Raw genomic sequence first — 45,795 nt, forward strand, 5'->3', positions numbered from 1 at the left:
TACCGATGCATGGCGTAACAGCCTAGACCACTATCAAGAATTCGTTATCATCGTTGCACTTGACTTGAAAATTGAGGAGATCGATACTCTTGTACCGATTATTTTAGCGGTTCAGGAGGACAACGACGACGCGGTTTCGCTTATGCTCGAATTATTTGATAGGGATATTGACTACGAGGCCAAGTACGGGCAACGGCGAATTGACCCAGACCTGAAGCAAGAACTTCAAATCAAACTGATCTACATTACTAAGCATTTTGATGTTCAGAAGCACCTGGCACAGCGCTCACAAAATCTTGGTCAGAAAAAAATATAAACTTTTTTCGCCAACCTCTTTCATTTCTACCAGTTTTCGTTGTCTGTATATAACGAAGCGGGTTTTTAGTTACCGCTGATGTCCTTTGACAATTGAATAGCGTTGTTCAGTAACAACGGCCGTCGCCATGACCTCGCAGAGTGAGCGAACACCAAGGCCAGATACTTGCACGTCACTCCCACGTAACGGGAGAACTGACCCACTGTGGATCAGTTAGCCGGTCGGGACCGGGCTGAACAACGCCGCTATAAATCGTTAATTGGAGGTGAATTAGCGCTCCACTTACAGGCCATAACGTAAGTAGAGCTAGAAGTGATAATTTCCTGTCATGAATTTTAACACTAGTCGTACAAGTATACGTGTCAGTATATTCGTATGTATCTGCTGGAGGTATAATTGTAGTTGGAAGTACCCAGCTACTATTAGGGAAGGAGGCACAATGACCCGCATCGTAACCCCGACTTTGACCAAGCATGAGCTGATGGCGCTCGGCTATGGGCCTTCGTTCTCGAAGGATATTATCCGTCAAGCCAAACTACTTTTGGTGAAAAGCGGACACCCTTACTATAAGTCAAAACGGCTGGGTAGAGTTCCAATTACTACTGTTGAGGAGATACTAGGGATTGAGTTAGATTCAGGCTCATTTGTTGGTCATCTGCAATGAGGAGTAACGAATATGCCTAAACTTGCAGATCCAATTAAACAAAGTTCTACCGATAAAACTTGGTATTTTCGAGCCAATGTCGGCTTTAACGAAAAGACTGGCAAACGTGTCCAAATTCGTCGTAGTGGCTTCCGAACCAAGAAAGAGGCTCGTGAAGAATACAACACAGTTATGGCGGCTGGCGCAACACCAGACGAGACGAACCTCAAAGAAATTCAATTCAGCGAATTTGTGGATACGTTGTTCTTGCCGTGGTACAAAGGACGTGTAAAGGATTACACTTTCCGGACACGAGAGTATTGTCGCAAACTCAACCTGAGCTACTTTGACGACATGCTCGTTAGTAAGATTACTTCGGTTGATGTGATGAAATGGCAGAACGAGTTGAATGCCCGCGCCAGCAATGCTTACACTCGAATAAATCACTGCTTACTATCGCAGATTTTTAAACAAGCCGTAATTATGGGCTATGCTAAAGAGAATCCGGCTAAGGTCGTCGGCAATGTACGAAAAATTAAGAAGCAGATTTCATTCTGGACGTTGCAGGAATTTGAAACGTTTATTAGCTCGTTTGACATCACGGACTATCAACAACACTTCTTATTTATCAGCTATTGGTTGATGTTCTTCACTGGCTTACGGCTAGGTGAAGCGACTGGGCTGTTCTGGGACGACATCGACTTTGAGCAAGGAACGCTTCAAGTTGAGCGAACGTTGCATTTTCGATCAGTGTTCGACTACGATTTATCTGATCCTAAGACGGTAGCTAGTCGGCGTGTGATTACGTTGGACACAACTACACTTCAATACCTCAAAGAATGGCACGCGCGCCAGAAGGATCATGTCAGTTCCGACTTCGTGATTTCACAAGATGGTGTGCCGATTGGACGAGGTAAGTTGGATAAGCCGATGAAAGACCACACCGACGAATTGAAACTCAAAGCTATTACCCTTCATGGGTTCCGTCACTCTCATGCAGCTTTGCTCATCAGCTTAAAAGAAAATCCGTTGATGATTAAAGATCGTTTGGGTCATACAGATGTTCAGACCACGCTTGGTGTGTATGGACATCTCTACCCGAACAGCAATACTGAAATGGCGCAACGACTCAACGGTCTAGTGACCTACAAGCCGAAAGTGAAGGAAGAAGCAGTCGCTTAGGTGACAGCTAAAGAACGTTAAAAACCGGGTTGTGCCATTTATGTGCCACCTCGGTAGTGCACCATCTTAAAACGTTGATATGGAGGGCTTGAATGCCATCTCAAATTCACCCCTCCAAAGTAAAAATCAGGCAGGACGGTGCCCCAACCGTCCTGCCATCCCTACCCCAACCAAGCCGCCGGCCCCCAACCGGCGGCTTTTTGCGCTCTCTCTTAGCGCTTTAGCGCTTAGAGAGAGCCACTCGACGACACGTCTGCTTGCAGACGTGGCTAGAGCACTGCATAATAGTAACTTTTCTAGTTGGGGCCGGCCACTCGACGGCTGGCTGCAAAGCAGCCAGACTAGAGAAGCGCCACGATTACGCTTTAGCGCTTAGAAAGAGCCACTCGACGCCACGTCTGCTTGCAGACGTGGCTAGAGCACTGCACAATGACAACTTCTGTAGTTGAGGGCCGGCCAACTCGACGGCTGGCTGCAAAGCAGCCAGACTAGAGAAGCGCCACGATTACGCTTTAGCGCTTAGAGAGAGCCACTCGACGCCACGTCTGCAGGACACCTAGGACTGCCCGCAAAACCCTATTCCGCCGTCCTCCCTCCACCGCCAAACCGGCCAGTCCGTCACGTTTTCCCCTTCGAAACGTTACAAACCCTGCCCGATTCTGTCACGATTTCTTCACAGTCCGCCGGTAGTATTAACAGCATAGAAACAAGCCAACTTCTTGTTTCTACCCCAAACTCCAAATCTTCATTACATATTCCTCCTCGCGACTCGTCCCCCAAGCGAGTCGCAACCCCAACCCCGTGCCGCCAGCTCTCCCAGCTGACGGCATTTTTACGGTGCGAGAGGCTCGCGCACTTAGGCAGACGCATAGCCTAGCCTGGCCCTTTGCTCGCAAAGCGAGTGAAGGGTCAGGCGTAGCTATGCGCTCTGCCGTTGCGAGCCGGCAGCCCAAGTTTTACGGTGCGCAGACTTGGCGGTTTTAGGGGGACAGCTAGCATAGCCACTCGCTTTGCCTGCGCAGCAGGTGAAGCGGGTGGCGTAGCTAGATGCTCCCCCGTTGCCAAGTCGGAGCCCGTTTTTATGGTGCGAGAGGCTCGCGCACTTAGGCAGACGCATGGCCTAGCCTGCTCGCAAGCCGCAAAAAAGGCCGCAGCGGCTGCTGCGACCTTTTCTGGCTTGAGTATCAGAGAGCAATCAGTCCCGCTTGGCCTCATCCATGAGCTGCTGCTGAAGATCCGCCAGCTGCTGGGTGACGTACACGGTGTACGTGTCCGGGTTGACCAGGCGCTGCGTTTCGCTCGGCAGTTCTGCCAGCTTGGTTTTGGCAAACCGCTGGATGGCAAAGACCTTGCTTGGGGCCGGCTGATCAAGCGGCACCGGGGCACTCAGTGGCTGCGCGTCAAACGCCGTCAGCACGATGCGCTTGTGCGTGGTCAGCGGATTGCTGTTGACCACGGCCAAAGGCGCGGTCAGCTGCTCGTCGGCCAACGCGATGACGTCCGCAAACGCCTCGCAGCTGCCCGGCCGGTACAGGCGGTAGGTCTGCTTGATGCCGGGCAGGGTCGTTTTTTCAATGGACGCCGACACCTTGATCTTCGGCTTGAGCACGCCGTTCGTGCGCGTGGCGGCCAGCTTGTAGACGCCCGACAGCACCGGCGATGAGGAGCTGGTGATCAGCTTCTCGCCGATCCCAAAGTTGTCCAGCGGCGCCCCTTCGGCCAGCAGCGCCGGGATCACGTATTCATCCAGCGCGTTGCTGGCCGTGATTTTGACGTCGGGCAGCCCGGCCGCATCAAGCTGGCGGCGCGCCAGCTTGGCCAGCTTGGTGATGTCCCCGGAGTCAATCCGGATGCCAACCGGCTTGTGGCCGGCCGCCAGCAGCTCCTTGAACACGATGATGGCGTTGGGGACGCCGGACGCAAGGACGTCGTAAGTGTCAACCAAAAGTGCGGCGTTGTCCGGGTACTGCTTGGCCCAGGAACGAAAGGCGGCCAGCTCGGACGGAAACGCTTCGACCCAGCTGTGCGCCATAGTCCCCGCTGCGGGGATGCCAAACGCCTTGGCCGCCAGCACGTTAGACGTGGAAGCCGCCCCGCCAATGATGGCCGCGCGGGTGCCGTAAATGGCCGCATCCGGCCCCTGCGCCCGGCGCGCCCCGAACTCCATAACGGGCCGCCCCGCCGCGGCAAACGTGATGCGCCGCGCTTTGGTGGCAATCAGCGACTGGTGGTTAACGATGTTAAGCAGCACCGTTTCCAGCAGCTGCACCTGATCCAGCGGCCCCTCCACCGTGAGCAGCGGCTCGCGGGGGAACACCGGCGTCCCCTCGGCCACGGCGGTCACGGTGCAATCCAGCTTGAAGTCAGCGAGGTAGGCCAGAAAGTCGTCATCGTACAGTTTCAGGCCGCGCAGGTAGGCAATGTCGCTCGCGTCAAAATGAAAATCGCGCAGCACGTCTACCACTTGGGCAAGGCCGGCCGCCACCACAAAGCTGCCGTGATCCGGCACGTTCCGGTAGAAAATATCGAACACGCCGCGCGTCTTGGGCAGCTCCCGGTGGAACCCCCCGGCCATTGAAAACTCGTACAAGTCCGTCAACATCGCTAAATTACGCATAATTGCCTCCGTGTCTTGTCAATGATTTTGCCTCCCATGATAGCACATTCAGTACCCTTTTCCCCGTCAAAAGGCTAAACTGCCCTTAGGAGGCAGATTATGCAAGCAACCACTGCTCAAATTCTTGCGGCGTTCAAAGCCGCAGACACGATTATCATTCACCGGCATCAAAACCCCGACCCAGACGCGTTCGGCGCCCAAGGCGGGCTGGCGACTGCCCTGCAGGCGGCCTACCCAGATAAAACCGTGCTCAAGGCCGGCGAACCCGATGCCGGCCTGGCCTGGATCACGACCCCAGACCGCGTCCCCGCTGAGGCATACGCAGGCGCCCTCGTGGTCGTGATCGACACGGCGAACACGCTGCGCATCGCTGGCGACCACTGGCAGGATGGCAAGCAGCTGATCAGGATCGACCACCACCCAGACCGCGAACCGTTCGGCGACCTGAGCTTCGTGAAGCCGAACGCGTCCAGCTGTTCGGAAATCGTGGCGGACCTGATTGCCGCCAGTCCGGACCTGCAACTGACCCAGCCAGTGGCGGCGATGCTGTACGCCGGCATCATCGGCGACACCGGCCGCTTCTTGTACGACCTAACGACGCCGCACACCCATGAGGTCGCCGCCGCGCTCATGCGCACCGGCATTGACGCGCCAGCGATTGGCCGTGCTGAATCCGATTACTCGCCGGCCATCGCCCACCTCGAAGCTTACGCCCTAGGCAATATGCAGGTCTCCCCGCACGGTGCTGGCAGCCTATACGTCACGCAAAAGGTGATCGAAGAGCTGGGGCTGCAGCCGGGGCAGGCGCAAGCCGCCGTGTCAACGGTCGGCAAACTCACCACGGTGTTATCGTGGGCCATGTTCACCGAACGCGCCGACGGGCAGTGGCGCGTCGAGCTGCGTGCCAAGAACTGGCCGATCAACCAGCTGGCCGTGGCGCACGGTGGCGGCGGTCATCCCCTGGCGTCCGGCGCCGTGGCCAAGAACCTCGACGAATGCCAGCAGATCATCCAGGAGCTGGACGCGCTGAACGCTGAGCAGCAAGCGTAAGCGAAAACTGACCAGAACGAAAGGAACACCAATGAAAACTCTCTATCTTATGCGGCACGGCGAGACCTTATTTAACGTTTACCACCGCATCCAAGGCGCCTCGGATTCGCCGCTGACGGCGCGCGGCATCGCGCAGGCCAAGGCGGCCAAGGCGTTTTTCGAAAAACGCGGCATTCACTTCACCGATGCGGTGTCTTCCACCCAGGAGCGGGCCTCTGACACGCTGGAATTGATCTCCGACCAGCCCTACCAGCGGCTGAAGGGCATCAAGGAGTGGGACTTCGGCGTCTTCGAAGGCGAAAGCGAAACCCTGAACCCCAAGCACCCCGGCGAGGCCAGCTACGGCACCTTTTTTGCCGACCACGGCTACGGCGGCGAGGCGATGTTGGCCGTACAGAAACGCATGCTCGCGACCCTGACGGCGGTCATGCAGCAGTCCAAGGGCGACACGGTCCTGGCGGTCAGCCACGGCGGCGCGATGCACGCCTTCCTGCTGCACTACCTGGCCTGGCCGATGACCGAGTACCAGATTCACACCGGCAATTGCGCGATCCTGGAAATGCGCTTCGACGGCAGCGAATTCCATTTTGTCGCCAGTTTCGATCCGCTGCAGGAAAACTGATCTGACCGCAAAAATAGCGCCACGCTCCGCAGCAAATTGCGGGTCGTGGCGTTTTTTCACCTAATCAACATCAATTGTGGTTCATGTCGGCCCCAACGGTCAGCGTATCGCCGCTGAGATTGGCGGCTTCTGCCCCGGCCAGACCACCGGCATAGTTGACGGTGATATAGTCATTGCTCGTTGCCATGCCGACTGAATAAGTATTGTTGCCCTTGGGCAGTATGTAAGCCGCAACGTTGGTGGCCTGTTGCGCGTCCAACTTGTCAAAAACGGTGAAGACCTGCTCGGGAAACTGCGAACTGGTCGTCTGCGTGGATTGCTTAGTATACACGATGACGCTGCCATTGGTGACCTGAACCATCTTGGTTGGCGACAGGAACACGTACAAGTTGCCCCACAAGTCCCCGGAAGCCAGGGAGTTACGACCAATCTTCACCGCCAGCTTGGCCGCTTGGGACTGGCGAAGCACGAAGCTCGTGTTTTGATACAGTGCAGGGACCTTTTGCTTGCTGAGATCCTCAAGTTGCCCACGGACAAACGCCCCGTCTTGGATTGTGACCACTTGCTGATCACGCACCATCGCCAGCTGGCCAGTGGTGCTTTGCCACAAGCCGCTGACCGCGTCAGGCTTCAGGCGCTTGCTGGCCGCGTATTGATAATGGTTTGAATACACGGTGCCCCGGACGACCGGCGCGGCGGCCGTGCCGTTTGTGTAGTCGATGTTGACGACGTAAAGATGGCTGCCTTCGATCAAGAAGCCCGCCTTGATCTGCGTCGTCGTGGTGCCACCGCTGGGCGCTAGATAAACCAGATCACGATAATGCTTGATAGTCGTCTTCGCCCCCATGGCCGCCAGCGTCGCATTGATCTGCTTGATTGAAGCGACATGATAGTCTTTCGGCACCACCACCTCTTTTTTGGCGTGCTGCTTGATGGCGGCATAACTGGCGGTTGGCTTATACGTCCCGACTTGGTACAAAACGCCGCGATCACTGATCCAAGGGGTCAAGGTCGTGTCCTTCTTTGCCTTTTCAGCAGACAATTGGCCGCTTGGCGAAACCATCGCCGAAACCGTGGCGACTTCCGCCCATAGATTATCTTTTTGCTTCAACACCGTTTTGGTGCGGGCGGCCTGCTGGCTCACCGGCGGCGTCTGGGAATGGCAGGCGGCAAGGAATAAGACCCCGAAAGCAACAAGTGCAAGCGACCATTTGCGCATCATGTTCTCCTTAGATGGTTGAGATAGGCTCAGTATAATGGAAGGCGTCTCTGTTGGCTATCTTAGCCGAAGCTTAGGCGCGTCGTGACGCAGCGAAAGAGCTGCAACAATCGCCGCAGCCCCCTGACTTAATTAACATTATTCGTAACGCAGCGCGGAGATCGGCACCAGCCGCGCCGCGCGGATCGCCGGCAAGGTGCCGGCCAGCACCGCGATCACCGTGATCAGGGCCAGAATGCTCAGCGTGTTGCCCGCGCTGAACTGGATCAGCGTGAAGCCCGTCATGCCTTTTAAGAACGAGCTGGTCGCCGCTTGGTTCACAAACCCGCTGGCCAGCAGCGCCAGTCCGCACCCGGCACCGGCACCGAGCAGGCCAATCAGGGCCGCCTCGAGGCTGAACGAGGCGAATATCTTGCCGCGGCTGAGGCCCAGTGCCTTCATCAGGCCGATCTCGCGCGTGCGGTCGCGCACCGACATGTACAAGGTGTTGATGATGCCAAATGCGGCCGCCAGCAGCGCGATTGCCCCGAACAGCGTCAGGCCGCCGGTCACGGCGTTGATGGTTTGGTGAATCGACCCCACCTCGTCGGCAAAGGTCGAGCTAGCCATTCCCTTCGCCGTCAGCGCATCTTGAATGCGCGAAATGTTCCGCTTGGTCGGGTGGCTCACCGTGGCCAGCACGTTGTAGTACTGGTTTTTGACGTTGCTCGGCAGACCGGCGTTGTTGATCCGGTTGATCGCGTCGATCAGCCCCGGGCTGAGGATCACCTGGCCGCCGTCGACGATGCTGGCGTTGCGGACGCCGACAATCTTGGCCTTCAGCAGCTGGCGTCGGTTGGTCGCCTGATTGGCAGCGGCGATCGCCACGGTGTGGCCCAGTGCCGCCTTGGCGCTCTTGTAGCCCAGCGCCTTAACGTAGGCCTTGTTCAAATCAACGGTGTAGGCGCGGCCGCTGGCCTGCACGCCCTGCGCCATGTCGACGTGCCTGCCCTGACCATCGCCGCCAGTGATCGCGTACTTCCGCTTACTGGCACCTTGAATGTACTCGGCGGTGAAGTTCTTCCTCGGTGTGACCTTGGCGACGCCTTTCACCTTGGCGATCGTCTGCACCTGCTTGGTCGTCAGCATCTGCGTGCTGGCGGTGCTGCTGACGGCAGGGTCGTACTTCTCCGGCTTATCGCTGGCACTGCCGGACGGCGTGTCGGCGTACACCATCAGCTGGTCCTTTTCGCCGACGTTGTCCACCTGCTTGCTGATGTACGAGTTGACGCCAACCCGGATGCCGAGGGTCAGGGCGATGGTGAACGCGCCGATCAGCGTGGCCAGCACCGTCAGAAGCGTCCGGCCCTTGTTGCGCCACAGGCTTGAAGCCGCGGTGCCGATCAAATCAGGCAATTTTATCGCGCTCACCTCCCACCAGTTGGCCGTCGCGGATCTGCAGCTGCCGGTCGCACTTGGCCGCCAGGTCCGGATCGTGCGTGACGATGATCAGGGTGATCCCGTGCTCGCGATTCAACTTGAACAGCAGGTCCTCGATCATTTGCCCGGTCACCGAGTCCAGGTTGCCGGTCGGTTCGTCGGCAAAAATGATCTTCGGCCGGTTGACCAGCGCCCGCGCAATGCAGACGCGCTGCTTTTGACCGCCGGACAAGTCGGTCGCCTTGTTCTTGGCTTTATCGAGCAGCCCCACTTCGCGCAGTGCCGCCAGTCCGCGCTCACGCCGCGCCTTGCCAACCGCGCCGGCGATTTTCAGCGGCAGCACCACGTTGTCGTACACGGTGTCCTTGCTGTTCAGGAAAAACTGCTGAAACACGAAGCCGAATGTCGCCGACCGCAGTGTGTTGAGCTGGCGGGTCTTGAGCTGATGGGTGTCCTGCCCGTTCAAGACCACCGTGCCCGCAGTCGGCTGGTCCAGCAGGGCCAGCAGGTGCAACAGCGTCGACTTGCCCGAGCCGCTTTTGCCCACGATTGCCAGCGCCTCGCCGGCTTCGATCTGCAAGTCCACGTCGTGCAGCGCCGTGAACCGCGCCGCGCCCTTCCCATAAGTGCGCATCAAATGCTGGGTTGCAATAATTGCCATCTTGGTTCCTCCAATCCCCTGCGGCCCCATACCGCAATGTTTCCCTAATACCGGCCCCAAGCCGGCTGATTACTTCAGACTGCTAGGCCTATCGAGCGTGGCCGCGTCGGCTTGGCTGATGCGCCACGGGCCGACCCCAAGCACGGGGATGTTCTTGACCTTAACCGCGTTTTCACCGCGGTACACGCTGAGGGTGATCTGGTGACCACTCTTCACCTCGTGCAGCACGTAGCGGTACGCGATCTTCGCGTGGGCCGAAAGCGTTGCCTTTTTGGCCGAACCAAGACGGCCGGCGATGGCGGACAGCTTCTTAATTCCTGCCGCCTTCTTGACCGTCGCCACGCGCTGGCCCGCCGCGTTGTACACCTCGGCGTAGTCGGCCTGGCGTTTCTGACAGCCGGCCAGGATCAAGACAAACACCGCCGACGCAATCATTAACCATTTTTTCATCAGTAAATCCTCCTAGACCGCCGCTGGGGTCTGCTTGGTTTCCACCCAGTGGCTCAGCAGATAGCAGTTCAGCACGCTGAGAATCAGCACTGCGCCGGCAAACATGATGATGGTGAGCCAGAGATCCGCGAGCACGGTACCGTGCATCACCATCCCGCTGCCATTGATCGTTACGGACGAATTAAACGAGGCACCAGTAATGCCGGCCCGATTGACCAGCCAGGTGATGCCATCAACGAACCAGTCGATCAGCTTAAGCGAAACCACAATGCTGACCAAAATGATGACGCGCCGGAGCCATTTCTCCTGCATGCCCGGCAGAAAATCGGTGATCATCGTGGTCAGCATGTGTTCCAAACTGATCAGGGTCCACAGCAGCATCAGCATGACCAGAATCAGGACCAGTACGGACGCCAGCACCACCAGGTTAGTGTTCGACCAGTAGCCTTTGACGCCGGACACCAGCACTTCCACGGTCGTGACCGCTGCGATGACGGCCCACAGGTACACGCTGGTTGCGAGGTTCGCCAGTGTACTGGCGCAGTAAAGCTTCCAGTCCGCGAGCGGCACGAGCCGCCAGCGGTTCTGCACCCAGACCTGCTCTTGGCTTTGCGCCTGGGCGACGAACCCGACCATCACCGTGATCAGCCCAAACAGCGTCGAAAAGCCCAGCACATCCTCTGAGGACAGCCGGCCGATCAGCCGCATGACCACGAGCACCGCGATCACGCCCAGGTCGATCTCAATCAGCTGCGTGACCTGCCGCACCCGTTCCTTTGTCATCTGCCAGAATACTTTACTCGTGCTAGTCATGCTGCTCACCTCCGTAAAAGCTTTCAAAGTAGGCCTCGATGCTTTGCCCCTGGGTCCGGATCGTATCCGCCGCCTCCTGGGCGACCACGGTCTGGTCCTTGATCACGACCACCTGGTCCAGCAGCTGGTCAATGTCGGACACGTGGTGGTCGGAGATCACCAGCGTCGCCTGCTCCGGCGTCCAGCGCAGGATGCTGCTGAGCATTGCCTTGCGCGTCATCACGTCGATGCCGTCGAAGGGCTCGTCCAGCAGGTACAGTGAGGCGCGCCGCGACAGGGTCACCGCCAGCTGCAACTTGCGCTGGTTGCCTTTAGACAGCCGCTTGATCCGCTGCTTTTGGTCGAGGGCAAGCAGCTGCGCCAGCTGCAGGAAGTCCGCCGTGCGAAAATCCGGGAACAGCGCGGTCATCACATCGGCCACCTGGCCAACGCGCCAGCTCGGGTTAAACCCGTCCATCTGCGCGGAAAAACTGACTTGCGCCTTGCGCTGCGGCGCTGTGGTGACGCCGGCGACGCTGATCGCACCGCGAAAGTTGATCGCACTGCCGGCAATCAGCCGCATCAGCGTTGTTTTGCCCGCCCCGTTGGCGCCCAGCAGCCCGACGATTTGGCCGGTCGGCAGCGTCAAGTTGATATCTTTTAAAATCTGCTTCTGGTTCCGCCGGTACCCCAATCCTTGAATCGCTAACGCCTCAGTCATGCGATCCACCTTCCTTTCGCTCCTTGATGTATCCTTCCAGCGCCGCGACCATTTCCGCCGGCGCCATGCCCAATCCTGCCAGGTGGTCGTACGTTTCGGCCAGCTCGTCTTCGATCACGCGCTGCTTCATCTGGGCCAGCACCGCGGTGTCCGTCGTGACAAAGTTGCCCTTGCCGCGCTCGGACACCAGGATGCCGTCGCGGATCAGTTCCGCCAGCGCCCGCTGGATCGTGTTGACGTTGACCGTCAGCGTGAGCGCCAGTTGTCGCACCGCCGGCACCTGATCGCCAGGGGCCAGATTGCCGACGATGATTTCACGGTTAATGTACTGCTCGATTTGGTAGTAAATCGGGACTTTATCGTCGAACTCCATGCCGCGCCTCCTAACTAGTGTTCTAGTTTGCTATTACACCGCTACTGTACTGCCTCAGCCAGAAAAGTGCAAGGCATTGAGCCAACTTTTTTTCACGGTGATGGGGTGGCCTGCTCGGTTGGGACAACCGTGTCTCCCCGGCTAAAGCCGGGTTGCACGACGTTTCGCATTTTTCCCGTCGAAAGCCTACAATAAAGAGGCAAACTTTTGAGAAAGAGATGATCCTTTTGACCAAACGTTACAAAGGCTCCTGCACGACCATTCTGGTCGGCAAGAAGGCCAGCATTGACGGCTCGACCATGATTGCCCGCAACGAGGACGGCGCCGAGGCGCTCAACCCCGAGAAGTTCGTTTACGTGAAGCCGGAAGACCAGCCGCGCCACTACCAGGCGGTGCTGTCTAAGTTCCACGTGGAGTTGCCTGACAACCCACTCGGCTACACCTCGACGCCTGACGCCGTGGACGGCCACGGCATCTGGGCCGCTGCCGGTATCAACAGCGATAACGTGGCCATGACCGCCACCGAAACAATCACGACCAACTCCCGCGCTTTGGGCGTTGACCCGATGAATCCGGACGGTCTGGGCGAAGAAGACATCACCGCCATCGTGCTGCCGTACATTCACAGCGCCCGCGAAGGCGTGCAGCGCCTCGGCAAGCTGCTCGAGGAGTACGGGACCTACGAAACCAACGGCATCTGCTTCTCCGACAAGGACGAGTGCTGGTACTTTGACAGCATCGCCGGCCACCACTGGGCCGCCGTCCGCATCCCTGACGACGCGTACGTCATCGCGCCTAACCGCTTCAACATCGACCACTTCGACTTCGATTCCGACGACACCCTGTGCGCCCCGGACCTGAAGCAGCTCGTCGACGACCACCACCTGAACCCGGATCCTGAAGGTTACAACCTGCGCCACATCTTCGGCTCCGCCACCGTCAAAGACACGCGCTACAACAACCCGCGCGCCTGGTACGGCCAGAAGTACTTTAACCCGGAAATCGAGCAGAGCCCGATTGACCAGGACCTGCCGTTCATCTGCCGCACCAGCAAGAAGATTGCCGTGGAGGACGTCAAGTTTGTCCTAAGCTCCCACTACGAAAACACGGACTTCGACCCGTACGGCACGACCAACACGGAAGGCCAGAAGAAGCTCTACCGGCCGATCGGCATCAACCGCAACCAGGAGCTGCACATCCTGCAGATCCGCAACGACGTGCCGAAGGAAATCGCCGGCATTCACTGGCTGGCATACGGCCCGAACACGTTCAACGCCGTCGTGCCGTTTTACGCCAACGTGGACGACACCCCGGTCCAGTACAAGAACACCGGCGCCCACTACACCCAAGGCAGTCAGTACTGGCTGTCGTACCTGCTGGCCACGTTTGGGGACTACGACTTCCACCTGTTTGAAGACTTCGAGAACATTTTCGAGCAGAACACGGTGGGCGAATGCCGCCACATCCAGCTGGAAGCCGACAAGGTCGCACTAAGCAAGCCCGACACCAAGGCTTACCTCACCGAGGTCAACGCCAAGCTCGCCGACGTTTCGTTCACCAACTCCAACAAGTTGCTGGGCCAAATGATCGAGCTGGCCGCCCCGCGGATGAAGCTGCAGTTCACGCTGCACGACTAACCAAATTAACCACAATTTAAAGTCCTGAATGCCCGCATCACGCGCATTCAGGACTTTTTTCTGCCATTCACTTTCAACCGTCACAGGTATACTGACTCTCCCAACGGGATTCAGACGGGATGTGAAGCACCTTACCATTAAGCAATAACTGCTGCCAGAATGCACGCAGGTCGCCGGGCAGCAGTCGCCACCGTCCTCGCTAATGTAAGCAAAAAGCGGGCATCCTAAGCGATGCTCGCCTCAATTTAACTTTTTTGCTTTAGCCCAAAGTCATGACTTTGCCGCAGCTTTGGCCTGTTCCGCCTGCTTAGCCGTGACTTTCTCACTGACCTTCAAGAACGGAATGTAGACAATGATGTTGATAACCAGAATCAGAATCTGAACGACCACGGCTCGCCAGTCCCCAGCAGTGGCAAGAAAACCACTAATCAGCGGTGGTGTCGTCCATGGCACCATGACAACGACGCGGTTCATCAGGTTCATGGCAGTGGCCGCGTACGCGATCAGAATACCGATGACTGGGTTCAGCACGAACGGGATCATCATCGGAATGTTGAACACGATTGGGAACCCGAAGATGACCGGCTCGTTGATGTTAAACAGCCCAGGCACAACGGACAATGCCGCAACGTCCCGGTTCGCCCGGATCCGCGAGAACATGAACACCGCAATCAGCAGCGCGATGGTCGACCCGGTGCCGCCCATCATGCCGAACGTATCACGGAACGTGTTCGTCATGATGTAAGGGATCGTCTTGTGTGCCGCATAAGCGGCGGTGTTCTTGGCCATGTTGACCAGCAGAACTGGATCAAGCAAAGTCCCGTTGATAACCGCCTGGTGAATCCCCAAGGTGTACAGGAAGTTACCACAGGAGTAGATGACCAGCATGCCAGGCAGGCTAGTGTTCAGCCGGCGCAGTGGTTCCTGGATGATGGTGGTGATCAACGCGATCAGGTTACTGTTCCAAAGCACGATGAGCAGTGCCCCAATCAAAGCAAAGATACTGAGTGTGATCAGCGCCGGGATCAGGGAGTTGAACGAATCCCCAACGGCCGGTGGAATCTGGTCGCCCAGGTGGATCTGCAGGTGCTTGATGTTGCTCAACCGAATGAAGATCTCGGTTGCGACCAGCCCGATGATGATGCCGGCAAACATGCCGGTGGTCCCCAGGTTGGCAAAGCTCAACCCGCCAGTCACGTTGATGGCCGCGGTCTTGCCGACTGGCATCATCTGCGTCGTGATTGGCATCATGATGACCAGACTTGCCAGCGAAATGACCGCCGCAGTCAGCGGACTGCGGTACCCCTTATTCCGGGCCAGGATGAAGCCGACGACTGGCGCCAGCATCAACCCAGCAATGTTCAGCGTCCCGTTGGCAATCAGCGTGCCCCATGTTTGCAGATTCGCCAAGGTCTTCCCCGTTGCGATCCAAGGGAAGACGACGTTGTTGATCAAGGTGCCAAGGCCAGCCAAGATGAATAAGGGCATGATCGTGGCGAAGGCATCACGCAATGATCTGAGGTGGACCTGGTTGCCAATGCGCCCGGCGACCTCGGAAAATTTATCTAAGAATTTATGGCTCTTAGATGCTTCCATAACTCTTCCTCCAATCTCTCAATAAATTGCTTATTCCAAATCCTCACCGTTGGAACCATAAGCTTTCTGGAACCAGGCAAAACTGCGCTTCGGTACGCGGCGCATATCTAAGAGCTCGTGATTCGTGCGGTTCACGTAGACCGCACCGTACCGCTTGGCGACATCTCCTTTCGAGCTGGGGATATCGATCAGGCCCCAGCCTAAGTAACCCAAGACCTTAACGCCGTATTCGCTCACCGCATCCTTGAGCGCTTGAATGTGCTCGCGGTGATAGTCAATGCGGTAACCATCATCGATCGGATGTTCACCGTCCCAATGCTCACGGACCCCAAGGCCGTTCTCAATTGGGAAGACTGGCAGCCCAGTACGGTTCCAGACCTTGGCTAAAACATTCTTGAACCCGGTCGGATCGATCTGCCAGCCCCACTCGCTGGCCTGCAGGTGCGGATTCGACACGGTGCCTTGCACGAACCACCAGTTGACCGGCGAACTCTCGTCGATCTTCTTGTGATCGATGGCGGAGGAAGCATAATAACTGAACGCGATGAAGTCGCTGGTCGTCTGGGCGAGCGTCTCCAGGTCGCCGGGCTGGATCAGATCCATGAGGCCGTTCTCCCTCATGAAGTGCAGGACCTCTGGCGAGTAATGACCAGCCGTGAACACGTCCAAATAATTGTTGTTCACGAACTCATCAATCCGCCGTGTGGCCTCGACGTCTTTAGGATCCGACGTGCTTGGATAAACCTCTGCGTACGCCAGCATGCCGCCAATCTTGAGGTCCGGATAGTGCTGCCGGATGAAACTCGTGATGCGGGCATGCGCCAGCAAGGTGTGGTGACTCATCGCGTACAACGTGCGAATATCACGCGGGGCAGTGAGGTTCCCGCCGCTATCCAGGCCCGGATCGTAGGTGAAGCAGTTGTGCTCGTTGAACGTGATCCAGTACTTGACCTTGCCGGCGAACCTGCGTACCATCTCCTCGGCGTACCGGACAAAGGCGTCCGTAACTTTGCGAGAAACAAAGCCGTTGTACCGCTTCGCCAGGCTCAGCGGCATGTCGAAGTGGTATAGGCAGATCATCGGCTGGATGTGGTGGGCCAGCAGCGCATCGATCAGCCGGTCGTAAAACGCGATGCCGGCCTCGTTGAACGCGCCGTCCCCTTCCGGGCAGACCCGGCTCCAGGAGATCTGGAACCGGTAGCAGTTCATGTTCATCTTTGCCATCCACTCGACGTCTTCCGGGTAGCGGTGGTACTCATCGATGGCGTCTTTCCAGTCCGAAGAATCCGGACCAGCGTCCTTGATGTCGTACACCGAGGGGCCTTTGCCGTCCGCATTCCAGGCGCCTTCTGTTTGCATGCTTGAGGTTGAATTGCCCCACAGAAAATTGTCTTTTAGCGTTGTCATCTCTTGCCTCCACGGTGCACTATAGGCCGCGCCTGGCACCGCTTGCAAAGGTTAATTGGTACAGCTGGCTATCCAAATTTTCAGAAAGGTGTTATAGTCTCGCTGAGAGCGCTTTTTTGGAGGGTAGACAAATGGCAAAATATGTTGAAATCGGCAAGGAATTAAAGGCTCAGATCATGAAGGGCACGTACAGCAGTGACGTCCCGCTGCCTGATCAGGTGTCTTTGGCCAAAATATTCAAGACCAGCCGCGTGACCATTCAAAAAGCCCTGGGACTGCTGATCAACGAGGGGCTGATTTACAGCAAGCAGGGCTCAGGGACTTATGTGAAGCAGAACATTAATCTGCTTTCTCGCTTTGATGCCACGGTGGACCAATACGTTGGCACCACCGAGCTGATGCACGGGCACCTCGTCACCAGCAAGGTGCTGGCGTACAACGTGCGGCTGCCCAACGCCAAGGAGCGTGAGGACCTGAACCTGGCCGTCGCCGACGCCGTTTACGACTTCGTTCGCCTGCGCATCGTGGACGATTCGCCATGGAAAATCGAGCACTCGATCATGCCGGTCAAGGTCGTGCCCGGCCTCAACGAAGACGTCCTGGCGCGCTCGATCTACCGCTACATGCGCGAGACCCTCGGTGAGACCATTGGCGCGGCCTACCGGATTATCCGCGCCGCCCAGCCCAACTCCTACGACCGGCGTTACCTCGACGCGGTCTCCGAGACGCCGATGCTCGAAGTCGAGCAGATCGTCTCGCTGGCCGATGGCACGCCGTTTGAGTACTCGTTCACCCGCAACCGCTACGACAAGGGGTCGATTGTGGTGTACCACCCGGAGCGGCCAATGCTCTAACGAAAAAGCGGACCGCAAGGCAGCGAACCGCTTTTTGAGTGGCTTGCTGAGGGACGCATGCGACTGCCTGGACCAAAACTGACTGGGGAGGGTGATGAACTGACCTCAAGGTTTCAGCGCAAAGGTCAGGCGCGTTGGCGTGTGGTCCGAATATTTGAACCCAGTATCCACAATGTTCACCGTCTTCGCTTGCACGTTCGGCGAGAGGATGAAGCCGTCGATCAGGGTCACAAAGCTTTGGCCTGGCCGCCAAGGCTGGTCCAGCGCCCGCACGGACGGCTGGGCCGCCTTGGCGAGCCCCATGGTCGGCACGTGGAAGCCCTTGGGCAGCTGCGCGTATGGAAACAGGTGCGTCCAGGTCTCATCCTGCGGCTTGGTGTGAAAAATCGCCGCGGCGTCTTTCAGCAGCCGGTGGTTGTAGTCCCCGCCGACGATCACGTAGTCGCCCTGCTGGTAGGCACGGCCGATGTACTCAAACAGCTTGGCGAACTGCGCGGCCTGAATCGCCCGGTCCTTGGTAAAGGCAGACATGTGAATGTTGATCAGCTGCAGGTGCTTGCCGTTGCTGGTCGGCGTCTTAGTGACCGTAAAGGCGCGATCCAAATCGGTGAACTTGGTCGGATTGGTCGCGACCGGCAGCGAATACCGGCGCGCGCTGGTCACCCGCGTCTTGGCCAGGGTCACCAGCCCGGACTTGGCCGCACCAATCGGCTGATTAAAGGGGTAAAACAGGTACGGCGAGTCGTAATTCTGCCCGTAGACACTGCTGGACGTGTCAAACGCCTGGCGCAGGCCGGCCACCTCATCGACGTGCCGCGAACGGTCGCCGTCTTGGTCCACCTCCTGGAAAAAGGCGAAGTCGGGTGCCCCTTCGCGGGTGGTCTTGATCACCCCGGCCAGCAAGTCCTGCACGGCCTGCTTACTGTAGGCGCGCGAGAACTTGCCGCCGTCCATGAAAAACGAGTAGCTCGGCGGGTACGAATCGTAGCCGATGTTGTACGACTGGGCCCGGTAAGTTTTGCCCACCTGCACCACGCCGGCCTGGTTGTGCTGCGGCGTGAGCTTCAGGTCATCAGGCAGGCGGTAGTAAGCCGCATACAGGTAGCCAATGTAGCCGCCCAGCGCGACCACCACGCCGCCAAGCAGGCCGCCAACGATTTTCAGTGCGCGATGTTTTTTCAAAGCCCAGGCCTCCCCTGTTTAGATCCGCTTAATCCTACCACGGCTCACCGCTTTTTCCCGCAAATAAGCGACCCAAATCGCGTTACAGAACCCATGGGGCGTGTTATTCTCAAGGTAAGAATTGGGGGTATCAGAATGACGATCACCATCGGCAGCGGCGCCACTCGCCGCGACTTATCTGATCAGGACGCGATCAAACTCACGTCGGGGCGGGATTTCTGGAGCAGTGAAAGCGTGGCCGGCATCCCCGCCATTCGCATGAGCGACGGGCCGCACGGGCTGCGCTACCAGGCGCAGGCGTCAGACCACCTGGGCATCAACGAGGCCGTGCCGGCGACCGCCTTTCCGACCGCCAGCGCCTCGGCTTCCAGCTGGGAGCCCGGCTTGCTGGCCAAAATGGGTGCGGCGATCGCCGAAGAGGCGCGCGCGTTGAACGTCGACGTGGTGCTCGGCCCGGGTGTGAACATCAAGCGCAACCCGCTGGGCGGGCGCAACTTTGAATTTTTCTCCGAAGACCCGCTGCTGACCGGGGCGCTGGCCGCCGCATGGATCGCCGGCCTGCAGTCCAAAGGCGTCGGCGCGTCGCTCAAGCATTTCGCCGGCAACAGCCAGGAAACTGACCGGCTGCGGTCGGACTCGCTGATCGACGCCACCGCCCTGCACGAGCTGTACCTCGAGGCTTTTCGCCTGGCCGTCACCCAGAGTCAGCCCGAAACGGTGATGATCGCCTACAACCTGCTGAACGGCACGTACATGAGCGACCACGAGTACCTGCTCAACACCGTGCTGCGCGGCCAGTGGGGCTTCAAGGGCGCCGTCGTCACCGACTGGGGTGCTTTGAACGACAAGGTCGCCAGCCTGAACGCCGGCACCGACCTGGAAATGCCAAGCTCAGGCCACCTGTTCGATCAGTCGGCTTTGGCCGCGTTGAAAACTGGCCGGCTCGATCGCGCGCGGCTCACCCGGGCGGTGGCCAATATCGCCGCCATCGCCGACCGCAAGCGGCCAGCGTTCACCGGCGACCGGGCCGCCCTGCTCCAAAAGCACGTCGCCTTGGCGCAGCAGATTGAGGAGCACGCTGCCGTCTTGATGAAAAATGACGGGGCCTTGCCGCTGCGGCCAGGCCGCAAGCTCGCCGTGATTGGTGCCTTAGCCGCCCAGACGCGCATTCAAGGCGCGGGGTCGTCACACATCACCACCCCGCAAAGCATGTCGATATTGGCGGGGCTTAAAGCGGCGGGCCACGCGGTCACCTACGCGCCAGGCTATCCGCTGGACGGCGCCGCGGATGCCGCCTTGGTCGCCGAAGCGGTGGCCAAGGCGCACGCGGCCGAAGACGTCGTGGTCGTGCTCGGTCTGCCGGCCACCGCCGAGGCGGAAGGCACCGACCGCACCTCGCTGGCGCTGCCGAAAGCTCAGGTCGCACTGCTGCACACCGTCGCGGCCGCCAACCCCAACGTCGTGGTCCTGCTGGTCGCCGGCTCGGTGGTGACCACGGACTGGGCCAAGGACGCCAAGGCGGTGCTCAACTTGTTTCTCGGCGGTGAGGCCGTCGGGGCCGCCGCCGAGCGCCTCCTGTTCGGCGCCGTTTCCCCGTCCGGCAAGCTGGCCGAAACCTATCCCAAGCGCTACGCGGACGTGCCGTCCAGCGCCCTTTATGGCAGAAGTCCGCTGTCAGTGCCGTACGCCGAGAGCCTGTACGTTGGCTACCGCTACTACGACAAGGCCAAGATGGCCGTCGCCTACCCGTTCGGCTTTGGCCTGAGCTACACGACCTTCCGGTTGAGCGATGCCCGCCTCGCCGCTGCCCACTTGGCCAAAAGCGATCCGGCGCTGACCGTCACTGTTGCCGTGACCAACACGGGGGCCGTGCGCGGCGCCGAGGTCGTGCAAGCCTACGTCAGCGAGGATGACCAGGACCAGCTGGTGCCCAAGCAGGCACTCGCCGCTTTTCAAAAAGTCTGGCTGGCGCCCGGCGAGCGGCAAACCGTGACGCTGACGCTGCCCCAGCGCGCGTTTTGCCGCTGGGACGAGGCGCACCAGCAGTTCACCCTGGCCGGCGGAGCCTGGCACGTGTTCGTCGGCACCAGCAGCCGCGACCTGAGCGCAGCGCTGCCGCTAACCGTTGATGCGCCGGCCTTTCGCATCGCCGCACCAGCCTGGTACCGCCAGCCGAGCGGCCTGCCAAGCGTCAAGGCCTTCACCGCGCTCAGCGGTCTGACCCCGGCACCCGCGTCCGCCCCCAAGCCCGGCGCGTTCACCCGCCTCAGTGTGCCGCGCGATTTGGCCAAGTACTCGCTGGTCGCGCGCCTCGTGGCCACCGCCGTCATCGCCAACATGCAGAAAAACGATGGGACGCCGAAGGACTCGCCGGAGGGCCAGTTTCTCGCCACCATCGTCTGGGACACCCCGCTGGTCCGCCTCGCGCAGCAAAGCGGCGGCAGCTTAAAGCTCTGGATGGTCGACGCCCTGGTCGCCCTGGCCAATCACGGCAAAACAGCGCCGCGGGGCTGAGCACCGTTGCACCCCCACTCGTCATCACAGGAGGGATCACCATGAACGAAGTCAATATTCATCGCCGCCACGCCCCGGCCTGGTTTGAGGCCGCCGACTTCGGCATTTTCATTCACTGGGGCCTGTACAGCGTGCCGGCCTTCGCGCCCAAGCCCGTGACCGGGCCAGGCAAGCACCCGACGCTGTATGAGGTCTGGAAGCACCAGCCGTACGCGGAATGGTATGCCAACTCGATGCTGTTCCCAACCGGGCCCACGGGTCAGTACCACCGCGAGCATTACGGCAACGCGCCGTACGAAGATTTTGCCCAAACCTTCAAGGCAAGCGCCCGCCAGGTGGACGTCGACGCCTGGGCGGACGCGTTTGCCGCGGCCCACGCCAAGTACGTCGTGGTCGTCACCAAGCATCACGACGGCTTCGTGATGTACGACACGGCCGTGGAAAATCCCCACCGCCCCGGCTACCACCTCGGCTTCGATTTCGTCGGCGCGCTAGCCAAGGCCGTGCGGGCCCGCGGCATGCGCTTTGGCGTGTACTACTCCAGCCTGCTGGACTGGACCTTCGCCCACCAGCGTATTCAAAGCGCCGCCACCTTCCTGCTGACGTCGGACCACTCCAAGGCCTACCGCGATTACGTCTGGGCGCAGTGGCACGAGCTGATCGACCGCTACCACCCAGATATTTTGTGGAGCGACATCGGTTACCCGCAGGACCCGCGCCTGCCGCAGCTGTTTGCCGATTACTACCAGGCGGTACCGGACGGCATGGTCAACGACCGCTGGGGCGACTACCCGGCCTGGATGCGGCATAAGGCACTGTACCCGCTGTTCAATCTGGGCGGAGCCTTTGTCAACTGGCGCCAGGAAAAGACGCACAAAACCGCGGCGCCGCAATTTTACGACTACCGCACGCTGGAGTACCACACCGTGTGGACCGGCGCGCCGGACTACTACGAGATCACCCGCGGCATGGACCTGTCGTTTGGCTACAACCGCGCCGCCCGCCCCAGCGACTTCATCGCCGCAAAGCAGGTGCGCCAGATGATTGCAGCCGCGCGCCCGCAGCGCGGCCGCCTGCTACTGAACGTCGGGCCCAAAGCCGATGGCAGCTTGCCCGCACCGCAGGCCAAGGTCCTGCGCGATTTGGCCAGCAAGGCGCTATAGTTGATTTCTGCGAGGATTGCTTTTTCCTCTAGTTCTCCGGCAGAAAAAATCATGCGACACTGGATACATAAAGAGAGCCACCTCCGCAAAGGTAACTCTCCCGCAGAACCGCGTAAAGAGCGGTGGTTGACATGTTAACTAAAAAGTCGCGATGCTTGCCAAAAGTTAGCGCGGCTTTTTAGTTTGCGCTTTTTTCCGGCCACGCTCAGTACTGATTCTTCATCTGCTTTTCGGCCGTCTCCCGGTCAACCTCGCCGGCGTTGACCTTCGCCATCAGCTGGACGTCGTGGTCGTTGAGCTTGTAGAAGCTCAGCGCGATCGTGGCCAGCACCGCGCCGATTGCCGGCACCAGGGCGGTCACGGCCCACAGCCCGCCCAAGGCACTCGCACTTTGGGTGATGTGCTCGGCTTCCAGCGCCGCAAACGAACTGGCGGAAATGGCCTTCCAGCCAAAGATGCTCAGCACGGCCAGCCCCAGCGGCGCGTTCATCGAGGCCAGCTTGGCGGCAAAGGACTGCACGGCAAACGCAATGCCGCGCGCGTCAATCTGCGTTTTGTACTCGCCGTACTCGACGATGTCGGGCGTGAAGGTCAGCCCCAGCACGCCGATCAACCCGATCGGAATGGCGCGCAGCACCACCATGACCAGGTACAGCATTTTGTTGTGGTAACCCACAAAGTACATGGCAAACGCCAGCACCGCCAGGGCGATCATGCTGTAGTAGAACAGCTTGAACTTATCAACGCGCTTAAGGATGCGGCCCATGAACGGCGAGAAAATGATCGTCGGCACCGCCACCAGCACCGTCGTCAGGGTCGCAAACAGCGCGGTCCCAAAGAGGTAGTAAGCCGTGAACAGCCCCACCACCTGGTCGGTTTGGGTCAGCCCCCAAAACAGGTAGCCGAGGTAATAGATGCCCAGAAACTTGTTGGTGCGCAGATAGTGAATGATGTCGCGCAGCCGGTAGTGATTCTCCGCCCCGGCCTTGGGCTTGATGCGCTCCTTGCCGAACACCGACACCGGAAACATCAGCACCAGCGTCATCACGGCGATGATGGCCACCATCTGGGGAAAACTCATCCCCACCCGTTCGGACACCAGCACCGGCCCGATCACGGTGACCAGGAAGCTGCCGGCCAAGGCGAACAGCCGCGCCATCGACAGCAGCGAATTGCGCTCGTTGACCTGCGTCGTCATGCTGGTGACCATCGCGTAAATCGGCACGTCACTCATGGTGTAGCTCGTGTCCCAGATGATGTACGCGATCACGAACCACACCAGCTTCATCGTCGGCGTCAGCCCGCTGGGGATCAGGAACAGCACAATGGTCGTGAGCGGCACAGTGAAGCTGGCCAGCCGCAGCCACGGCAGGGCCTTGTTGCCGCTGCGCCAGTGCACCTTGTCGTACAGCACGCCGAACAGCGCGTCGGCGAAGACGTCCCACAGCTTGGCGATGAACATCGCGGTGGCGACGGCGCCGACGTTGACGCCGTTCATCATCAGGTACGTGGTCGAAAAGGCCGTCAGGGTCATGTACCCCATTGCCTGGCCGGTAAAATACAGCCAGTACGTGATCCGCTCGCGCGGGCGCGTTTCCATCTTTGGAGATTGCGGTGTCGTTTTTGCGTTCATCAGCGGCTCCTTTCGCCGACGCCGGGTCGGCCAACCAATTGAATCCGATTGCACTGGTCATTATACCTTAGTTTGCCGCCCGCTTAACGTCATCTTTAACCAGAAAAAGACCCTTGCTTTGCGCAAACAAGGGTCTTCTGTCATTCTATCAGCACTAACCGGCGGCCGGGGCCAGGGCCGCCTGCGCTTCGGCCACTACCGTCAGCAGCCGCTCGATGTCCGCCAGCTGCACCGCGCCGATGTTGCCGATCCGAAAGCTCGGGATCCGCGCCACCTTGCCCGGGTAGATCACGAACCTGTGAGCCTTGGTGAAGGCGTAGAACGCGGCGAAGTCAAAGTCCGGCGTCGGGTACTTGAAGCTGGTGATGATCGGCGACTGGGCCGCTGGGGCCACGATCAGCTCAAAGCCAAGGGCCTGCATCCCCGCGGCTAGGCGGTGCTGGTTGGCCGCGTAGCGCTGGTTGCGGGCGCGCACGTCGCCTTCTGCCTGCAGCTCCTTCATCGCCTGCGCGGCGGCCAGCACCACGTGGGTCGGCGAGGTGAAGCGCCACTTGCCGGCGTGGGCCTCCATCGTCGCCAGCTGGTCGTACAGGTCCAGCGCGAGGCTGCGCGCGTTTCCGGCGGTCTGCGCGATCACCGCACGACGGGCAATCACAAAGCCGAAGCCGGGCACGCCCTGCAGGCACTTGTTGGCACTTGAGATCAGGTAATCGATCCCCAGCGCTGCCGTCGGAATCGGCACGCCGGCAAAGCTCGACATCGCGTCGACGATCGTGATCAGCCCGCGCGCGTGCAGCGCGGGAATGATGGCCTCGATGGGATTCAGCACCCCGGTCGTGGTTTCGCAGTGCACGATGGCAAAATGGGTCACGTCCGGGTGCCGCGTCAGCGTCGCCTCGATCAGCGGCAGCGCGAACGGCTTCGTCTCATCGATTTCCACCACCACGTGCGGCACGGCCAGGTAATCGGCGATCTCGGCCATCCGCCGCCCGTACGCGCCGTTCACCGCGATCATCAGCTTAGCACCGGTGCGGGGCAGGGCGGTTTGAATGGTCGCCTCGACCGCGTAGCTGCCCGACCCTTGCAGCAGAACGGCAGCGTAATCGTGGCAATCGGCCTGCGCCAGGGTCACCAGGTCCGCCCGCAGCTGCTGGGTGATCTGGTTGTAGTCGGCGTCCCAAGTCGACACGTCGCGGTCCATCGCGGCGCGCACGGTGTCGCTGGTGGTCAGCGGTCCCGGCGTCAACAGTAGGTATGGCTGGGTCATTCGGTCACCTCCACGGCGGCTTCGCTTTGCATCAATTTCATGAGGTCCCGCGCGTTGTCAACGATCAGGTCCGCGCCGGCCGCCGCGTACTGGCGGCGGGCCGCCAGCCTGAGCGCTTGCCGCTCGGCGGTCGGCAGGGCCGCCCACTGATCCTGGCCCAGGGCCAGCAGGTTGGCGCCTTCGATCACCCCGACGGCATTGGCGCCGGCCGCCTGGGCCGCGCGAATGTCGTTCAGGGTGTCGCCGACGATAATGGTGCGGGCCGGGTCGTGAACGTTCAACCGGCCCATCGCCAGCCGGTTCATCGCCGGGTCCGGGCGGCCAATGCCGGTGTCCGCCGCCGTGATGTTGACCTGCGGGTGGTACCCCTGAGCGGCGACCAGCGGCAGCAGGGCCGCGATCATGTCCGCGTCGTACCCGCTGGTCGTGCCGTACGCGATGTTGTTGGCCTCCAGGTACGCGATCAGGTCGCGCACGCCGGGCTTAAGTGCCGCGCGGGTGGGCAGGACCGCCAGCAGGTTGCGCTTGAACGCGGCAAAAATGCTCACCGCCAGGTCGTCAACGCTGGTTTGGTTCAAGCGGCCGGCCAGGGTCGTGCGCACCCGCTCGTCTTTGAGCAGCTGGTGAATGTGGGCCATTTTGTCCATGCCCATGTCGCGGCGAATGGTCGCCTCCGCCAGATCGACGCCAAAGCTGGCGAAGGTCTGCTGAAACGCCAGCAGCGGCGCGCGGCTGCCGTAGTCGATGGTCGTGCCGGCCCAGTCAAAAATAACGGCCTCAATTGCCATAAAGTCCTCCTTGGGTGGGCCAATCAGGCCTTGGCCCACCGATCAATTACCGGTCAACAGTGATTTGCGCATGCGCACCGCGATCATTTCCAGCCCGGCGGCAAACACCAGGATCATCAGCACGATCAGGCCGACTTCCTGGAAGTCGAAGTAAAAGGCGCTGGCCATGAACAGGTAGTACCCGATCCCGCCGGTGCCGGCCGCGGCGCCGACCGCCACCGCGTTGGCGAAGTTGATTTCAAAGCGGATGAAGGTCCAGGCGAGCAGGCGCTGGCGCACCAGCGGCCACACGGCGTGGCGCACGGTCAGCCAAAAGCCCGCCCCGCTGGCGCGCAAGGCGTCCAGTTTCTCCTTGGGGACCTCCTCGATGGCCTCCGCGAAGGCCTTGGTCAGGTAGGCGACGGAGTGAAAGCTCAGCCCCACCACCGCCGCCTCGGTGCCCAGGCCGATCACCGTGGCGTAGACCAGCACCCACAGGATCGTCGGCACCGCGCGAATCAGCGCCATCACGCTGCGCATCACATCGCCCAGCGAGCGCGGCGCGAGGTTGCGCGCCGTGATCAGGGCCAAGAAGAAGGCCAGGCCCGCGCCGATCAGCGTGGTGAGCAGCGCCAGGGCGACCGTGAGCAGCAGCGCCTGACTCAGCTGGGCGAAGGTCTCCTGCCCGAGGTGAGGCTGAAGGAACATCAGCCTTAGATTACGCAGAAAAGTCAGACTGGCCGCGCCTAAATCGACCCCGTGCGGCGCCAGCGTGGTCAGTGTGTAGCCGGTGATCGCCACCAGCGCCAGAAGCAAGGCGCGGGCGGGCCGCTTGGCGCGCAGGCGCGGCCGCGGCGTGGGCGTCAGCTTGGCCGGCTGCAGGGAGTCTGCAGTTAATTCAGGATTGGAGATCATGCGTTCAGCACCTGCCTTAGTTTATTGGAAGTCAGTTCAATGCCGATGGTGACAGCAATGATCGCCAGCACCACCAGCCCGGCGGAGGCGTACCGAAAGCCCTTGAAGTACAGGTCGAAAATAAACCCGATGCCCGTCCCCGTCAGCATTCCGACCAGCGTGGCGTCGCGGATGTTGTTTTCGATCATGTACAGCAGCCACGACAGCATCGGCGCCGCCACGGCGGGCAGGACGCCCTGAAAAATCACCTGCCAGTACGTCGCGCCGGTCGCCGTCAGGGCCTCGATCGGCCCCGGGCCCACCTCGTCCAGCGTTTCAATGAACGCACGGGTCAGCTGGCCGATCGTCATGAGCAGTAGCGCCAGAAAACCGGTGAAGTCGTTTTGCTTAAAGGAGAACAGCAAGATGAGCGCCCAGGCGACAAACGGCACGTTGCGCATCAGTGAGGCAAACAGCCGCACGAGGCCGCGCACCGCCTTCAAGTGCGAGGTCGGCAGCGCGCCGGCCAGCCCGAGCACCAGCGCCACGCCGCCGGCCACCGTGGTCGCGGCAATCGCCACCAGGACCGTGCGCCACAGCTGGTAAAGAATCTCTGGCAGATCCGCCAGGGCCGCCGCGTTGGGGGCAAAGTGTGCCCCGAGCCACGCCCATCCGGCCACCACGCCGAACAGCGCTTGGTGCACGTTGACGCGCAGAACAACCTGGCTGGCCAGCACCAGGGCCACCACCCCCAGCAGGCTCCCCCAGCGCACGCGCCGCTGGTGGTGCAGCATCACCGAGACAGCATTAGGCAAGGGCCGTCGCCTCCTTCTCGTAGATCGCCGCCGCAGCCAGCTCGGTCAGCGCCGCGGCGTTATCGTCAAACACGATCCGGCCGGCGTTGACGCCGACGATGTGGTCGGCAAACTCGCGGGCGATGCCGACCTGGTGCAGGTTCATCACCACGATCAGGTTGCGGGCCTTGGCCAGGTCGGCAATGATAGTCATCACCGTGCGGGTCGACTGCGGATCCAGCGAGGCGATCGGCTCGTCGCAAAGCAGCACCTTGGGGTCTTGCATCAAGGCGCGGGCGATGCCAACGCGCTGCTTTTGCCCGCCGGACAGGTCGCGGGTCTTCTGGGCGGCGTACGCGCGCAGCCCCACCTCGTCCAGCAGCGCCAACGCGTGGCTCGTCTCGGCCTTGGTGTACAGCCCGAGCACGCCGGGCAGCAGGCGCTTTTGCCCCAGGCAGCCCTGCAGCACGTTTTCCAGCGCACTCAGCGGTTCGATCAGGTTGTAGTCCTGAAAAATCATCCCGATCTGCCGACGGGCCTGCCGCAGCGCTTGGGCGTCGGCCCCGCGCAGCTCTTGATCGCCCAGCGTCACCGTCCCCTGCTCCGGCGTGATCAGCCGGTTCAAGGAGCGCAGCAGGGTCGTCTTGCCGGCCCCCGACGGCCCGATGACCGCCGTCACGGTGCCGGGCGCGGCGGTGAAGCTGACGTCCTGCAGGCCCTTTTTCCCGTTCGGGTAGGTCTTGGTTAAATGACGGACGCTCAGCATCTTACTTCCCCACCAGCTCGTGAGTCGGCTTGTACCACGCGTCGTTGACCTCCAGCAGCTTGGTCTGGTCGGTGGCCTTTGGGATCAGCATGGCCTTCTTGGCGCCAGGCTTGGAGAAAATGCGGTCATCCGCGCCGAACTTCTTGGACAGCAGCATCTGCTTGATCGCCTTCTGCGTCTTCTTGTCCAGGGCCTGGGTGTTCAGCACCCACGGCTCGCGCTGCACCGGCAGCACATCAATCGCCACGACCGCCTTGCCCGCCATGCCGGTGAACGGTTCCGGCGCGTTTTTCTTCACGGTGAACACGGCGCCTGGGGTGTCGTAATCGCCGTGGGTCACGTCGAGGTACGGACGCAGGTCGGTGTCGTCAAACGCGGCCGCGGCCACGTCGCCCTTGAAGACGTTTAGCGCGGAGCCCTGGTGCGAGCCGCCGTACAGCACCTTTTGGAAAAAGTCGCCGCTTTTTTCCAAAGAATGCGTGTCCTTCAGCTTGAAGTGGCGCATCAAGGCGGCCGTCGGGACCACGAAGCCCGAAGTCGAGGTGTTGGACACGAAGCTGAAGCTCTGCCCCTTCAGCTTGGTCAGGCTGTACTTATCGCCCACCTTGTACTGGTCCGCCTTGGCGGCCGGGACCATGATGTACGAGCGGTAGGACGCGCCCTTGAGCGTGCCGTCCGGACCGGACATGGTCGCGATCGGCAGCACCTTATTGTTGAGGGCGTGGGCGTTGATGTAGCCGGCCGGGCCCATGTTCGCGATCTGCGCCTTGCCCGAGGCCAGCGCCTGGATCGCCACGTTATAGTCGGTGGTCGTCTGCAAGCGTACGGGCCGGCCAGTCGCTTTCTCCAGCTGCTCCTTCAGCGCCGCGCGGGAGCCTTCAAACGACTTGGCGGACTCGTTCGGGTAAAACACCATGGTCAGCGGCTTCTTCTGGGCGTCCGCTTTGGTGTTCTTCGCGCCGCAGCCGGTCAGGCCGGCAAGGGTCAACGCGCTCAGGGCGCTGGCGGCAAGTACCAGTTTCAGGGATTGCTTCATGTGAGGATCATCCTTTGTTGTCAGTATTTTTGGCACATCCTCACCATACCGGCCGCGTGTAAACATTCACGCCGCTTCGCGTATGGGTTACGTCAAAATCCTGAAGCCAACGTAAAAAAACAAACCCAGGTTATGAATGCCTGGCTGGCGGGCCACCCTACCATTTTGCCGTGATGGCTGCGCCGCTCAAAGCTCCTGCCACCAACCCGGTCGCCATCAGCCATGACAGCAAAAAAGGGGCGCCTGACCAGACGTCCCCGCAGAAGCGATGCTTAAATTGTGGTGGTTAAATGCCAACCCGCACGGTCAAGCAGTGGCGCTTTCACGCCGCTAGATGTCCTTGATGTACCACGTGTCACAGCCGTCGTGCGGGTCGTCTGCCAGCGCGTGGGGCAGGCGCGTAAAGCCTTGCGCCTGGTACAGCTTGTTGGCGATCGGCAGCTTGGTGTCGGTCACCACGTACAGCCGGTGGTAGCCAAACGCCTGCGCGGCCGCAATACTTTGCGCCAGCAGCCGCTTGGACAGGCCCTGGCCGCGAGCGGCCGGTGTCAGGTACAGTTTTTGCAGCTCGCAGATGTCGGCAAAGTCCGCCACCGGGCCGATCCCGCAGCCGCCGAGCACCCGATCATCGTCATCGTCCGCCACCGCGACGAAATACCGTCCGCCCGCGGTGCGCGCGTAGTACTCAGCCAGCTCGCCGATCTGCGGGTCATAATACGCGGTCCCCGGCAGCGCGAGGTCCGCCTCCTCAAGGCAGAACTTCAGGATTGCCTTCATCTGGGCATCGTCTTTGGGCTGAATCTCACGAATCTTTGGCATAACGGTCATCTCACATTTCAGAATGCTACCAGTCTAGCACAGATCGCCGCGAGCTGGGCGTGTGATCAACGATTGGTGGTTTCCCAGCCCTGGCGGAGATGATATCATAGAAACAGCAAAAAGGGCCGTCCTGCCAGACGTCCCCCGCAGAATTGTTCGCACGATGGCTTTTAACGCAAACTTTACGCCGCGTCTCCCGTCAAGGTTCAGCGGCGTATTTGTTTGCTATTTTTTCGGCCGCGACCGAACTCCAACCGCAAAGCGTGTGGCCACGCAAAAATGCCCTGCTCACCACGCACGTGAGCAGGGCATTACTTTATTCAGCTTACTGCGGCTTGACGTCACTGAGATCTTCGCCGTTGGTTTGGATGACGTGTTGGTACCAGTAGAAGGAATCCTTGCGGCTGCGGGCCAGCGTGCCCTCACCTGCGTCATTTTTGTCGACGTAGATGAAGCCGTACCGCTTGTCCATCTGGCCGGTGCCGGCCGACACGAGGTCGATGCAGCCCCATGGCATGTAGCCAAGCAGGTCAACACCGTCTTCATCGACGGCCTTTTCCATTTCGGCGATGTGGGCGCGCAGGTAAGCGATGCGGTACGGATCGTGAATGCGGCCGTCCGTTTCGACCTTGTCCACCGCGCCGAGGTCGTTTTCCACGATCATCAGCGGCTTTTCGTAGCGCTCGTAAAGCCAGTTCAGGCTCCAGCGCAGCCCCTGCGGATCGATCGTCCAGCCCCATTCCGTTGTCTTCAGGTAGGGGTTCGGCACGATTTCCTTATCGCCGACAAAATCGTAAGCCGGGTTGTCCGCCTGGTGCGCCACGGTGCTGGAGGCGTAGTAGGAAAAGCCGACGTAATCGACGGTGCCGGCCGCCAGTGCCGCGCGGTCCGCGGCCGTGATGTCCGGCCGGTAGCCGGTGCGCTTGAAGTACGCCTCCATGAAGGCCGGGTAGTGGCCGCGCACGTGCACGTCGCTCCACCAAGTGCGCTTTTGCATCGCCTTTTCCGCCATGAACAGGTCCGCGGGCTTGCTGGAAGCCGGGAACATCGGCGTGAAGTTGATCATGCAGCCGATCTGATTGGTCGGGTCGATCTCATGCCCGCGGCGTACGGCGAGCGCCGACGCCACCAGCTCGTAGTGGGAGGCCTGGAACATCGCGCTGGCGCGGTCCTCATCCGTTGCGCCCTTGGGGAACAGCAGGCCGGAGTTGGTCGCCATCGAGAACTCGCGGTTGTAGTCGCACTGGTTGTCGATTTCGTTGAACGTCATCCAGTACTTGACCACGCCCTTGTAGCGCTTAAAGCAGGTGGTCGCGAACCGCACGAAAAAGTCGATCAGCCGGCGGTCGCGCCAGCCGCCGTACGCGTTGACCAGGTGCAGCGGCATTTCAAAATGGCTCAGCGTGATGACGGGCTCGATGCCGTACTTGTGGCACTCGGCGAACACGTCGTCGTAGAACTTCAGCCCGGCCTCGTTGGGCTCAGTCTCGTCGCCGTTGGGAAAAATGCGCGTCCACGCGATCGACGTGCGGAAGGCCTTGAAGCCCATTTCCGCAAAGAGCTTAATGTCTTCCTTATAGTGGTGGTAAAAGTCGATGGCCTCGTGGTTCGGATAGTTCAGGCCCGGCTGCACGCCGGCCGGGGTGATCTTGCGTTCCACGCCGTTGGCCCCGGCGGTCATCACGTCGGCAATCGAGACGCCCTTGCCGCCTTCCTGCCAGCCGCCTTCGAGCTGGTGCGCCGCAACCGCGCCGCCCCACAGAAATCCATCAGGTAATTTTGCCATGAGTAATTCCTCCCTTTACCTATTCAGCGTAAACCACCAAGGAAAAATGGTAAACCGCTTTCGCTGAAAAGCCGCGCCGCAAAAACCGTCCTCCCCCAACGGGCAGAACGGTCTGGAAAAACTTATTGAACGACCGGGGCGGCGCTTTGCAGCCCCTTTTGACGTTCTTCCTTGATCTTGGCGTCCGTGTAGTACTGGGCCTGGGCGTTGAACAGCTGGCGATACCGCCCGGCCTGCTTCATGAGCGTCTCGTGATTGCCGTCCTGCACGATCCGGCCCTGATCAAACACCACGATGCGCTGCGAAAAGCGGGTCGAGCTCATGCGGTGCGAAATGTAGATGGCGGTTTTGTCGCCCACCAGCGCGTCGAAGCGCTGATAGATCTCGTACTCGGAAATGGGATCCAAGGCGGCGGTCGGCTCGTCCAGGATCATGATCGGCGCGTCTTTGTACCAAGCCCGCGCGATCGCGATTTTCTGCGCTTCCCCGCCGGAAATGTCGATGCCGTCGTCAAACAGGCTCTTGGTGATCGGTGTGGCCAGGCCCTTCGGCATGGCCTTGACGCGCGCGGTGATGTCCGCCACGTCCAGCGCCTGCCAGACGCGGGCCTCATCCACCTGGGTCGAAGCGGCGACGTTTTCCCCGATCGAATAGGCAAACAGCCGGAAGTCTTGGAACACGACGCCGAGCAGGCTCTGGTACTCGGCCAGGTCGTATTTTTGAATGTCGATGTCGTTGAGGGTGATCTCGCCTTCGGTCGGCGTAAACAGCCGGCACAGGAGCTTGACCAGCGTCGTTTTGCCCGAGCCGTTCTTGCCGACGATCGCCAGGCGCTCGCCGATGTGCAGCGTCAGGTTGATGTGGCGCAGCGCCCACTCGTCGCTGTCCGGATACTTGAACGAGACATCGTGAAACGCGATGGCAAAGTCGTTATCCGTGCGTTTCTCCACCGGCAGGGTGCCGCCGGTGTGCGACGTCGGCATCTTGAGCAGCGTCACGTAGTACTGCAGGTAATTGACCTCGTTCACCGCGTAGCCGAGCCCGCCGATGAAGCCATCAAACGCGAGCATGAACTGCTGCAGGTAACCCACCGCGATCAGCACGGTCCCAACAGCAAGGCCGCCGGCGTACGCCTGGAGCCCCACGAGGACGAACAAGCCGCCGACTGCCAGCTGAATCACCCCGCTGGGCACCGCCGTTGCGCCGAACATCCCCATCATGCCGTGCCAGGTGGCCTGGTTGCCCGCATCCAAGGCCTGCTCCTCGGCGCGGGACATCATGCCGCTGGCGTCGTAAAGCCGGGTCAGCTCACCATTTTTAAAATTCTCCGCAAAATCGTTGTAGTACTGCCACGAGACGTTGTGCGCGACGACCTTCTGGATCATCTCGCGCTGCTTCACGCTTCCGCGCCGCATGCCCCAAACGCTCAGCAGCAGCGGCAGCGCTAGCACCGCCAAAATGACCACCAGGTACCACGGCGTGTTGAACAGCCAGGCGAATTTGCTTTCGGCCACGTGCCCGCGCAGCAGCGTGACCAGAATCCCAATGGCGAACCCGGCGGCGATCAGCAGGTTGAATACCTGATAGAACCCGGTTTGCACCAGCGCGCCCAGATCCCCGGAAAAGCTGGCGCCGCGGCGGGCCGTGTCGTAGGCGGCGCGCAGGTCCTTGGACTCGAAGTCCTGGTAGTCCAGCCGCACCAGCTTCTCGGCCGTCAGCGCCGCCAGCCGCTGCCCCAGCAGTTGGTGATGATCGGCCTGAAGCTTCTCCACCACCCGCTGCAGCACCGTCAGCCCCAGCCGCACCGCCAAAAAGACGAGGAGCAGCGTCACGATTTGCGCCGGACGCGCGCGGCGCTGCAGCAGGATCAACAGCACCCCCAGAAACCCGGTGTTCAGGTACGGCAGAATCCCGACCAGCAGCACATAGCAGAACTGCACCGGCAGCATCCCTGCGTCGACCTGGTGAATCAGCCACACAATTCCGCGCAGCTTAGTCCAAAACGACTTGTTCTGATCCATCGCGTTTCACCTCCTTTTGGTAGTACTTGCTCTGGATCGCGTACATCTCGGCGTACCGGCCGTGCGCGGCCAGCAGCGCCTCATGCGTCCCCTGCTCGGCGATCCGTCCGGCCGCCAGAAAAATGATCTGGTCGCAGAACCGCGTCGACGCCAGGCGATGCGAGATAAACAGCGAGGTCTTGCCGGCGGTCAGCGTTGCGTACATCTGATAAACCGCACTTTCGGCGATGGCATCCAGCGCGGCCGTGGGCTCGTCCAGGATCAGCACCGGCGCGTCTTTGTACAGCGCCCGCGCCAGCATCAGCTTTTGCGCCTGGCCACCGGAGAGGTCCGTGCCGTCATCGGTCAGGTTGCGCGTCAGCGGCGTGTGCACCCCTTGCTTGAGCTCAGCCACGGTCTGCGTCAAAGCGGCCTGGTTTAATGCGGCTTGGACCCGGTTTTCGTCCGGCTGCGCCGTCATTGCCACGTTCTGCGCGACGTCCGCGGCGATCAGCGTCGATTCCTGGAACACCGGGGCGAACAACGCGTACCGCGTTTGCGGCGGCAGCTTGGCCGCATCGACCCCGTTGATCAGGATCGTGCCGCTGGTCGGGGCAAGCAAACCCATCATCAACTTGCTCAGGGTACTTTTGCCGGCCCCGTTGACGCCGACTAACGCCAGGCGCTCACCGCCGGCCAGCGTGAAGCTGACGTCCCGCAGCGTCGGCGTTTCCGCCTCTGGGTAGAGGTAGCTCACATGATCAAACTGAATGGTCACCGGCCGCTTCGCCAACTGCTGCGCCGCCGCAGCCGGCAGCGGCGTGGTGGGCGCCGGGGTTTGGGTGTCCGTGAACGCCCGCAGCTCCTGCAGGTCCAAGCTGGCTTTTTGCAATTGATGCCAGTCCATCAGCAGACTGTTGGTCAATTCCACGAACTGGTTGGTTACACCGAACAGCAGCGTGAACTGGGCGATGGAAAGCGTCTGCCCTGCCGCGGCCAGTACCAGCATGGTGTAGGCCGCACCATCGCGGACGAACCCGGCAATATCGCCGATCAGCTCCGCCACCGCGGTCCGCGTCGAATCCGCCCGCTGCCAGCGCATCCGGGCCTGAAGCAGCGCCTCATAGTGGCTTTGGTACCAGTCGCCGACGTGGTAAAGCCGCATATCCTTGCCGTTCTCCAGGGCGTAGGCGGTGCGGCCCAGGTAGCTGGTCTGCCGCTGCTGGGTGGCCCAGTGGGCCTTGTTGGCCTCGTACCACTGCCGGTACCGTTGCAGCCCCCAATACCCAATCACGGCGGCCACCAGGACCAGGACAAACAGCCAAGGCGTGAACGCGGATAACGTGACCGTGAAGATCAACAGGGTCACGCCGTCGGCCAGGACGCTTTTAGTGCTGCGAAAAATGGCCTCCGCGCCGGCCAGCGTCCAGGACAAGGCGTTCTGAAACGACTGGTGGAACTGCTCCTGAACGTGCGGCGTCTGCAGCTGCTGATAAGGCATCCGGTAGGTCAGCTGGTGGAGTGCCACCGCTAGCTTGGCCCGCAGGTTCGACCCCCAGGCGTCCGCGTAAAACTTGAGAAAGGTGCTCGCGGCCCCCGCGGCCGCCAGTGCAGCGGCCATGCCCAGCGCGACTGCGACAAAGTAGTTGAAGTGCGCGCGGCTGGCCAGCAGGCCCACCAGCCAGGCCGGGACGACCACGCCGATCACTCCCGTCAGCGCCGTGACCAGGACGGTCCCGAGAATGTCCCACTTGAGACCGGGATAATAGCGCTGCACCTGCTTAAAGTACCAGCACAGGTTATTGACCAGTGAATACTGCGGCTTGTTCTTCGCCATGATGCCATCTCCATTCTTACTGCCCTCACTGTACAAAAAAAGCGGCCGTCGCGGGTCACTTTTTCGTTAATGGTCTGAATTTGCGCGCGAATGGTCATGGCTAAGCGGAATCGCAATCTCGGTCACGAACACCGCTTCTTCGTACTGGCGGTTAATCATCCCGCCGTACTTGGCCACCAGCTTGTTAATACGGCGAATCCCCAGGCCGCGCTTGTCGTTCTTGGTCGAGGCGTAGTGAATGTCGATCTGCTGGTCCGCTGGCCGAGTGTTCGTGATCGAAATGTACAGCTGCTGCTTGAGGATTGCGATGTACACGCGCAGGCGCCGCTTCTCCCCCGCCGGCTGCGCCTCGATGGCCTCCAGCGCGTTGTCCATCAAGTTGCCGACAATGACGACTAGGTCAAGGTCTGCGATCAACGGCGTCGCCCCGACGAACGCCTTGACGTTGGTCGGAATGTTATCCCGCTCCGCCAGCGTCAGCTTCGCATTCAAAATCGCGTCCAGCATCGGGTTGCCAGAGTGCACCAAGGTGTCAACAGTATCCAGCTTGTCTTCCAAATCGTCCAGGTAGGCCCGGGCCGCCGCGGTGTCCTGGCTGTCGAGATAGGCCTTCAGCGCCTGCAGATGGTCATGGTAATCGTGGCGCCACCCGCGCATGCCTTCGTACAGGCCCTGCACTTCGCCGCTGTACTGGGCCATCATCTGGTCCAGGCCCTTGGCAAACACCGCGTCCTGCTGCGCGAAAAACTGCCGGACCAACACACTGAAACCGGTGGCCGCCAGCAGCAGCGCCGCGGCCACGACCACCTGCACCCAGCCGGTCGTGAGGACCAAGGCCGCGCCGCCGCACAGCACAAACCCCAGCGCGATCAGCCGCAGCCCCCAGTGGTTCTGGGTCTGCCACAAGCCAACGACAGCGGCCAAAATCACGCCCAGGGCGAGACTGGCCGCGCCGAACCAAAGCGTGCCCACTGCAGTCAGGCCAAATAACGCGGTGAGACCAGCGGCCGTCACTTTTTCCCCGGCGTGCCACTGCGCGGCGAAGCCCACGACCGCAAACAAAACGCCACCCGCCCATGCGAAGTGGCCCCAGGCAAGGGCAAAAGCAGCGAGGCCCAGGCCAATGCCCCGGAGCGTTTCGTGCTTCGCCGACCCGCCCAGGATCAGGCCCAAGGTGCCCCCAGCAAGGGCGGCAACAATCCCCTCAGTCATCATCGGCAAGCCTCCGGTAATGCGCGAAAAAGGCGTCCCGCGTCCGCTTGCGCTGCTGGCGGGCAATTGGGTAGTGGGTGCCGTCTGCCATTTCCACCTCGCCGGTCGTGACGCGGCGCACGAAGTTCAGATTCACCATAATGGAACGGTAGATGCGGATGAACCCGTCCTGCTCCAGGGAGAGGTAATCTTTTAACTGACCACCGGCCATCAACGTCTGCTCCTGCAAGTGAAACGCCAGCGCGTGATCCGTCACTTCGATCGCCGTCAGCTCGTATAATGGAATGCGCTGTGCCCCTGCCGCCGTCGTCACCAGCAGCTGCTTGGTCGGCTTTTGGGCGCGGACTTTGGCGATAATGGTGGCCACCTTGGCGGCGGTCAGCGGCTTCATGATGTAGGCCAGCGCGTTGACGTCATAGCCTTCAAACACGTATTCATCGTAGTTGGACACGAACACCAGCGGTACGGTGGCGTCGGCTTTGCGCACGGCCTTGGCTAACGTCATGCCATCGGCGCCTGGCAGCTTGATGTCCAAAACCAGCACATCCGCGGTCACCTGCGCAAACTCAAACGCCTCGGCGGACGCAAACGGCAGCACGTGAATGGGCTCGCCATCCGTCGAGGCAGCTTCAAACAACTGCTCTGTGCGCGCTCTGGTTTGTTCGTCGTCTTCAATTAGCGCCACCTGCATGAGCCCGCCTCCTCCTTATTTGGTACCGATTATAGCATAGGGCAACACTTCAAGATTGAGATGCAGTATTACCGGATGCGGGCCGGAATCCTCGACAAGCACCCCTTTGCGCCAGGACTTTGACCAAAACGAGTGACAGGCAAATCCTGGCCATGCTATAATGAAAACACAAAAACAGGCCTCACGAATGAGACCTGCGCAGAGCCGTTGTTAACGGCCGGTGTTATTTTAAAGCGTAAGGGCCGTCAGACTTCGCCAAAAGTCTACTGACGGTCTTTTTTGGCGCCGGTGTGGAATAGAAATTCAGGCTTCTAGTCCCCCACGACAGCCACGTCTCAATTAATATTTGATTGACCGCCACACATCGCCGGGTTTATAATTTCTGCAATTAAGATGATAAAACAATGTGATTTGTTTTAATCTAACGGTCAGACTGCGCGGCGGCTGGTCGGATGATACCCAGTAAGGCGAGTTGCCTGATCCGGGCCATCTTTTTAAGGAGATGATTGCATGAACGCGACGCAACGCTACCGCCGGCTCGTCATGCTGCATAAGCACGGGGGCTGGCTCTATGCCGCCTTGTACCTCGCCCTCATGGCGCTGTTCTTCAAGCTGCGGTTCTACCGGCTGGAGTATTACCCCAAAGCCTCCTACCTGCAAAAGCACAAAATCGCGAAGTACGGCCTGGACCGCCTGCACGGCAACCTCGCCAGCATTACCGAGTGGTGGGTCATCGGGCTTTTAGTGATTGGCATCGTCTTGGGCCTGGCCATCTTCCTGTACAGCGGCCGGCAGCTCCGCCAGCCCGGTTGGTCGGCGCTGTTCATTGCTGCGGGTTCGCTCATACCGCTGATTGGCCCGTACGATGAAAATGTCATCGCCCGCATCATGATCGGCACCGGCTTCATTCTCTTTGGCGCCCTCCTGCAATGGTTCATCAACAAGCCGTTGCTCACCGGGCCATCGCCGTACAAGAGTGACAAGCCGCTCTTTTCCGAGCACAGTTAAGCGAAATACAGACTGAACAAAGTCAAAGCGGCGCCGCAATCACAAGATCGCGGCGCCTCTTTTCTTTCGTTCCAAAAAAGCCTCTGCCGAATCGTTATCGGCAGAGGCTTCATCTGATTAGCGTTAGTCTTCCGTGTCCATCAGGAATCGGGACGCAAACGCGGCCAAGACCGCGCCGACTTCTGGTGCCACGATGTACAGCCAGAGGTGAGAAAGCGCGGAGCCGCCGGCAAAGATCGCCGGGCCGATCGAGCGGGCCGGGTTCAAGGACGCACCGGTCAGGTTGACGGAGAAGATGATCAGCAGCATCAGCGTCACGCCGATCGCCAGGCCGGCGAAGTCCCCGTTGCCGTGATCATTGGACGTCACGTTCAGGATCACCACCAAGAACAGGAAGGTCGCCAGCGCCTCAACGAAGAACGCCGCACCCACCGACAGCTTCGGAAAATCGGTCTGGGCCATCTGGTTGGCTGGCAGCTTCAGCGCGTCAACGATGACGCGCACGCAGGCGGAAGCGGCAATCGCCCCAACGATCTGGGACACGATGTAGACCAGCCCTTCGCCGACCGACGTGCGGCCGTTGATCATGAACGCCGTGGTGACCGCTGGATTGAAGTGGCCGCCAGAAATGCCGCCGAACGCATAAGCGGAAATCGTGATGGCGAGGCCGAAGCCGATGGCGATCGTCAGGGCATCACCCTTGGCGAACAAGACGGCACCGCTGCCGAGGAACACCAGTAAGAACGTCCCCATAAATTCTGCACAGATAGTTTTCAATGCAAATTCCTCCAAAAAGTTCGGCCCGGGCAAAGCAATAATGGCATGAACGTCTGGGTCGAGGTATTTTATAACGATTACAGTATAACATAGCGCCCCCTGGGAAATGCCAGTATTACGCCATCAATCGTGAAAAACCCAATTGGACGTGATGCATGTCCATCTCCCACTTGTCCGGCAATACCGGCCAGCATTCTCCACATTGGCATAAAAACAGTCGCGAGGGCGGGGATGAAGCCCCACCATCGCGACTGTTTTTACTTACCTTGTTTTTTCAGCGTCTTGATCGTCCGGAGGGCCCGCTTGCGGGTCTTGATATTGGGACTGCGCATTTGGCGCCGCGCGGTGGCGGCATCACTCTTGGTCATGACAACCTCCTACCAGCTGGCCTTGCGAACACCCGGGATCTGCCCCTTGTGCGCCAGGTCGCGGAAATTTAAGCGCGACAGGCCGAACTTACGCATGTACGCGTGCGGGCGGCCGTCGAGCGTATCGCGGTTGTGAAGCCGGACGGGACTGGAGTCCTTCGGCAGCTTCGCCAAGCCGGCATAGTCACCCTTTGCCTTCAATTCCTTGCGGCGCGCCGCGTACTTCGCGACCAATTGCGCCTGGCGCTTTGCTTTTTCAATTTTTGATTGTTTAGCCAAGTTAGACTCTCCTTCTTATTTTTAGTTAGTGAATCATCTTGAATACTTTAACGCGCCCGCTGGATTTTTTCAAGTGCTTTGTACTGCGCGGTCATCCAGCTGATGTACGTTTTGCCACTCGGCATCGTTTCGGTCACCTTGAGCACCGGCACCCCAGACTTTTTGGCCAGCGTCACCATGTTGGCGACGGTTTGACTTTGAACCTGCGTGTTCTGCACGAAAAACGCGATCTTCTTGCCCTTAATGTCCGCCTGCAGGTCGCGAATATCCTTCGGGCTGGGATCCGTTCCGTCCTCATTCGCGCGGGAGAAATGGTTGTCGACGGTTCGGTAGCCCATGTACTTCAGGGCGTTGTCGAAAACGGGTTCGCTGACGGCGACGCGCTCGCCTTTCGCGCCGCGGCGCGCCTGATCGATCAGGGCGGTCAGTGGTGCGAGCTTTTTTATGTAGGCCTTGGCATTGCGCTGGTAGTCCGCCTTGTGCTTTGGGTCAAGCTTGCCGTACTGCTTGGCCAGTGCGTTGGCCATTTTGGTCATCATCTTCGGCTTGTACCAGATGTGCTCGTTCTCACCATCCGCCACGCCAACCACCTTGGCCGCGGACACGACCTTGGCGTCGGTATTGTTGGCAGCGACCAGTTTCGCCATCCAGCCATCGTACCCGGCACCGTTCATGACGATCACGCGCGCCTTCGCGACGTTTTTCGCCACGGCCGTGGTCGGGTCGTAGTCGTGTGGATCGACGTCGGGATTATCGATCACCGACGTCACCGTGCCGTGATCGCCCACGACGGCCTTTGCGACCTCACCGTAAAAGTTGACCGAGGCCACGACGGTGAGTTTGGTCGCGCCAGCGTGGCCTTGGTCGCTTGAACAGGCTGCCAGTCCCGCGCCCATGATCGTCACTGCCAGCGCCGCGAACCAGTGCTTAAGCTTCATCAGAAAATTCCCCCTGCGTTATCTTTAATCGTAATTGCTACGATTTACACGATTAATGTTAGCGAACTTGGCAAAATGTGTCAAGCCATAATGTTCCTCCAAGCCTGGCGCACCGGCGTTTGTTACGATTAAGCCAAGGCTTAATCGTAACAAGCCATGAAAAAGATCACCAGGCAAGCCCCCGCGCGCAGAGCCTAACGCATCCCCGCATGACTGCTTTGAAAGTGTCCCCTGACCTAAGGCGCCACGCTAAACATGCTTGGCTTGGCGCCCCGCTGCCCTGGGTGTCCCCGACCTGAATCGCAAAAAGCGGCCGTCTTTCCTGAAACTTCCAAGAAAGACGGCCGCCCCTCGCTGCCGGCGAGGCCGAATGCACGCAAAGGGCACCATCCCTCTCGAAATGGTGTCCCGACCCTCGGAGTTGCCCCCGGGGGATTTGTATTTCCCGGTTTCCCGGGACTGCTACCGCCATGACGTCGCCGCCAAGGTTCGCTGTATTCAGTTAGGAATGGTAACAGGTATCCTGCCATGCGTCCTGAAAGGACCCCACGCCTCGACTACGTGGTCTTCTTAGCCAAACCGATCGGAAGGCTCAGCATGCCTGGTCAACCCCACAGTGCGGGTCGGACAAGCCAGGTAGTTTCCGGGTGTTTCTGGTGAGGTTGTTCCTTCCTCGCCCTCCCATCATCCGCAACCAGAATAACGCCTTTCGCAATTCCTGCCAACCACTTGGGCTCGATTTTATGCAGTTTATATGCTCGGCTAATCACAGGCCCTGGGGAGGCCTATCTGCGGCTCACTAAGTCGCCACCGAACCGGTTAGCGTTGCGGCTTTCGCCCCTTGCATCGGCAAAATAAGGCTAGTGCGGCGTGACAGAAGCCAGCTGGTAGGCACCGGCAATATTGTCTTCGCCCAAGAACGCGACCTCGGTTCCCTCAACGAGCTTCTCATAGCCGTAATCGTTGATGGCCTTGGCAAGCTCAGGTTCGGTTTCCCCCGCAGCAATTTTCTTAATGCCCAAAACATCGTGAACGGGCAGTTCTTGCGGATGTGCAAGCAGATACTGACCCGCGCGCCCGCCGGAGACCCGAGCGTAGAAGTCGAAATTGTCGCCAGTCAGATGCAGGAAGGTGAGGTAGATCGGTGCGGTTTGCGAGAAGCTGTACTCCTGCGCCTTGATCCTAGCCAGAAAGACATCCACCGCGGTGGGCGTGATGGTCATCTCAGTTTTCCCGGCACCCTTCAGCGTGACTTGGTTACCTGCCACCGTCAGCGTGATCCCGGTCGACAAAGCGCCGATGATGCTCGTAAAACTGCCCCGCGCAGGCAGGCTCACCTCACCGTTAATCAGCTGCGTCGTAAATAATGTCCGGCCGTTCAGCGCCGCAATTCCGTCCTCCGGGAGCGTGCGAATTGCCGGTTGTGTCAGTGCTTCTTTGACTTGTTTCATATTATTTCCTCCCTAGAGTGTCTACTGTCGGAATTCACTGCTAGCCGAACCATGAGTGCCGCGACCGCAGTGTTCTTCTATTCGCTGTTGATTATAGGTGTGTGAGGGGCAGATGTAAGTCCTTCCAAAGTCTGATTTTTATCGGCGTATTGGAGTATTGCTTCTCACAAGCATCACGTTCCGCGATTGTTTCAGCTAAACAGAGGGAATATAATTCAATCAAAGCGCTAACAACGTCCACCCTTCGGAACCGCCCACCCGCCTGGGCAGAAAGAGGCCAAGATGCGGATTTATCTGAACAGCCAGCTCCGCCAGCGCCTGATTGCCGTCTTCTGCAGCTGATCAGGCGCTGAACGTCACTCAAACCACACGCCCGGCCGCTGAAACGACTTTTGGCAGGGCTCGGTTTGGTGTACGCATCACCCATTTGGCCGCCGATCAGCCGCCCAATTGTCAGCTTCACCTTGTGCCCACGCACATGTTTTCTCAATTGGAGGCGGAACATGAAACTCATCTCAAGCAAAGTGAAGCCGTGGTATGCCCTAACGCTAGTCGTCGTGCTGGCTTGGGGCATCATCTCGGTCTTAGTGCCAATGTCCAGCGGCCAGTTCATCAACCACGCCATGGCCGGCGGTCCTGATCTCTTGAGCCCGTTCTTCTGGCTGTTTCTCGGCGCGTCGGCGTTCGAGATTATCATTTCCACGGCTGGTACGTTTCTCAATAACGACCTCGTCAAACGCGTCAAAAACGAGTTGCGTCAAAACATCCTGACCCGCCTGTTCAAAAGTCAGACCTATCAGGCGGAGCAGCTTTCGGCCGCCACGACCGACCTCAACGTGAACACCGAGGCCATTGCCGAGCAGTACGTCAAAGGCGAGATCGACATCGCCAATTGCCTAGTCATGATCATCGCATCTGCGGCCGGACTCCTGGCAATCAACCTGATGCTCTCTGCGGTGATCATCTTTGTCAGCCTGCTGATCGTGCTGTTTCCTAAGCTGCTGGCCAAGCCTAGCCAGCGCAACCGCGTGGCCAAGGCCGAGGCGCAGGACCGTCTGAATAACAGTGTCAACTCGTTTCTCAAGGGCATTGAAACGCTGAACGTCTTCGGGGCCCAGCGCTACTTTCAAAGCCTGGCGCTGCAAGACAACGTCAAACTTTACACCACTGAAGGCAAGGCTGTGCGCTATGAAACCAGCACTTACGGCGTAAATTCTTTGCTCGAGGTCGTGAAGACCTTCGTGATTATTGCGTTTGGCGCCTACCTGATCACCCAGCACACCCTGACCATTGGGGGCCTGCTCGCGGCGATTCAAATCGCGACCAACGTTGGTGCGCCGATGGAAGTGCTGTCGATGCTGCTGTATTACCGCCGCGAAGTCACGCCGATCGCCGAGCGTATGCAAGGCTACACAGAGCCGAAAGCGCCAGCCTCCCAGCCGCTGAATCCGGCCAAGGTCGAGACGATCACTTTTGATCACTTCAGCCTGACCACTCCGGATAGACCCATTTTGCAGGATCTCAACCTGCAGTTTGAAGCCGGCAAGAAGTACCTGCTGATGGGCAAAAGCGGCGCCGGCAAGTCCACCCTGATTCGGGCAATCACCCGCGTCAAAATCGGCAAGCAAACTGGCCAGTTGCGGATCAACGGCGAGCCCACCGCCAGGTTTGCCAACATCAAGCTGGTCACGCAGGCGCCGGCCATTTTCAACGCCAGTCTAGCCGACAATCTGTTCATGGGCCAGCCGGTCGACGACGCAAAGCGCCAGCAACTGATCAACCTGCTGGAACTGGACGAACTGGTGGAACGCTGCGGTGAAAACGCCGATTTGGTCGAGGAAGACCTGTCCGGCGGCGAAAAGCAGCGGCTGGCGCTCGGCCGCGCGTTGCTGACTAAGCCTGATGTCCTGCTGCTGGACGAATTCAACTCGGCGCTGGACGCAAGGCTTAGTCAAAAGCTTGAAACCTATGTTCTGGGTCTGCCGTGCCTGATCATCTCGGTCATGCACCACCTGGATGAAACACTCCTCTCTCGCTACGATGACATCATCACCCTCAGAGAAGGCCGGGTCACTGGGGTCACAGTGCCGTAGCCACACAGCATTCCCTACTTTATCGGACTACCACTTGGGACATTCCTACCTCAAAGTGGTAGCCCGTTTTTTCGAATTTTCTGTCATTTATAGTTGACACCGAGAGAATCAGGCAGTACATTATACGTGACATAAAGTCAATTATAAATGACAGGAGGTGGCGCCGTGAATCGCGTGCGGCAGTATCGTCAGCTGCAGGGTCTTTCGCAGTTGGCATTGGCGCAGAAAATCGACGTGGCGCGCCAAACCATTAATCTCATCGAGAACGACAAGTACAATCCGTCACTGGATCTGTGCCTGAAACTTGCCTGGGCCCTCAAAACGGACCTGAACACCCTGTTCTGGGAGGAATCAAAATGAAAAAATCGTGGATGGACCGCTTCGTAATTTTCTGGTGGGGCATTAAGCAACCTTATGACGAGCACGCCCGCGCGGAGGTTGGCCACATCTCGACCATCGCGCTGTTGTTGCTGGTCCTGTCAGAATTCCTAGTTCTGATGATCCAGGCCGTCTTCAGCATTGATTGGCTGAACGTTGTGGCGCTGGTCATCCTGCTGATCGCCATGGTTGGTGTGAGCGTCGCAATCAAGAAGGCCGGGCTCACGGCGATTGAAACGACGCGTGCCAACCGACCGCAGGCTTTGCGCCAAGTGAAGCGGGACGCGGTTCAGTACGGCCTGATTTTCGGCTTCGTCTTTGCCTGTATGAAGATTCTCCTCGACGCCACCGCGGGCGACCCCGTGGAATGGATTTACGCGCTGGTCATGGGCGGCGTAGGTGGCATCATTTATGGCCTCGGGACCTATCAAAACGAAAAGAAGCAGATGCGCGTCATACCAGATGATGACTAATCACCTAAAATCAAAAAGGACCAACTCGGTGAGTGAAGTGCCCTACAATTGTTAGACGATAAGTCTGATGATTGTGGGGCTTTTCTTATGACTAAGTACAGCAGCGAATT

General features: G+C 59.7%; 42 protein-coding genes. 13 read left to right on the plus strand and 29 right to left on the minus strand.

Annotated elements, in window-relative coordinates:
• From EKM85_RS07765 to EKM85_RS07775, 3 genes are all read left to right on the plus strand, one after another.
• Positions 1-316 (plus strand): helix-turn-helix domain-containing protein (locus tag EKM85_RS07765; protein WP_225418957.1); only part of this gene is annotated, 316 nt, incomplete at its 5' end.
• Between the two features lie 439 nt (positions 317-755).
• Positions 756-980 carry a DUF3173 domain-containing protein gene (locus EKM85_RS07770; protein ID WP_054719397.1) on the plus strand — a complete coding sequence of 75 codons (225 nt, stop codon included), beginning with the start codon at positions 756-758 and terminating at the stop codon, positions 978-980.
• Positions 981-992: 12 nt separating this feature from the next.
• On the plus strand, positions 993-2,141 hold the full coding sequence (locus EKM85_RS07775) for a site-specific integrase (RefSeq protein ID WP_125585709.1): 1,149 nt from the start codon (positions 993-995) through the stop codon (positions 2,139-2,141).
• Positions 2,142-3,336: 1,195 nt separating this feature from the next.
• On the opposite strand, the gene EKM85_RS07780 is transcribed toward EKM85_RS07775, so the two are convergent.
• A complete protein-coding gene (locus EKM85_RS07780; RefSeq protein ID WP_191987296.1) occupies positions 3,337-4,761 on the minus strand; it encodes a nicotinate phosphoribosyltransferase in 1,425 nt (474 codons plus the stop codon).
• Between the two features lie 96 nt (positions 4,762-4,857).
• Here EKM85_RS07780 and EKM85_RS07785 point away from each other — a divergent pair, with 96 nt between their 5' ends.
• Positions 4,858-5,808, plus strand: a complete 951-nt coding sequence (locus EKM85_RS07785) for a DHH family phosphoesterase (protein ID WP_125585711.1) — start codon at positions 4,858-4,860, stop codon at positions 5,806-5,808.
• Positions 5,809-5,839: 31 nt separating this feature from the next.
• Positions 5,840-6,430, plus strand: a complete 591-nt coding sequence (locus EKM85_RS07790; RefSeq protein WP_125585712.1) for a histidine phosphatase family protein — start codon at positions 5,840-5,842, stop codon at positions 6,428-6,430.
• A gap of 70 nt (positions 6,431-6,500) precedes the next feature.
• Here EKM85_RS07790 and EKM85_RS07795 read toward each other — a convergent pair whose 3' ends face one another.
• The 7 genes from EKM85_RS07795 to EKM85_RS07825 form a co-directional block, all read right to left on the minus strand.
• The gene (locus tag EKM85_RS07795; protein WP_125585713.1) at positions 6,501-7,649 is read right to left on the minus strand and encodes a hypothetical protein; all 1,149 of its coding nucleotides are present in this window, start codon (positions 7,647-7,649) and stop codon (positions 6,501-6,503) included.
• Positions 7,650-7,787: 138 nt separating this feature from the next.
• A complete protein-coding gene (locus tag EKM85_RS07800; protein ID WP_225418958.1) occupies positions 7,788-9,044 on the minus strand; it encodes an ABC transporter permease in 1,257 nt (418 codons plus the stop codon).
• Positions 9,037-9,729 carry an ABC transporter ATP-binding protein gene (locus EKM85_RS07805; RefSeq protein WP_125585714.1) on the minus strand — a complete coding sequence of 231 codons (693 nt, stop codon included), beginning with the start codon at positions 9,727-9,729 and terminating at the stop codon, positions 9,037-9,039. The genes EKM85_RS07800 and EKM85_RS07805 overlap by 8 nt, the downstream gene beginning before the upstream one ends.
• Positions 9,730-9,798: 69 nt before the next feature.
• Positions 9,799-10,179 (minus strand): hypothetical protein, encoded by a 381-nt coding sequence (locus EKM85_RS07810; RefSeq protein WP_125585715.1) that lies wholly within the window; start codon positions 10,177-10,179, stop codon positions 9,799-9,801.
• 12 nt (positions 10,180-10,191) lie between these two features.
• Complete coding sequence (locus EKM85_RS07815) at positions 10,192-10,992, minus strand: hypothetical protein (RefSeq protein WP_125585716.1); 801 nt, start codon at positions 10,990-10,992, stop codon at positions 10,192-10,194.
• Positions 10,985-11,692: an ATP-binding cassette domain-containing protein gene (locus tag EKM85_RS07820; RefSeq protein WP_125585717.1), complete on the minus strand. Its 708-nt coding sequence runs from the start codon at positions 11,690-11,692 to the stop codon at positions 10,985-10,987. Before EKM85_RS07820 ends, EKM85_RS07815 begins: the two co-directional genes overlap by 8 nt.
• Positions 11,685-12,065 carry a GntR family transcriptional regulator gene (locus EKM85_RS07825; RefSeq protein ID WP_125585718.1) on the minus strand — a complete coding sequence of 127 codons (381 nt, stop codon included), beginning with the start codon at positions 12,063-12,065 and terminating at the stop codon, positions 11,685-11,687. The genes EKM85_RS07820 and EKM85_RS07825 overlap by 8 nt, the downstream gene beginning before the upstream one ends.
• A 227-nt stretch (positions 12,066-12,292) precedes the next feature.
• On the opposite strand from EKM85_RS07825, the gene EKM85_RS07830 reads away from it, so the two are divergent.
• Positions 12,293-13,702, plus strand: a complete 1,410-nt coding sequence (locus tag EKM85_RS07830) for a C69 family dipeptidase (RefSeq protein WP_125585719.1) — start codon at positions 12,293-12,295, stop codon at positions 13,700-13,702.
• Positions 13,703-13,972: 270 nt separating this feature from the next.
• Here the strand turns inward: EKM85_RS07830 and EKM85_RS07835 are convergent, their stop codons facing one another.
• Positions 13,973-15,298 carry a PTS sugar transporter subunit IIC gene (locus tag EKM85_RS07835; protein ID WP_125585720.1) on the minus strand — a complete coding sequence of 442 codons (1,326 nt, stop codon included), beginning with the start codon at positions 15,296-15,298 and terminating at the stop codon, positions 13,973-13,975.
• A gap of 30 nt (positions 15,299-15,328) precedes the next feature.
• Positions 15,329-16,705 carry a glycoside hydrolase family 1 protein gene (locus tag EKM85_RS07840; RefSeq protein WP_125585721.1) on the minus strand — a complete coding sequence of 459 codons (1,377 nt, stop codon included), beginning with the start codon at positions 16,703-16,705 and terminating at the stop codon, positions 15,329-15,331.
• A 131-nt stretch (positions 16,706-16,836) separates the two neighbouring features.
• On the opposite strand from EKM85_RS07840, the gene EKM85_RS07845 reads away from it, so the two are divergent.
• On the plus strand, positions 16,837-17,559 hold the full coding sequence (locus EKM85_RS07845; protein ID WP_125585722.1) for a GntR family transcriptional regulator: 723 nt from the start codon (positions 16,837-16,839) through the stop codon (positions 17,557-17,559).
• A gap of 105 nt (positions 17,560-17,664) precedes the next feature.
• Here EKM85_RS07845 and EKM85_RS07850 read toward each other — a convergent pair whose 3' ends face one another.
• Positions 17,665-18,741, minus strand: a complete 1,077-nt coding sequence (locus EKM85_RS07850; protein ID WP_191987295.1) for an endonuclease/exonuclease/phosphatase family protein — start codon at positions 18,739-18,741, stop codon at positions 17,665-17,667.
• Between the two features lie 135 nt (positions 18,742-18,876).
• On the opposite strand from EKM85_RS07850, the gene EKM85_RS07855 reads away from it, so the two are divergent.
• Entirely contained in the window at positions 18,877-21,255 is a 2,379-nt protein-coding gene (locus EKM85_RS07855) for a glycoside hydrolase family 3 C-terminal domain-containing protein (RefSeq protein ID WP_225418959.1), read from the plus strand.
• A gap of 41 nt (positions 21,256-21,296) precedes the next feature.
• Positions 21,297-22,418: an alpha-L-fucosidase gene (locus tag EKM85_RS07860; protein ID WP_164510712.1), complete on the plus strand. Its 1,122-nt coding sequence runs from the start codon at positions 21,297-21,299 to the stop codon at positions 22,416-22,418.
• 205 nt (positions 22,419-22,623) lie between these two features.
• Here the strand turns inward: EKM85_RS07860 and EKM85_RS07865 are convergent, their stop codons facing one another.
• From EKM85_RS07865 to EKM85_RS07925, 13 genes are all read right to left on the minus strand, one after another.
• Entirely contained in the window at positions 22,624-24,051 is a 1,428-nt protein-coding gene (locus tag EKM85_RS07865) for an MFS transporter (protein ID WP_125585725.1), read from the minus strand.
• Positions 24,052-24,205: 154 nt separating this feature from the next.
• Positions 24,206-25,318 carry a 2-aminoethylphosphonate--pyruvate transaminase gene (gene phnW, locus EKM85_RS07870; protein ID WP_125585726.1) on the minus strand — a complete coding sequence of 371 codons (1,113 nt, stop codon included), beginning with the start codon at positions 25,316-25,318 and terminating at the stop codon, positions 24,206-24,208.
• Positions 25,315-26,106 carry a phosphonoacetaldehyde hydrolase gene (gene phnX / locus EKM85_RS07875; protein ID WP_125585727.1) on the minus strand — a complete coding sequence of 264 codons (792 nt, stop codon included), beginning with the start codon at positions 26,104-26,106 and terminating at the stop codon, positions 25,315-25,317. The genes phnW and phnX overlap by 4 nt, the downstream gene beginning before the upstream one ends.
• Before the next feature lie 42 nt (positions 26,107-26,148).
• Entirely contained in the window at positions 26,149-27,000 is an 852-nt protein-coding gene (locus tag EKM85_RS07880; protein ID WP_125585728.1) for a PhnE/PtxC family ABC transporter permease, read from the minus strand.
• Positions 26,997-27,794: a phosphate/phosphonate ABC transporter permease gene (locus EKM85_RS07885; RefSeq protein ID WP_225418960.1), complete on the minus strand. Its 798-nt coding sequence runs from the start codon at positions 27,792-27,794 to the stop codon at positions 26,997-26,999. The genes EKM85_RS07880 and EKM85_RS07885 overlap by 4 nt, the downstream gene beginning before the upstream one ends.
• Positions 27,787-28,539 carry a phosphonate ABC transporter ATP-binding protein gene (gene phnC, locus EKM85_RS07890; protein ID WP_125585729.1) on the minus strand — a complete coding sequence of 251 codons (753 nt, stop codon included), beginning with the start codon at positions 28,537-28,539 and terminating at the stop codon, positions 27,787-27,789. The genes EKM85_RS07885 and phnC overlap by 8 nt, the downstream gene beginning before the upstream one ends.
• A 1-nt stretch (position 28,540) precedes the next feature.
• On the minus strand, positions 28,541-29,575 hold the full coding sequence (locus EKM85_RS07895) for a phosphate/phosphite/phosphonate ABC transporter substrate-binding protein (protein WP_125585730.1): 1,035 nt from the start codon (positions 29,573-29,575) through the stop codon (positions 28,541-28,543).
• 330 nt (positions 29,576-29,905) lie between these two features.
• Complete coding sequence (locus tag EKM85_RS07900) at positions 29,906-30,394, minus strand: GNAT family N-acetyltransferase (protein WP_164510713.1); 489 nt, start codon at positions 30,392-30,394, stop codon at positions 29,906-29,908.
• Between the two features lie 325 nt (positions 30,395-30,719).
• Entirely contained in the window at positions 30,720-32,180 is a 1,461-nt protein-coding gene (locus tag EKM85_RS07905) for a 6-phospho-beta-glucosidase (RefSeq protein ID WP_125585732.1), read from the minus strand.
• A gap of 122 nt (positions 32,181-32,302) precedes the next feature.
• Positions 32,303-34,201, minus strand: coding sequence for an ABC transporter ATP-binding protein (locus tag EKM85_RS07910; protein WP_125585733.1), 1,899 nt, complete (start codon positions 34,199-34,201; stop codon positions 32,303-32,305).
• Positions 34,173-36,017, minus strand: coding sequence for an ABC transporter ATP-binding protein (locus EKM85_RS07915; RefSeq protein ID WP_125585734.1), 1,845 nt, complete (start codon positions 36,015-36,017; stop codon positions 34,173-34,175). The genes EKM85_RS07910 and EKM85_RS07915 overlap by 29 nt, the downstream gene beginning before the upstream one ends.
• Positions 36,018-36,083: 66 nt before the next feature.
• Positions 36,084-36,953 (minus strand): sensor histidine kinase, encoded by an 870-nt coding sequence (locus EKM85_RS11685; protein WP_379882610.1) that lies wholly within the window; start codon positions 36,951-36,953, stop codon positions 36,084-36,086.
• A 268-nt stretch (positions 36,954-37,221) separates the two neighbouring features.
• Positions 37,222-37,920, minus strand: a complete 699-nt coding sequence (locus EKM85_RS07925) for a LytR/AlgR family response regulator transcription factor (protein ID WP_125585735.1) — start codon at positions 37,918-37,920, stop codon at positions 37,222-37,224.
• Positions 37,921-38,430: 510 nt separating this feature from the next.
• Between EKM85_RS07925 and EKM85_RS07930 the strand changes: the two genes are divergently transcribed.
• Positions 38,431-38,928 carry a hypothetical protein gene (locus EKM85_RS07930; protein WP_125585736.1) on the plus strand — a complete coding sequence of 166 codons (498 nt, stop codon included), beginning with the start codon at positions 38,431-38,433 and terminating at the stop codon, positions 38,926-38,928.
• Positions 38,929-39,051: 123 nt separating this feature from the next.
• On the opposite strand, the gene EKM85_RS07935 is transcribed toward EKM85_RS07930, so the two are convergent.
• The 5 genes from EKM85_RS07935 to EKM85_RS07950 form a co-directional block, all read right to left on the minus strand.
• Positions 39,052-39,705: an MIP/aquaporin family protein gene (locus EKM85_RS07935; RefSeq protein ID WP_125585737.1), complete on the minus strand. Its 654-nt coding sequence runs from the start codon at positions 39,703-39,705 to the stop codon at positions 39,052-39,054.
• 257 nt (positions 39,706-39,962) lie between these two features.
• Positions 39,963-40,073 (minus strand): putative metal homeostasis protein, encoded by a 111-nt coding sequence (locus tag EKM85_RS11485; RefSeq protein WP_164510714.1) that lies wholly within the window; start codon positions 40,071-40,073, stop codon positions 39,963-39,965.
• Between the two features lie 9 nt (positions 40,074-40,082).
• Positions 40,083-40,352: a 30S ribosomal protein S14 gene (gene rpsN, locus EKM85_RS07940; RefSeq protein WP_125585738.1), complete on the minus strand. Its 270-nt coding sequence runs from the start codon at positions 40,350-40,352 to the stop codon at positions 40,083-40,085.
• 47 nt (positions 40,353-40,399) lie between these two features.
• Complete coding sequence (locus tag EKM85_RS07945) at positions 40,400-41,290, minus strand: metal ABC transporter solute-binding protein, Zn/Mn family (RefSeq protein WP_225418961.1); 891 nt, start codon at positions 41,288-41,290, stop codon at positions 40,400-40,402.
• 860 nt (positions 41,291-42,150) lie between these two features.
• Positions 42,151-42,741, minus strand: a complete 591-nt coding sequence (locus EKM85_RS07950; protein WP_125585739.1) for a hypothetical protein — start codon at positions 42,739-42,741, stop codon at positions 42,151-42,153.
• A 503-nt stretch (positions 42,742-43,244) separates the two neighbouring features.
• Here EKM85_RS07950 and EKM85_RS07955 point away from each other — a divergent pair.
• The 3 genes from EKM85_RS07955 to EKM85_RS07965 all read left to right on the plus strand — a co-directional run bounded on the left by EKM85_RS07955 (position 43,245) and on the right by EKM85_RS07965 (position 45,685).
• Positions 43,245-44,834, plus strand: coding sequence for an ATP-binding cassette domain-containing protein (locus tag EKM85_RS07955; RefSeq protein WP_125585740.1), 1,590 nt, complete (start codon positions 43,245-43,247; stop codon positions 44,832-44,834).
• A gap of 165 nt (positions 44,835-44,999) precedes the next feature.
• On the plus strand, positions 45,000-45,194 hold the full coding sequence (locus tag EKM85_RS07960; RefSeq protein ID WP_125585741.1) for a helix-turn-helix transcriptional regulator: 195 nt from the start codon (positions 45,000-45,002) through the stop codon (positions 45,192-45,194).
• Entirely contained in the window at positions 45,191-45,685 is a 495-nt protein-coding gene (locus EKM85_RS07965; RefSeq protein WP_125585742.1) for a DUF3278 domain-containing protein, read from the plus strand. The genes EKM85_RS07960 and EKM85_RS07965 overlap by 4 nt, the downstream gene beginning before the upstream one ends.
• Positions 45,686-45,795 lie beyond the last annotated feature (110 nt).

It is taken from the genome of Lacticaseibacillus jixianensis (genome assembly GCF_003946485.1).
Taxonomy (GTDB): Bacteria; Bacillota; Bacilli; order Lactobacillales; family Lactobacillaceae; genus Lacticaseibacillus; species Lacticaseibacillus jixianensis.

Bases quoted from the DNA above. Each gene is read 5' to 3' on its own strand.
- EKM85_RS07880 (WP_125585728.1), bottom strand. From the start codon at position 27,000: ATGATCTCCAATCCTGAATTAACTGCAGACTCCCTGCAGCCGGCCAAG.
- EKM85_RS07955 (WP_125585740.1), top strand. From the start codon at position 43,245: ATGAAACTCATCTCAAGCAAAGTGAAGCCGTGGTATGCCCTAACGCTA.
- EKM85_RS07795 (WP_125585713.1), bottom strand. From the start codon at position 7,649: ATGCGCAAATGGTCGCTTGCACTTGTTGCTTTCGGGGTCTTATTCCTT.
- EKM85_RS07865 (WP_125585725.1), bottom strand. From the start codon at position 24,051: ATGAACGCAAAAACGACACCGCAATCTCCAAAGATGGAAACGCGCCCG.
- EKM85_RS07815 (WP_125585716.1), bottom strand. From the start codon at position 10,992: ATGACTAGCACGAGTAAAGTATTCTGGCAGATGACAAAGGAACGGGTG.
- phnC (WP_125585729.1), bottom strand. From the start codon at position 28,539: ATGCTGAGCGTCCGTCATTTAACCAAGACCTACCCGAACGGGAAAAAG.
- EKM85_RS07845 (WP_125585722.1), top strand. From the start codon at position 16,837: ATGGCAAAATATGTTGAAATCGGCAAGGAATTAAAGGCTCAGATCATG.
- phnX (WP_125585727.1), bottom strand. From the start codon at position 26,106: ATGGCAATTGAGGCCGTTATTTTTGACTGGGCCGGCACGACCATCGAC.
- EKM85_RS07895 (WP_125585730.1), bottom strand. From the start codon at position 29,575: ATGAAGCAATCCCTGAAACTGGTACTTGCCGCCAGCGCCCTGAGCGCG.
- EKM85_RS07930 (WP_125585736.1), top strand. From the start codon at position 38,431: ATGAACGCGACGCAACGCTACCGCCGGCTCGTCATGCTGCATAAGCAC.
- EKM85_RS07770 (WP_054719397.1), top strand. From the start codon at position 756: ATGACCCGCATCGTAACCCCGACTTTGACCAAGCATGAGCTGATGGCG.
- EKM85_RS07790 (WP_125585712.1), top strand. From the start codon at position 5,840: ATGAAAACTCTCTATCTTATGCGGCACGGCGAGACCTTATTTAACGTT.
- EKM85_RS07820 (WP_125585717.1), bottom strand. From the start codon at position 11,692: ATGACTGAGGCGTTAGCGATTCAAGGATTGGGGTACCGGCGGAACCAG.
- EKM85_RS07915 (WP_125585734.1), bottom strand. From the start codon at position 36,017: ATGGCGAAGAACAAGCCGCAGTATTCACTGGTCAATAACCTGTGCTGG.
- EKM85_RS07805 (WP_125585714.1), bottom strand. From the start codon at position 9,729: ATGGCAATTATTGCAACCCAGCATTTGATGCGCACTTATGGGAAGGGC.
- EKM85_RS07855 (WP_225418959.1), top strand. From the start codon at position 18,877: ATGACGATCACCATCGGCAGCGGCGCCACTCGCCGCGACTTATCTGAT.
- EKM85_RS07965 (WP_125585742.1), top strand. From the start codon at position 45,191: ATGAAAAAATCGTGGATGGACCGCTTCGTAATTTTCTGGTGGGGCATT.
- EKM85_RS07775 (WP_125585709.1), top strand. From the start codon at position 993: ATGCCTAAACTTGCAGATCCAATTAAACAAAGTTCTACCGATAAAACT.
- EKM85_RS07835 (WP_125585720.1), bottom strand. From the start codon at position 15,298: ATGGAAGCATCTAAGAGCCATAAATTCTTAGATAAATTTTCCGAGGTC.
- EKM85_RS07860 (WP_164510712.1), top strand. From the start codon at position 21,297: ATGAACGAAGTCAATATTCATCGCCGCCACGCCCCGGCCTGGTTTGAG.
- EKM85_RS07900 (WP_164510713.1), bottom strand. From the start codon at position 30,394: ATGCCAAAGATTCGTGAGATTCAGCCCAAAGACGATGCCCAGATGAAG.
- EKM85_RS07950 (WP_125585739.1), bottom strand. From the start codon at position 42,741: ATGAAACAAGTCAAAGAAGCACTGACACAACCGGCAATTCGCACGCTC.
- EKM85_RS07840 (WP_125585721.1), bottom strand. From the start codon at position 16,705: ATGACAACGCTAAAAGACAATTTTCTGTGGGGCAATTCAACCTCAAGC.
- EKM85_RS07810 (WP_125585715.1), bottom strand. From the start codon at position 10,179: ATGAAAAAATGGTTAATGATTGCGTCGGCGGTGTTTGTCTTGATCCTG.
- EKM85_RS07825 (WP_125585718.1), bottom strand. From the start codon at position 12,065: ATGGAGTTCGACGATAAAGTCCCGATTTACTACCAAATCGAGCAGTAC.
- EKM85_RS07910 (WP_125585733.1), bottom strand. From the start codon at position 34,201: ATGGATCAGAACAAGTCGTTTTGGACTAAGCTGCGCGGAATTGTGTGG.
- EKM85_RS07925 (WP_125585735.1), bottom strand. From the start codon at position 37,920: ATGCAGGTGGCGCTAATTGAAGACGACGAACAAACCAGAGCGCGCACA.
- EKM85_RS07905 (WP_125585732.1), bottom strand. From the start codon at position 32,180: ATGGCAAAATTACCTGATGGATTTCTGTGGGGCGGCGCGGTTGCGGCG.
- EKM85_RS11485 (WP_164510714.1), bottom strand. From the start codon at position 40,073: ATGACCAAGAGTGATGCCGCCACCGCGCGGCGCCAAATGCGCAGTCCC.
- phnW (WP_125585726.1), bottom strand. From the start codon at position 25,318: ATGACCCAGCCATACCTACTGTTGACGCCGGGACCGCTGACCACCAGC.
- EKM85_RS07785 (WP_125585711.1), top strand. From the start codon at position 4,858: ATGCAAGCAACCACTGCTCAAATTCTTGCGGCGTTCAAAGCCGCAGAC.
- EKM85_RS07945 (WP_225418961.1), bottom strand. From the start codon at position 41,290: ATGAAGCTTAAGCACTGGTTCGCGGCGCTGGCAGTGACGATCATGGGC.